Origin of the sequence: Flavobacterium galactosi (assembly GCF_048158585.1) — a bacterium.
GTDB classification, from domain to species: domain Bacteria; phylum Bacteroidota; class Bacteroidia; order Flavobacteriales; family Flavobacteriaceae; genus Flavobacterium; species Flavobacterium galactosi.
The window spans coordinates 576,715-633,080 of record NZ_JBLNKV010000002.1 but is presented as its reverse complement, the minus strand read 5'-3'; the positions used below and the strand labels follow the sequence as shown (position 1 = coordinate 633,080).

Sequence of the window (56,366 nt, the reverse complement as noted above, 5' to 3'; positions counted from 1 at the left end):
CTTAAGGTGGTTATTGCGGCGGGGCTCACCTCTTCCCATCCCGAACAGAGTAGTTAAGCCCGCCTGCGCAGATGGTACTGCAGTTATGTGGGAGAGTATGTCGTCGCCTTTCTTTAATCTGAACCCGTTTCAGATTCTATTAAATCCTCATCATTAATTTGATGAGGATTTTTTCGTTATAGTCAAATGCAAAACCAGTCAGTTAATTAACCTAAAATGATCCAGACGGATTCGATTTAAGAAATGATTAATTTATCGTACTTACCGTTTTCTTAGGACTTATTTTATAACATTAAATTGTATTTTTGTTGAACTATATAAAAATACAATATGAAAAAAATTATTTTGTTTTTGACATTTATTATGTCTTTAAATATGCAGGCTCAAGATCGACCAAAACTGGTTGTTGGTATTGTTGTTGATCAAATGAAGATGGAATATTTATATCGTTTTTCGGATGATTTTTTACCTAATGGTTTTAAAAGATTAATGGGGAATGGATATACTTTCCAAAATATGCATTATAATTACATGCCAACTTATACAGCACCTGGGCATGCTTCTATTTATACCGGTACTACTCCTTCTACTCATGGAATTGTAGGAAATGAATGGTTTAGCAGAAGTCTGGGTAAAGAGATGTATTGTACAGACGATGCATCTGTTAAAACAATTGGAGATGGTACAGTCAAAGAAGGAGAAATGTCTCCAAAGAATTTATTAAGTACAACAATTACTGATGAATTGAAATTAGCAACAAATTTTAAAGGGAAAGTGATTGGCATGAGTTTAAAAGACCGTGGAGCTATTTTGCCTGCCGGACATTTTGCTAATTGGGCCTTTTGGTTTAGTAAAACGGGATCTTTTATTTCTAGTTCTTTCTATGGTTCTGCATTACCGGACTGGGTTACTCAATTCAATCAAGAAAAAAGATACATGCCTTATATAACTAAAGGGTGGGATTTATTCAAACCTGCCGGAACTTATAACGAAAGCCTCCCAGATGATAATCCTTATGAGGGAAAATTATACAATAGTACTGCGGCTATATTTCCATATAATTTAAAAGACATGTATGATAAAAATGATGCAGGAGTTATACGTTCTACCCCATTTGGTAATAACCTTTTGGCGGAATTTGCAATGCAAGCAATTGAAAAAGAAGAATTGGGAAAAGATACTATTACCGATTTTTTGACAGTTAGTTTTTCTTCTACTGATTATGTAGGCCATTTACTTGGGCCAAGATCTATCGAACTACAAGATACTTATTTACGTTTAGATCAGACTATAGCTGATTTTTTAGCTTATTTAGACAAAACTGTGGGGAAAGATAATTATTTGCTTTTTCTTACTGCAGATCATGCGGGAGCTGAAAACGTAAATTATCTAAGGGATAATAAGTACAAAGTAAAAAGCATCAATCCAAAAGATATTATTAAAGGGTTAAAAGACTTTTCTATCGCTACTTTTGGAGCCGATTTAATTGTGAATTATTCTAATTTCAATCTTTTATTTAATAGAGATATTATTAAGTCTAAAGGATTTGATTTGAGTAAAGTTAAACAGTCTTTTAAAGACTATTTAATGACACAGGAACACGTTAAAAGAGTTTATTCTGAAGAAGAAATACTGGGTTCTACGGGAAATGATTACTATCTTAATTTTATAACAAAAGGGTATGATCCAACACAAGATGGAGATCTTGTTATTCTTGATAAAGCGGCTTATATAGAATACCAAGGGACTGGGACCTCACATGGAACCCCGTACAGCTACGATACGCATGTACCAGTTATTTTCTACGGTTGGCATGTTAAAAAGGGAGAATCATTTGCGAAGAAATATATCACACAAATCGCACCTACAATTGCTCAAAAAATTAAAATTCCTTTTCCAAATGGAACGGAAGCTAATGTTTTGGAAGAAGTTTTAGAAAATAAATAAGCTGGAACTATTATGTTTAATGAAAAATCCCATCTCAAGTTTTAAATGAGATGGGATTTTAAGTTTATTTAAACAGTAGCAGCTACTGGTAATGGAATTTGATTTTTTAATAAATCTTCAAAGGTTTCATGTGCTCTTATTAAGTGACCTTCGCCTTTCATCCACAATACTTCTGCAGGTTTGTATCTAGAATTATAATTAGATGCCATAGAAAAACAATAGGCTCCTGCATTTCTAAAACATAAAATATCACCTTCTTTTATTTCGGATATTCTTCTATTATTTGCAAAAGTATCAGTTTCACAAATGTATCCAACAACGGAATAAAAACGTTCTTTCCCTTTTGGGTGTGAAATGTTTTCAATATGATGTTGCGAACCATAAAACATGGGTCTTATTAAGTGATTAAAACCACTGTCTATTCCTGCAAAAACTGTTGACGTAGTTTGTTTTACCACATTAACTTTAGCTAAAAAGAAACCAGCTTCACTTACTAGAAATTTTCCAGGTTCGAATATTAAGGTCAATTCCTTACCGTATTCTACACAAAATGCATTGAATCTTTTCGAAAGTTTCTTTCCTAATTCCTCAATATCGGTTTCAATATCATCTTTTTTGTAGGGTACTTTAAATCCGCTTCCAAAGTCTAGAAATTCAAGATTCTTGAAGTTTTTTGCGGCATCAAATAAGATTTCTGCTGCATATAAAAACACTTCTATATCAAGAATATCGGAACCTGTGTGCATATGAATACCAACAATATTCATTTTTGTATTTTCAACAATACGAACCAAATGGGGCAATTGGTGAACAGAAATACCAAATTTACTATCAATATGACCAACAGATATATTTGCATTACCTCCTGCCATTACGTGAGGATTTATTCTAATGCATACTGGAACGCTTGGGTATTTTGTACCAAATTGCTCTAATATAGATAAGTTATCGATATTTATTTGAACACCCATAGCAGAAACTTCTTCAATTTCTTCTAAAGAAACTCCGTTTGGGGTATAGAATATTTTTTCAGGCTCATATCCAGCATGTAGTCCCAACAATACCTCTTGAATAGATACAGTATCTAAACCAGATCCCATTTCTTTGAGTAATTGAAGTATAGCCACATTTGAAAGTGCCTTCATAGCATAATTTATACGCAACTTATCTACTTTTGAAAAAGCTTTTGTTAATCTATTATATTGGGATTGTATTTTTTCTGCATCATAAACATATATCGGGCTACCGAATTGTTCTGCTAATTGTAATAAGTCTTTTCCTTGCATTTTGATTCTATTTTTAGGCAAATTTATTATTCTTTATCAATACAAACAAATAAAAATACAGGTTTTAACAAAATATAACAAAATGTTACTATTGTAACATTTAATATGATTTATTGGTTTTTTGTAACTTTTATAAAATAAAAATCCCTTGATAAATTAATTATCAAGGGATTTTGTACAATTATCTTTTATTATAAACTAGGTAAATCACCGTTACCTTTAGTTGGTAAATTTGTGAAACCCATTAAATAATTGTCTACTTCTCTAGCAGCTTCACGACCTTCAGATATTGCCCAAACAATAAGGGATTGCCCTCTTCTCATGTCACCGGCAGTAAATATATGAGGAACATTCGTTTGATAATTATTTGCCTTGTAGTTGCTTCTAAAATCTACTTCCAATCCTAATTGATCACTTAATGTTTTTTCAGGACCTGTAAATCCAAGTGCCAATAAAGCTAAATCACAAGGCCAGATTTTTTCTGATCCTTCTTTTTCTATTAATTCAGGTCTTTGTCCCGGAGTCATTTTCCAAGCTACTTCAACGGTTTTCAATCCTGTTAATTGGCCGCTTTCATTAGAAATGAATTCTTTGGTATTGATTAACCAGTTTCTGTCACAACCTTCTTCATGTGAAGATGAAGTTTTTAATTGTAATGGCCAAAAAGGCCAAGGAGTAGTTTCACTTCTTCCAACTGGTGGTTTTGGTAAAATCTCAAAATTAGTAACCGATTTTGCACCGTGTCGGTTTGAAGTTCCAACACAATCCGAACCAGTATCCCCACCACCAATAACGATAACATCTTTACCAGTAGCTTTGATTTGGTCTTGAATTGATTCTCCGTATAAAACTTTTGTTTGTTGTGTTAAAAAATCCATTGCTTGAACAACTCCTTTGCTTTCAATTCCTTTTGTAGGTAAGCTTCTTCTTTCAGTTGCACCACCACACAATACGATGGAATCAAAAGAATTTAATTCTTCAATACTGAAATTTACACCAACGTTTACATTGGTTTTAAATACAATTCCTTCCGCTTCTAGAATCGCCACACGTCTGTCGATAATTCCTTTTTCTAATTTAAAATTTGGAATTCCGTAACGTAATAAACCACCAATAGCATTGTCTCTTTCGAAAACAGTAACAATGTGTCCTGCGCGATTTAATTGTTGCGCAGCCGCTAAACCAGCAGGTCCAGAGCCTATTACAGCTACTGTTTTGCCTGTTCTTGTTGCTGGAATTTGTGGTTTTATCCATCCTTCTGCAAAACCTCTTTCAACAATGTTTTTTTCAATATTTTCAATAGCTACCGGTTCACTGATTATACCTAAAACACATGATTTTTCGCATGGAGCAGGACATAATCTTCCTGTGAATTCAGGAAAATTGTTTGTTGATTGTAAAATCTCCAAAGCACTTTCCCATTCTTCTTGATGTACCATGTCATTAAAATCAGGAATCAAATTTCCTAACGGACAAGCACTGTGGCAAAAAGGAATACCACAATCCATACATCTTGAACCTTGTTCTTTTATTTTATCTTTTTCTAACGCAATTGTAAACTCATTATAGTTTGATACACGTTCTACAACAGCTATATTATTTTCGTCAGTTCTACTATATTCTTTAAATCCACCTATCTTACCCATGACTATGCTATTAGTTCTTCTATTTGCTTTTCTTCTGCTAATCTTTTCAATGCTTTTTTGTAATCTGTTGGCATCACTTTGATAAAGTGTTTTTGTTGGTTCTCCCAATCAGTCAAAATTCTTTTTGCCAATGGACTATTGGTGTACATAGAATGATTTTTAATTAAACGTCTCAGTTTAGTTATATCATCATCTTCTAATGTTTCAAAAGCTACCATCTCCATATTACATAAAGTATCGTCGAATTTTTTATTTGGATCAAAAACATACGCAATACCACCACTCATACCTGCGGCAAAATTCCTTCCGGTTTTTCCTAGAACCACTACAGTTCCTCCAGTCATATACTCGCATCCATGATCTCCAATTCCTTCAACAACTGCTGTTGCTCCAGAATTTCTAACACAAAAACGTTCTCCAGCCATACCATTGATATAGGCTTCACCAGTAATTGCTCCGTAAAGGGCAACGTTACCAATGATGATATTTTCTTCGGGTTTGAATGTTGCAGTAGGAGGGACTTTGATAATTAATTTACCACCTGAAAGCCCTTTTCCTAAATAATCATTACAGTTTCCATGAATTTTGAATGACAAACCATTTGTTGCAAAAGCACCAAAACTTTGTCCGGCAGAACCTTCAAAATCAACTAATATCGTGTCTTCAGGTAAACCTTGTGCACCATATATTTTTGAAATTTCATTACTTAGTATTGCACCAACAGAACGATCTGTATTTTTGATATCAAAAGTAACTCTTGTTTTTTCTTTTCTATAAATAGAAGGAATAGCTGCTTTTATAATTTCAAAGTCAAGTACATTATCTAAAGCATGATCTTGTGTAGTTGTATTATGATTTGGAACTACTTTAGCTTTTTCTGGTTTATATAAAATAGTAGATAAATCTAATCCGCTTGCTTTATAGTGTTTGATAGCTTTATTGACATTCAATTTTTGAGATTGTCCCACCATTTCTTTTAGTGTTCTAAATCCTAATTGCGCCATGATTTCTCTCAACTCCTCTGCAATAAAATACATGAAGTTGATGATATGCTCTGGAGTTCCTTTGAAATTTTTTCTCAATTCAGGATCCTGTGTAGCGATACCAACTGGACAGGTATTCAAGTGACAAGCTCTCATCATAATACAACCAGACGCGACTAACGGCGCTGTTGCAAAACCAAATTCTTCAGCTCCAAGTAACGCAGCAATAGCTACATCACGTCCTGTTTTTAATTGTCCGTCACATTCTAGAACTACACGACTTCTTAAATCATTTAAGATTAAAGTTTGTTGTGCTTCGGCAAGTCCAAGTTCCCAAGGAATACCTGTATGTTGTAATGAAGTTAATGGTGCAGCACCGGTTCCTCCATCGTATCCTGAAATCAAGATCACATCAGCTTTTGCCTTAGCAACACCGGCAGCAATTGTTCCAACACCTACTTCGGAAACTAACTTAACGTTAATACGTGCTTCACGATTGGCATTTTTTAAATCAAAAATCAATTGAGATAAATCTTCAATAGAGTAAATATCGTGATGTGGCGGAGGCGAAATTAGTCCAACATAAGGAGTTGAATTTCTTACAGCGGCAATCCACGGTACTACTTTCTCTCCAGGTAATTGCCCACCTTCTCCAGGTTTTGCACCTTGAGCCATTTTTATTTGAATCTCTTTGGCACTTGTCAAATAATTGATAGATACACCAAATCTTCCTGAAGCGACTTGTTTAATGGCACTATTTCTAGAATCACCATTTAAGTCTTTTTGGAAACGTTTTGAATCCTCTCCACCTTCTCCAGAATTACTTTTTCCTCCAATTCTATTCATGGCAATTGCCAAGTTTTCATGGGCTTCCTGACTGATTGATCCATAAGACATGGCTCCAGTTTTGAATTTTTTTACAATTTCGGTCCAAGGCTCTACTTCGTCAATAGAAATTGGGTCTAAATTATTGAATTCAAATAAACCTCTAATAGTCATTAGGTTTTTACTTTGGTCATTAACCATATTGGAGTATTCCTTATAACTTTCAGGACTGTTTAATCGTACAGCCTGTTGTAATTTAGAAATCGTTGTTGGGTTGAACATGTGTTTTTCACCAGTTCTTCTCCATCTGTAGACACCTCCAATTTCAAGCGGCAATAAATTGGCCACTTTTGAATTTGGGAAAGCTTTTTGATATCTTTTTTTGATTTCTTTTTCTACTTCATTTAACCCAATTCCTTCGATTCTAGAAGGGGTGTAAGGGAAATATTTAGAAGTGAATGTTTTATTTAATCCTAAAATTTCAAAAATTTGTGCCGCTCTATACGAATGTAAAGTAGAGATACCAATTTTGTTCATGATCTTAAGGATTCCTTTTGCAATCGCTTTATTATAATTTTTAATGGCATAATCCGCTTTTATACCAGTAATAAAACCTTGGTTAACTTGGTCATGAATGATTTCATTTACCATATAAGGATTTATTGCACTTGCACCATAACCAAATAATAGTGCAAAATGATGCGGTTCACGTGGTTCAGCAGATTCAATTATGATTCCAAATTTCGAACGAACTTGTAGAATATTTAGTGAATGATGAATATATGAACAAGCCAATAACATTGGTATTGGAGCCATTTTTTCGCTTACACCTCTATCAGAAATGATTACGATATTACATCCTTCTGAAACCGCTTTAAAAGTAGCTTGAACTGCTCTTTCCAAAGCGCGTTCCAATCCATTTACTCCTTTTTCGATATCATATAAAGTAGAAATAGTCACCGATTTGAAATCAGCATGATCGATATTTCTTATTTTATCTAAATCTTCATTCGAGATAACTGGATTTTGAATCTTTAATTTTTTACAATGTTTAGGATCAACATCAAAAATATTATAATCACCACCAATTGCTAAACTGATATCAGTAATGATTTCTTCCCGAATACCATCCAATGGTGGGTTGGTAACCTGAGCAAATAATTGTTTGAAATAGTTGTATAAAAGTTGTGGTTGATCTGATAAAACCGCTAACGGAGTATCATTACCCATAGAACTTAAAGCTTCATTACCTTGAGCTCCCATTGGGTTTATGATTGTTTTTAAATCCTCTATTGTGTAACCAAATAAACGTTGTCTTGTTTCAAAGTCTATGTTTTCGGTTGGTATTGGATTATTGGTATAAGGAATTTGAGCTAATTGCAATAAATTCTCATCCAACCATTTTTTATAGGGACGTTTGGTAGCAATAGCATTTTTGATCTCATCATCTTCAATGATTCGACCTTCATTCATGTCCACCAAGAACATTTTTCCCGGCTCTAAACGACCGTGTTGAATTACATCTTCTGGCTTGATATCAAGAACACCAATTTCTGAAGACATAATTACGAAACCGCTTTTTGTCAATGTATAACGAGAAGGTCTCAAACCATTTCTGTCCAATAAGGCACCAATAACGTTACCGTCAGTAAAAGGAATAGAAGCTGGACCATCCCAAGGTTCCATGATACAAGCATTATATTCGTAAAATGCTTTTTTGTCTTCCGACATGGTTTGGTGTTTTTCCCAAGCTTCAGGAACTACCATCATCATTGCTTCCGGTAAAGAACGTCCGGTCATCAATAACAATTCGACAACCATATCCATAGAAGCTGAATCCGATTTTCCTTCTAGTATAATAGGGAATAATTTTTTCAAATCATCACCAAATACATCACTTTGCATCAATTCTTCACGAGCACGCATTCTGCTAATGTTACCACGAAGTGTATTGATTTCTCCATTATGACACATGTATCTAAATGGTTGTGCTAATTCCCATGAAGGAAACGTATTTGTTGAAAAGCGTTGGTGAACTAAAGCTAATCTGGTAACTAAATCAGTATCAGATAAATCAGTATAATAACGACTAATGTCTTCTGGCATCAACAACCCTTTATAGATAATGGTAGTTGTTGAAAAACTAGAAAAATAGAACATATGACTTTCTGAAGTTCTGGAGTTTCTTATGGTATGTTCTGCAATTTTTCTTGCAGCAAACATTTTAGCGTTAAATTGTTGTTCCGTAAGGTCCAATCCATTTTTACTAACAAATACTTGTTTTACAGTTGGTTCTTTTTCAGCCGCAATTTGTCCTAAATTAGAAATATCTACAGGAACATCTCTCCACCCTAGAACTTCTAAATTTTGATTGCGTATAGAATCCTCAAAAGTTGTTTTACAAAAAGCTACTTGGTTTATACTTTTAGGCATAAAAACCATTCCTACTGCATATTGTCTCGCTTCAGGGATTTCAAAATCACATACTTTCTTGAAAAATATATGAGGGATGTCAAATAAAATTCCTGCTCCATCTCCGGTTCTTCCATCCGCACTAACAGCTCCACGATGCTCTAACTTTATTAAGATATCTAGTGCTTTATGGATAATATCATTAGACTTAATTCCATTCAAATTACAAATAAATCCTGCGCCACAATTATCATGTTCAAATTCGGGCAAATAAAGGCCTTGTTCTTTAACTTTCATGCTTAATATTTTTTTTACAAAATTAAAGATTTAGTAACATATAATGAGTGTAAAAGCCAAATTGAATGTATTTTTACAGTAATAGTAGAAAAAGGTGCGATAAATCACAATAATTGTATTTAAATACAGTTCAATTGATTTTTCTATAAAAAGAAAACCGATTAAAAGGCCTTATGTCAATTATTTTGAGAGAATTATTTTACTGATTATTTTTGTTTTAGAATTATAACAAAATGTTTGTTATTTTTTATATTTTTTGCGTCGACCAATGATTAGTTAGAAATATACAAATTTAGGCGCTACATTTAATAAAAAAAAATAGCAGTTAAGTTTAATTTTGCTATTTTTGTGCCACTTTTATTCTGAAATAAATTCAGAATCCAGACAAATTCTATATTATGAACATACACGAATATCAAGGAAAAGAGATTTTAGCTAGCTACGGAGTTCGCATTCAACGCGGAATCGTTGCTAATAGTCCAGTAGAAGCCGTTGCTGCTGCAAAACAATTAACTACCGAAACCGGTACAAGTTGGTACGTAGTAAAAGCCCAAGTTCATGCAGGTGGACGTGGTAAAGGTGGTGGAGTTAAGCTGGCCAAAAATTTACAACAAGTAGAAGAAATTGCAACACAAATCATTGGAATGCAATTGGTAACACCTCAAACTTCTGCTGAAGGTAAAAAAGTACATAAAGTTTTAATCGCTGAAGATGTTTATTATCCTGGTGAAAGTGAAACTTCTGAATTTTATGTTTCTGTTTTATTAAACAGAGCTACAGGTCGTAACATGATTATGTATTCTACTGAAGGTGGAATGGATATTGAAGAAGTTGCGGAACACACACCGCATTTAATTTTTACCGAAGAAATTGATCCTTCTGTTGGATTACAAGGTTTTCAAGCAAGAAGAATTGCTTTTAACTTAGGTCTTTCAGGTAATGCTTTTAAAGAAATGGTGAAATTCATCGATTCTTTATACAATGCTTATATTGGATCTGATGCTTCTATGTTTGAAATCAACCCGGTTTTGAAAACATCTGACAATAAAATCATGGCTGTTGACGCTAAAGTAAATATCGATGATAATGCTTTATACAGACAAAAGAAATATGCTGATATGCGTGACGTTCGTGAGGAAAACCCAATCGAAGTTGAAGCAAAAGAAGTAGGTTTAAACTATGTTGATCTTGACGGTACAGTAGGATGTATGGTGAACGGAGCTGGTTTAGCTATGGCAACTATGGATTTAATCAAGTACGCTGGTTTCGAGCCTGCTAACTTCCTTGACGTAGGTGGAACTGCTGATGCAAAACGTGTTGAAACTGCTTTCCGTATTATCTTAAAAGATCAAAACGTAAAAGCAATTTTGATTAATATTTTTGGTGGAATTGTTCGTTGTGACCGTGTGGCGCAAGGAGTTGTTGATGCTTACAAAAATATGGGTGATGCAATTAAAGTACCAATAATTGTTCGTTTACAAGGTACAAATGCAGCTATTGCAAAAGAATTAATTGATAATTCAGGAATGCCAATTTTATCTGCTGTTGAATTTCAAGAAGCAGCTGATCAAGTAAAAGCAGCACTTTCTTAATTTAGAAAATAGTTATATATTAAGAAATCCTGAGTGAAAGCTCAGGATTTTTGTGTTTTAAACCGATGCTAATTGTTATTTCAATAAATTTGAATTAGATTTTTTATTAAACAAATCATAAAAAAAATGAAAGTATAAATTGTAGTGCTTGCAATTATTATCTTTACTAGAATAAAAAATATTTTTAAAATACTATGAAACTTCATTTGCAAAATAATTTTATAACTGAATTGCCTGCGGATCCAAATGAAATCAATACGCCAAGACAGGTAGAGCAAGCTTTCTATTCGTATGTATTGCCCAAAATACCCTCAAATCCTTCCCTAATTCATGCTTCAAAGGAGATAGCAAATGCTATTGGCCTTTCTCTTGAAGATATACTTTCAACTGATTTTTTAAATGTTTTTTCTGGAAGCGCCGTTTATCCGGAAACAAAACCATTTGCCTTGTGTTACGCCGGACATCAATTTGGCAACTGGGCAGGACAATTAGGAGACGGTCGTGCTATCAATCTTACCGAAGTCGTTCATGACAATAAAACATACACTTTGCAATTAAAAGGCGCAGGACCTACACCATACTCTAGAACAGCGGATGGTTTTGCGGTTTTACGTTCTTCAATTCGAGAGTATTTATGTGCCGAAGCGATGCATTATTTAGGTGTTCCAACAACGCGTTCACTATCGCTAATGCTTTCTGGTGATCAAGTGCTGCGGGATATATTGTATAATGGAAATCCGGCCTACGAAAAAGGCGCCATCGTTTGTAGAGTGGCTCCTTCTTTTATCCGTTTTGGTAGCTTCGAATTGTTTTCTTCTCGAAAAGACTACGTTAATCTCAAATTATTAACGGATTTCACCATCAAACATCATTTTCCTCATATTCAAGGGGAGGGTGTCGGTAAATATCTGGACTTTTTTCATGAAGTAACCCAAACTACACTGAACATGATTGTGCATTGGCAACGTGTAGGTTTTGTTCATGGCGTTATGAATACCGACAACATGTCCATTCACGGTATTACCATCGATTATGGACCTTACGGTTGGTTAGAAGATTACAACTCGAATTGGACTCCCAATACAACCGATAGGCAGCATAAAAGATACCGTTTTGGCAATCAGCCTGAAATTGCGCTGTGGAATTTGTATCAATTGGCCAATGCTTTGTATCCTTTGATTCAGGATGCTAAACCGCTGGAAACTATTTTGGATGCTTTTAGTACGGATTACGAAAAGGAGTATTTGAATATGATGCAAAATAAACTAGGTTTCCAAATCAAAAAAGAAGAGGATGCTTTTTTAATTGAGAACCTGATTCAACTACTTGAACATGCAGAAACGGATATGACCATTTTCTTTAGAAACCTGTGTACTGTCACTAAAGCAGATAATGCTACAACAGCTTTCAATACCATAAAAGACGCCTTTTATAATGAAAAGGATTTGAATGAAACGATCTTGAAAGAGTGGCACGATTGGTTTGAGAAATACACGATTCGAATTAATGAAGAAACACTTTCGGATTCTGAAAGAAAAGTTCAAATGAATGCAGTAAATCCAAAATATGTATTGCGAAATTACATAGCACAATTGTGTATTGATGACGCAGATAAGGGAGAGTATTCGTTGTTAAATGAACTATTTGAAATGCTTAAAAATCCCTATGATGAACAGCCAAATTTTCAAAAATGGTTTGCCAAAAGACCGGATTGGGCCAGAGATAAAGTGGGGTGCTCTATGTTAAGCTGTAGCTCTTAAAGTATTTTTTTTTGATATAATAGTATTTATATATGAAAAAATCCTGAGTGAAGACTCAGGATTTTTTGGTTTAATTTAGTAGAGGGGCATAAATCTGCGCTACTTATGATTTTTTATTCTTTCCGAAATTAAATTTCACTTTCTCCACTATTTGAACTTTTGGAGCTCCTTTTGAAAATTGTTTTTTGAACGGTTTCTTAGCTGCAGGCTTCGATTTTGAAGGACTTTCGTCGCCTCTTGATTTATCTTCGTCTCTTGGTTTTGCTTTAAATTCAGCTCTTTCCGAAGCTCCTTCTTTTACAGGAATTTGAGCTTTGTGTTTGGCTAATACAACATTTGGGTTTTTTGGATTTTCTTTGGTTCCACGCAAGTGAATTACTAAAGCATTTAGGAAATTGCGCAACACTTGGTCACCACATTCCATATAATTCTCATGTTTTTCATCACGGAAAAAAGCACCCAATTCGGATTTAGTGATTCTAAAATCTACTAATTCTAATATTTCAACTATTTGATCGTCACGCAACATTAATGCTACGCGAAGTTTTTTAAAGATATCGTTATTTGTCATCATATTCTAATTTTTTACAAAGGTACGGTTAAAAAGCAATTGCACCACAATTTTAGATTCAGAATTGGTTTTGGTTCAGAATGTGGATTATTTTATCCAAATCTTCTTTTTTGTGATTGGCAGTAATTACAATTCGATTTAAATCCTTGGTGTCTGTTGGGTATTTAAAATTAGTTACTATGATTTTATTCGCAGTGAAAATTTTATTTAATCCTTCGATTTCAGGATAAATTAGCGGATAATTGGGGTCAAAATGAATTGCTTTATTTTTAATCAAATGAGCTTCTATATATTTTAAATTGTCTTTTAATTTTTGATACTGTTGCAAATAGATTGCTGGCGCATCAGCTATAGTTTGTATAAATGCGGCATTCATTCCGGCACTGGCAACAAAAGTATCGTCATTTGTCATTTGATTAATAAAATCTACATCGCTGGCAATTACTCCTCCCGTTAATCCGAAAGCTTTACCTAAAGAGGAAAGCATGATTTTTCTTTTAATATTTGGAAGATCAATATTCGAAAAAATCCCGCAACCATTCGTTCCCAAAATTCCAAGAGAATGCGATTCGTCTACAACTAAAGTAATTTCTTTATGGGACGAAATCGAATTTAGAATAGAAAGAGCGATTGGTTTTACATGAAAAGAAGGAACCGCATCAGTTAGAATCGTAATTTTTTCAGTTGCGTTATCCAGCAAACGAGGATTTAATTTTTCTCCAATAAAAAAAGGAAGACTATCTACCGCTTTGATGGCAGTATGTGTATCCGGAAAATGAAAAAAGCAATTGGTTTGAGGAGTTAACGCCTCTATTACTAATTTCCCCGCCAACATGCCCGAAGAAACGGTAAGAGCTGCATCTGCTTTGATGTAATTAGCTAAAAAGCGTTCTCCATTTTCATAAGCTGCTAGTTTAATATTGGCACTCCTGGAACTTCCGTAAGCCGTTCCCCATTGCAAAATATTTTTGATGAGCAGCTTTTGGAATTCAGGATGCGTTGGTAAACCCAAATAGGCCGTTCCGCCAAAATACAAATAGTCTTCATTGTTGATTTCTATTATTCGATCTGGAAATTGGTTGACTTTCATTTAAAACTACATTAATGTTACACCGGTTCCATCAATTTCTGAATAGTTTATTTTTCCAAAATCTATGGTTACACCGGTAGCAATATCTTCTGCCAAGAGTAATGCTCCATCCATATCGACATAATCCAGTTGCGGTAATAAATGAGCAATCGCAGATATTCCAACAGTAGATTCGGTCATACAACCCACCATCGTTTTTAAACCTAATTTCTGGGCTTCCTCAATCATTCTTCTTCCAGGAGTTAATCCGCCACATTTTACCAATTTGACATTTACGCCATGAAAATGATGGTGACATTTGGCCACATCTTCTTCTATAATACAACTTTCGTCAGCAATTATTGGTAAAACAGAATGTTTGAAAACTTCTTTGTGTCCTTCCCAATTATCTGCTTTCATGGGTTGTTCCAAGAATTCTACGCCTAGTTTTTTTAGTTCAACGGCATTATTTATGGTTTCTTCTATGCCCCAACCACAATTAGCGTCAATTCTAAAAATGGCATTAGTATGTTTTCGAAGTTCAGTTACAATGGCAATATCTTCTTTGGTTCCCAATTTTATTTTATAAATTGGCCAAGGTAATTCTTTCATTTTAGCAACCATTTTTTCTATGGAAGCAATGCCAATAGTATAATCGGTCAATGGATTTTTATCGATGTTGTAATTCCATAACTCGTATAATTTCTTTCCTTTTTTACGAGCATGCAAATCAGTATACGCCATATCCAAAGCGCACAAAGCAAACATATCGTCTTTTAAATAAGGATGGATTTTTGCCCAAAATTCTTCCGGTGTTTCATTTGTTGTAGTTTCAATTACAGAGCGAATTTTTTCTAAATCCTGCATCATCATTGGAACAGTTGTCTTATAATATGGATTAGATGTTGCTTCGCCAAAACCTGAAAATCCTTCACTTTTTAATGCTACAATCAATGAAGGCTGAAAGTCAATCGATTCTCTTGAAATCGTAAACGTATGTTTTAATTTAAGGTTGTATTCTCTTAAGATTAGTTCCATTTGAATCTGATTTAGTACTTAAAATTAATGTATTTATTTTTTAAATTAATAACCGAGCCATAAAACTGCTTTGACAAAACCATCACGCCATAACTTTTCATTGTGTTGTCCTCCTTTTACGATCTTCTTTTCATTCAAATTTAAACAATAGCATCGTTTAGTGTTTATTAGGTATTCCATCTTATTGAGGTCAACAATCATAGAATCATCATCTCCTTCTTTATCTCCACAAAGAAAATAATATTTCGTTTTTTGCTTTTTATTTTTTTCTTCTAATTCGAAAATTTCTTTGCGGTTAATCCAAAAAGCGGGTGAAAAAACACCTGCTTTGCCAAACACTTCAGGATACTTTAAAGTAGCGTAAAAGGAAGTCAAACCACCCAAAGAACTTCCCATAATTATGGTGTTTTTCTTCTCGGGTTTGGTTCTGTAGGTTTCGTCAATTTTTGGCTTCAACGTTTTTACAATGAATTCTAAATAATCAGCTGCTTTTCCACCACCATATTTTTCGTTTTTAAAAGGAGTTAATTCGTCTAAACGTTTCTCATTACCATGTTCGATTCCTATAACAATAACTTGTGCATTGAGACTATCCAGTTTTTTATCAACATTCCATTCACCAGAAAAGGAAGTTTTAGTGTCAAATAGATTTTGGGCATCGTGCATGTATATCACGGAGTATTTCTTTTTAGAATTTAAGTAATTTTTAGGTAGATATACCCAGATTTTCTTTGCCGTTTTAAGTTGTGGGGCCTCAATAGTAAACGTAGAAACTTGTTTTGATACAGTGCTTTGTTGAGCGAAATTTTTTACTGTCGCAAAAAGTAGTATAATAAGAATTAACTTAAGCTTTTGAATCATTACTGGTATTTTGTGTTTTTATTTTAAAAAAATCAATATTTTAGCTAAAAATAATAATTTCATGGATACTTACGAGGAAAAAAGAAGCTTACTTTTAGAGATGATTGCTTTTTCTACTGTTGACGGACAATTGCATAAAAGAGAATACGATTTTTTGTTTATTGTTGCCAATGAATTAAACATAGAAAAAGGAGGATTCAATGATTTGTTTCATCAGGAATTACCAAAATTGGCAATTAAATCGGATTTTCAACGCATTCAACAATTTTATAGATTGGCTTTGTTAATGCATAGCGATGGCGTTTTGCATAAAAAAGAAACTGTCGCTATCCAACAAATTGCAATTGACATGGGGCTTAATCCAGAGGCAACTAAACGCATTCTTAAGTTAATGAAGGAAGCGCCAAATGCAATTATTGATGGTCAGGTTTTATTGACTGTTTTTCAGGAACAACAGAATTAAGTTAATTGTCCTTGTAATGCTTTTATTTCATCACGTAATTTTGCGGCCTGCATAAAGTCTAATTCTTTTGCCGCTTTTTCCATCGATTTACGTTTTTCGCGAATGCGTTTTTCAATATCTGGTTTCGATAGATATTCTGTAACGGGTTCGGCTGCAGTTGAAAGAGTATAGCCTAATTCATAATCTGCCAAAGGATTTTTTGTAAAAGCACTCTCGATTTTTTTATTCAAAGCTTGAGGAACCAAATTATTTACAGTGTTGTAATTAATTTGTTTGGTTCTGCGATAATTGGTTTCGTCAATTGTTTTTTGCATGCTTGCTGTAATTTTATCAGCGTACATAATTGCTTTTCCATTTAGATTTCTTGCTGCACGACCAATTGTTTGCGTAAGCGAACGATGACTTCGTAAAAAACCTTCTTTGTCTGCATCTAAAATTGCCACCAAAGAAACTTCGGGTAAATCCAAGCCTTCACGAAGTAAATTCACACCAATTAACACATCAAAAATTCCTTTTCGCAAATCTTGCATGATTTCTATGCGTTCTAAAGTATCTACTTCTGAGTGAATATAGCGGCAACGAATATTGACTTTTGTCAAATATTTGGCCAATTCTTCCGCCATTCTTTTGGTTAAAGTCGTCACTAAAACCCGTTCGTCAATTTCGGCTCGAACTTGAATTTCTTCAATTAAATCATCAATTTGATTTAAACTTGGTCGAATTTCAATAATTGGATCCAATAATCCTGTTGGACGAATTACCTGTTCCACAACGACACCTTCCGTTTTTTGTAATTCATAATCAGCTGGTGTTGCCGAAACATAAATAACCTGATTTTGCATTGCCTCAAATTCCTCGAATTTCAGCGGACGATTGTCCATGGCTGCTGGAAGTCGGAAACCATATTCCACTAAATTTTCTTTTCGGCTTCTGTCCCCGCCATACATGGCGCTCACTTGTGAAAGTGTTACGTGACTTTCGTCCACCACCATTAAGAAGTCACTTGGAAAATAATCCAATAAACAAAACGGTCTTGTTCCGGGTAAACGGCCATCGAGGTAACGGGAGTAATTTTCAATTCCGGAGCAATAACCCAGTTCCCGAATCATTTCCAAATCAAAGTTGGTACGTTCTTCCAATCGTTTTGCTTCGAGAGGTTTTCCTATTTCTTTGAAATAATCGACCTGTTTGACCAAATCCTGTTGAATTTCCCAAATCGCACCTTGTAAAACATCAGGCGAAGTGACAAACATATTAGCGGGATAAATGGTCAGTTTATCAAATTTTTCAAGTACTTTAGAATTCTTTGTGTCGAAACTTTCAATTTCCTCGATTTCATCACCAAAAAAATGAACGCGGTACGCCTCATCCGCATAACTGGGATAAACATCTACTGTGTCGCCTTTTATTCTAAAACTTCCCGGGTTAAAATCGGCTTCGGTTCTGGAATATAAACTTTGCACCAGTTGATGCAATAATTTGGTTCGGGAGATAATTTGTCCTTTCGCAATCGGAATTAAATTTTTCTGAAATTCGATAGGATTTCCAATACCATACAAACACGAAACCGATGCAATTACTATAATATCTCTTCTTCCGGAAAGCAACGAAGCGGTTGTTGACATTCGCATTTTTTCCAGTTCTTCATTGATGGATAAATCCTTCTCAATGAAAACACCGGTTACAGGCATAAACGCTTCGGGCTGGTAATAATCGTAGTAAGAAACGAAATATTCCACGGCATTATTCGGGAAAAACTGTTTGAATTCGGAGTATAATTGTGCTGCCAAAGTTTTGTTGTGCGCTAAAACCAAAGTGGGTCTTTGTACTTCTTGAATTACATTGGCGACTGTAAATGTTTTTCCAGATCCGGTAACTCCTAATAAAGTCTGGAATTTTTCACCATCAATAATTCCTTGGGTCAATTTTTCAATCGCTTGGGGTTGGTCGCCCTTAGGCTGATAATCAGATACTACTTGGAAATTCATTTAAAACAAGGGACAAAGGTTAAGAAAAACAAAGGTACAAAGTTTGGATTCTTTTTTTAGCAAAGTTTATGCCAAAAAAAAGCCATCAACTTTTTGTTGATGGCTTTCCAATATAAAATGTTTTTTCTAGAAGCTGAAGCTTAATCTGGCAAAAACAAAACGACCGTTTTGACCAAATTGAGAGGTGTTTCTTGAATATACAAATTGATTTGCATTAGACAAATCGATTGAATTATTTGAAGATGTAGTTGGAGAATAAATAACGGCTCCATTAGCATCAACTCCCGAAGCTCTTTGAGCAATTGTTTGAGGCCCTAAGTTGAAAGTTGGATAAATATCAAAAATGTTGTTAGCTCCTACAACAATTTTCGTTGCAGTAGTAATTTTAAATCCTACAGATAAATCTGTAATGATTTTCGCTGCCCATACCGGGTGTTCGTTTTCAACTGCTAGATTATTTACAACAATAGCATTGATAGTTCCATCATTATTTGCATCAGCAACGTTCGGATCTGTTACTTTACCAAAATAAACGTTTCTCAAGAAGAAATCGAATTTTTTGTAAGAAAGTGAATTCGTTAAATTAGCTTTAACTCTTGGGACTGCTTCTTGAAGATAAATTCGTGAGGATTCAGAATAGTATCTGTTGATCTGACCTGCTGCTTCTAGTATTGGGGAAGCATGAATAGCACCTACTTTTTTAGTATTAGAAATGGTACCAGACAAATCAGTTTTTAAAGACAGTCCTTCACCGAAACTTGTTTTATGACTAATTACAACATCAATTCCTTTTGATTCCGTGTCAATTGCATTAGCAAAGAAAGTTGCTGCAGTTGCTCCTGCGGCATCAAAGTAAGGTTTTGTAACAGCATTAGAAGTAAATTGATCGGTAAGAACTACTCTGTCATCAATTTTTACAACATAGGCATCGGCAGTTAACGTAATATTGGCAGCTGGTATTTTTGCTGTAAATCCAATACTGGCACTTTTAGATTCTTCTTGTTTTAATGTTGGAATTCCCAAGGCCTTTGCCACTGGAGAATCATTACTGAATGTACCAACTTCAAATGGAACACCACCTACGAATTGTGTAGCAGTTGAATTAAAATAGATTTGGTGTAACGACGGCGCTCTAAATCCAGTTGAAACGGCACCACGCAAATTTATGTTATCTGTTAGTTTATAACGAGATGCAATTTTGAAATTAGTTGTATTTCCAAAATCAGAATAATTCTCAAAACGAACCGCTCCGTTAACTAACCATTTGTCAGTAAGATCTAATTCTAAATCGGTATAAACAGCTACACTGTTACGGTCTTTATCAATTGCATTTGCAGGTCTGAAACCTGGAAATACTTGTGATCCATTTGGTCTTGCTGAACCAAAAAAGTCAGTAACTTTAATGTTTGCAGGAGTTGTTGCAGTAACTACTCCTCCGTTGATGTCATATAAGTTATATGATTCTGGCTGACCTGCTGTGATAGCAAAGTTTTCATGACGATACTCAGCACCAAAAGCAACGTTCAGCCCTTTCAGGACATCAAATTTTCTGTTTATGTCAAAATTTGTTGTGTTTTGGGCGAAAGCCAAACCACCAGCATCAAATTCAGTTGGAGAAATTTCCCTTAAAGAGGCATTTACTGTATTTTCAACACCATAATCAAAAGCATTTCTTCCAAAAGTGTTACTTAAGTCAAAATTCCAATTTTCGAATATTAGACCTCTTAGACCAGCAGCAACTGAGACGTCGTTGATTGTAGAATGTATTTCCGGTAAAAATCCGTTTGCATACAATCCGGTGTATGATCTGGCTTGATTAGGTCTTCTGTAGAAACCTGCAGCTTCGCCATCTCTATAACTGGTTCCCCCAAAAGCGTACGCTTCTAATTTATCATTGATTGGATAAGCAGCGTTCAAAAAGAATTGCGCGCTTTTCAAAGAAGATTGTCCCACTCTCATATTGAAATCTTTTCTTTCAAGACTTCTATACGCTAATTCTCCTGCTGTAGCATCAAAGTTTAATGCGGTTTGCATTTGAGAAATATTTAGGGCACCTGTTATAGCAGTTTGTTGGGCCGTTGTAAAATAACCTACTTGTGGAGCATACTGTTTTATTGTGGTAAGTATTTGTGTCGTATTTGGAGTATTATTTATGTTTCCAAAAAGAGCATTAATATTTGTTCCGGCTTCGGCGGCTCTTTGTTCAACGGCATTATAGGCATTGAATAAATTACCCGTCACATCTTTTGCTCTGCTTGTAGCATCTCTAAGTTGAAAACTGGCCGTTGCATTAATAAAGCTTTTCTCTTTACCAAGACCAGTTCCGTAGTTTAAGTCTAATTGGTAATTACCACCATCAACACCACCATCGTGGTCATTAGCACCTTTTGAAAGATTTCCTCCTCCAAAAAGGGCAACATCTAATTTATTGGTATTTTTCTTTACATTAATATTGATTACACCTGCAATGGCATCTGAACCATATTGTGCGGAAGCTCCGTCTCTTAATACTTCGATTTTTTCGATAGCAAAAGCAGGAATTGCATTTAAATCCGTTCCTACAGATCCTCTTCCCGGTGAACCATTAATATTTACTAAAGAAGAAGTATGTCTTCTTTTTCCGTTTACCAATACCAATACTTGATCTGGTCCTAAACCTCTTAATTGTGCAGGGTCAATGTGATCCGTTCCATCAGCTACTGTTGTAGTGTTTGATGTAAACGATGGAGCAACCATGTTTAAAATTTGGTTTAAGTTAACTTGTGGGCCTTGTGAAGCAATGTCTTTCATAGAAATCACATCGATAGGCACTGCAGATTCTGTTACTGTTCTGGTAGGATTACGGGAACCTATCACAACAACATCTTGTAGTGTTTCTCCACTTCCCGTTAATGTAACGTTTAATGTAGTTCCTGTTACAGTTACGGATTTAGTTTCCAATCCAACATAAGAAAATTGCAAAACGTCTCCAATTTCAGCACTAATAGTATAGTTTCCATCGATATCAGTTGTTGTACCTTTAGTAGTTCCTTTTACAAGAATAGTTACGCCAGGTAAAGATTCTCCTTTTTCATCAACTACACGGCCTTTAATGATTTCGGCGATTGTATTTTGATTTAAAGTCGAGAAAACTTCTCCATTAATCCCAGCTTTGGCAATTCCTTCCTTTTGTAAAATAATTTGGTTGCTTACTTCGGTATAATTAATTTTTAGTGGTTTTAAAATGCGCGTCAGCACACTTGATAATGCTTCATTATTAGCATAAACACTCACTTTTTGATTCAATTGTGACATTCTCGAATTGTACGAAAATTTCACATGAGCCAATTTCTCAAGTTTAGTCAGCGCAGTATCTAAGTTCAAATCGGTCACGGTAATAGTTACCTTTGTGTCCAGCTTTTTTTGACCTCTGATATTATTCGCTATTGTTACACTTGAAAAGACAAGGGCTAAAACAAATTGAAATAAGGTTATTTTCATAATTCGAATTAGTAGTCGTTGTTTAAAGACGGTTTTTTTCATAGTTTTGGTCTGTTTTATTAATATTCGTTAGTTAGGGTATTGGTAGAACACAGCAATTACTCTTTACAGAGAGCTAATTGATTTTATTCAAGGCGTCGAGAATGTTACAGCATTTTCGGCGCTTTTTTTATTGTAAACTTTAATTCATAGGCAAGATAATGTTAGTTACATCCATCTGATATAATTATAATTTGGTTTCCATTCATTTCATAACTCGTATTGTTTCCAAGGCTTTTACAAATGATTTTAAGCTTTTCAGGCAAAGGCTGATCCGTTAAAGATGTTGTCAGATAGCAGTCTTTTAATTTAGTTTGAGGGAAATCAATTTTTACCAAATAAGCTTGCTCAATAGTTTTGAAAATTTGTGCAACTGGAATATCTGTAAATTCAAATCCTAATTGTTCGATGTTACTTGTAGAATTAATTAATGATTCATCTTGTGTGATATCAGTAATTTTATTGAAACTTAAATTTTTTCGAACGAATCGTAAGGCTTGATTGGGTAATAAAACAATCAGTTCATCTTTTGGATTTGAGATTAACTCATTTGATCTTACTTTTACTTTTCCAGTTCGAACCACAACTTCCACATTTGGCTGATTAGCGTATGCTTTTATTTTAAAACTGGTTCCTACTACTTTTGTAACAATTTCATTCGCAAATACAAAAAACGGTTTTTTAGGGTCTTTACTGATTTCAAAAAAGCCTTCACCGGAGAGGTACACTTTTCTTTCATTGCCCGCAAATATTTTTGGATAACTTAATTTACTGTTGGGCTGTAATAAAACAGAACTACCATCGGATAGCGTTATTATTTGTGGTTTGTCTGAATTATTAGTTTGCTCAACCAAACCTTCCTTATTTTCATTGATAAGTTCACTATAACTAAGTGCCGAGTTTTCAGCGCTGTTGCTTTGATTGTACAACCAGCCGGATAAAAGACTTAAAATCAAAATAGCAGCAACTCCATTAAACCACCTTTTTCTCAAAAGTTTAAGAACTGGTTTTTCCTTTTTATTTTCTTCTGCTTTTTCAATTTTTTCCCAAGTGGCTTCCAAAGCATATTGAACTTCATCCGAAGATAAATCATCATTAGGAACTTTCATCGCTAACAACCATAATCTGGCTTCTTCTACCAATTTAGCACGACTGGAATTTTCTAAAGTCCATTCTTCCCATTCTTGTTGGTCGTCTTTGAAACACACCCATAAATGGAATGATTCATCGGCTAAAAAGTCTTCTATTTCAGTATAATTGTTACGGTGTTGCATCACAAAAAAAGGTTACAATTATATAGAGGACAGTTTTTTTACTGGATACTCATTAAATTCTAAATTTTTTTGATTTTATTTTTTTTAATACTAAAAAGCAGTTGAAAATAGTAATAAAATAAAGGAAATACTTCCTTTCCAATCTTTGCGCAAGCACAATAAAGCACGATGTAAAAGATTATTTGCTGATTGATAATTAATATCAAGCGTATGTGCTATTTGGTCTACAGTAAGTTCCTGGTTGTAGCGAAGATACAAGGCTTCTTTTTGGCGAGACGGCAAATTATTAATTAATTGATTGAGGCGTGAGACTTTGTCAGCAGTTATTTCATCGGCAATGAGATGATGTTCTATAGAAAAATCAAATAAAAATTTAATGGAATCTATAGAAGTACTTACGCGGAAAATACGATCACGTTCTTGTAATCGTGTAATACGTTTACGGACACTGGATAGCAAGTATGCTTTTACTATAACTGAATCATTTAGTTTATTTCTATAAACCCAAATATCTGTAAAAACATCTTGTACGCAATCTTGTACTTTTTCAGGAAAAGGAATAAATGAATTTCCATAACGAACTAAATGGGAATAATGCTTTTTAAAAAGTGTTGAAAAAGCTTTTTCATCCCCCTTTTTTAGATTGCTCCAAAGTGTGGAGTCATCTTGTATTTCGGTATGTAGTAGTTGCCTTTTCACAATTTAGTTTGGATTAGTTCATTTTTTAATGTTAAATAACATTTGAATTGCAATAAAAAAGGATAATAAAGAGGTTCTTTTTTCTTCTTTTTGACTGTTTCTCCATTTTAAATGAATGATTTTTTGCTAATGGTTTGATGAATCTTAAAAGAATATTTTTTTTTATTTTTTAAGATTTTCTTACCAAACTTACGTAAAACTATGTTAAAATTTAATTTTAAGCATAAAAATATAAATAAATTCGATTTTTCGTGAATATTTATATATTTTTTTTTGAAAACAATTTTTTTAGAACTTTAATTATGGATTTAATAATAGAAGCTTTTATTTATGTTTCATATAAATAAATATTTTTTGTGGGTAACTAAAAACAACCTGCCAATAGGTCATTAGTATTATCGTTTGGAATGATTTAAAAGTATTTATAAGTTTTTTTTAATTCTAAAATTTCCAAGCTTTTTGTTGTGTTTCGCTCAAAAAGGTCCAAGCTACAATTCGGCTTGTTTTTTGACCTTGTGCCATGTCAATTGTTTTTACTTCCGCAGCGCTAACTTTGTTTAAGGTTTTATAAAGACTGGAAAGATTTTCTTTTTTGGAAACCAAAGTTGTGAACCATAAACATTGCATAGGGTATTTTGCACTTTCGTAAATCATTTGGGTTACGAAACCCAATTCACCGCCTTCGCACCATAATTCAGTATTTTGACCACCAAAATTCAATACCGGATTTTTAGTTCTGGTATTTTCTAAATTATTGATTTTTTTTATAGAAGATTTTGTAGCCTCTTCTTTTGAATTATGAAAAGGAGGATTACAAATGGTAAAAGTGAATTTATCCTCGGGTGTAATTATGTTTTTAAAAATGAAGCGACTTTCAGTTTGTAATTGCAGGCTTATGGCATCCATAAGATTTGGATTGTCTTGGATTATTTTTTTGCAATTTTGGATTGCTTTTTCATCAATATCAGTTCCTACAAAGCTCCATCCGTAAGTCGAATTTCCTATTATTGGATAAATACAATTGGCACCAATACCAATGTCTAGACCTTGAACCGTTTCACCTTCCGGGATGATTCCGTTGTTGCTGGACGCTAATAAATCAGCTATATAATGAATGTAATCAGCCCTTCCGGGTATGGGCGGGCAAAGGTAGTTTTTAGGAATGTCCCAATCCTGAATGCCGTAATGAGTTATCAGTAAGGCTTTGTTTAGCGATTTTACCGCTTCGGGATTGCTGAAATCAATAGTTTCTATTTGGTGTTCATTGACAGAAACAAAATGCTGCAATTCAGGACAATTTTTGATTAATTGTTCAAAATCATACCCAAATCTATCCAGATTTCTAGGATGTAAATTGGTTTTTTCGGTAATCGTTTTTGGTTTTATTTTTTCCATTTCGGCGCAAAGATAGTCAATCTCTTTCTGTCAAATTATAAGTTGGGATTATAAATAGGTTTTTCGTTATTAATCAATGCATTCCATCAACAGTAAATCGCCTTCACTGTGTTCAATTGTAACGATGCCGTCCTTGATGACATGATTGCTGCTTCCGGTTCTATAGCCTATAGTTAGGCTGTCATCTTTTAAAGGATAAAATAAATTATCAGAATGAATTCCGGTAACATGTCCAATGGGTATTAGCGAAATGGGAGTATTTGCGGTGTACCATTTTTCGAATTTGTTGGGTAATAAAAATATTTTTGAATGGTCGTCTAAAATTACAATTTTCAATAGATTTCTATATCGAACTATATTGGTAAGATTGGTAATGGTATGATCAGCTCTTCTTCCTGTTGCCCAAACGACATTTACAGCTGGGATTTTTCGGTGAATTAAATAATCAAAAGCTTTTTCTAAATCGGTTTTATTTTGATCTGGTGCATGGATAATCTCAATTGGATACTGCGAAGTTTGGTATTGCTCCGGATCGAATCCTCTGTCAAAATCCCCTAAAAGGACATCCACTTTTATGTCTAATTGCATAACTCTTTCCATGGCCGAATCTAATACAATTACCAGAGGGGACCATTCTAATAATTGTCCTAATAATTCTGGATTGCAGGATGCTCCATTGGCAATTATTAAAGCCGGTTCTTGGTCGTCTCGAACGATGTGATGTGAGGACATGAAGATTTTTGATTTAGGAATTTTGAATTTAGATTTCAGATTCTAAATTTGTTGTAAATGTATGAAAAATCTAAAATCTAAAATCGTTAATCTGCAATCTAAAATCCATAGTCCAGATTACTTTACTATACTTTTATTTTCATCTGAGTTCAGTGAACTTCGTTTGTAATGGATAGCTGGATTGGCTCCTAATTACTTAATTGTATAATTTTTAATATCAATTTCGCTAAGTGAAAAATAACCCAATGGATAATTTATTGAATTTGTGGTGTTGATTATATTTCCTTTTACCGTTGCTGGAGGGGATTGAAACGGACCTCCGCCGTTATTGCCTGCGATGCTTACTAAAACGATCATGTAATTGTAATAGGATTTTGAAATTCCATAATGACTGACTTCTATAACATCATCTGATTTTAAATCATCCTTTTGGGAAATACTAAAGAATTTATTTCCATCAAAGAACTCATCTTGATCCACGTAAAAATTAGATTTAACCTCATTAGAATAGATGTATCTGTACAAATAATAATTAGCTTCGTTGGCTGGATCCGTGTAATACGATTTGATTTCTTTATTTTTCCCGGTAAAACCTCCTTCGTTATTTTGAATAATTTCAGTTATTGGTGCCACTGATTTTAATATTTCGGAGGCTTTGTATGTTGCGCCTTCACTAATAACGGTTAAGGTGTAGGATTGATTGATGACTGGGATGAAATTGTTGCAGGTGTATTCTCCTTTGGTAGCTGATTCGGTAAATTGAAATGTAGTATTAGCGCTGTTTTTAATGAAAATAGTGGCTCCGGAAACTGTTGGAATTTCGGTGCCGAAATAATCGGTGGTTGTGGTTAGTTTAATTTTTTGTTGGTTTCCATCTGTTCCTTTTTTCCAATTTATGGAAGCCTCAATAACTAGTTTTGGCGGTGCTGTATTTAGAGCTATTGGAACCACATCTTGGCAACTATTTAAAAAAAGTGCGACTGCAATCCCCAAAATATATATTATTTTTCTCATAATCATTAAAATTTGAAGTTATAGCTAACTGCAGGAACCACTCCAAAGATGGAAGTTTTAACAGCCTCATTAGTACCGGTATCTATATTTTGTCTAAAATTGATTGAAGCGGCATTTTTTCGGTTATACAAATTGTAAATGCTGAAAACCCATTCTCCCTTCCAGTTTCTGTCGTTGTTTTTGCGAGGGGTCAATGTTGCTGCAATGTCGAGATGATGATAAGCCGGAAGTCGGTTTTCGTTTCTTAAACCATAACTGGGAACGGTTACCCCAAGGTATTCGTATTGTCCATTTGGATACGTTACGGGTTGTCCGGTTTGTAATACGAAATTAGCTCCAAAAGACCACTTTTCGTTTAAATTATAAGAACTGGTAATAGCAATATTGTGCAGCTTGTCATAAACAGAATTATACCAATTTCCGTTGTTGATTCCTGTTTCAATTGGCGTTCTTCCTGGAGTTTGTTGTTCAGATTTAGATAAAGTATAGGAAATCCAACCGCTTAATTTGCCTTCGTTTTTACGGAACATGATTTCCAAACCGTAAGATCTTAATTCACCGTTTAAAATTATCTGCTCGATTGCTTTATTCGCAATTAAATCAGCGCCGTCAATATAATCCAATCTGTTTTTTACTTTTTTATAATACGTTTCTACTTCTAAAGAATAGACTCCTTCTTTAAAATTTTTAAAATATCCCAAAGCCACTTGATCCGCAATTTGGGGCTTTATAAAATTATCACTTGGTGTCCAGACATCAAGCGGAGTAGGAGAGGAGGTATTGGAAATCAATTGTAAATATTGTACCATTCTGTTGTAACTGGCTTTTACAGATTGATCGTCATTGATTTGATAGGCTAAAGAAAAACGGGGTTCCAGATTATTGAAGCTTTCAATTACTTTATTTTTATTATAAAATTTAGTTCCTATGGGAGTGGCTTTTTCATAAATCTGTAAATCAGGATTGAAGGTTACAGGATTGTTATCGGCATAAATATTTACAGTAGATTGTCCTAAACGGTAAAACATGCTGTAACGAAGCCCATAAGAAAGAGAGATTTTATTCGAAATTTCCTGATCCGCATTCATATATAAGGCGGGTTCGAATGCGTATTTTTTATCCAATTGATCAAAATTAATTCCAGAATTTAAATCAGAAGGTCTGATGGTTCCCGGATTAAAATCGTAGTAAATAGTACTTACGCCATAATTCAATTTAAATTTGTCGGAAATGTAATTCTTGAAATCGTATTTAATATTGTAATTCTTGATGCCAGAATCCCATTTGAAACCTACAAAATCCAAATCCAATCCGTAATAATAGTCGCTGTAGATTAGTGATAAATTCGAAAATAATTTATCTGAAAATAAATGATTCCAACGTAAGTTTAAAGTGGAGTTTCCGTAAATATTAGTAAAGCTTTTGTTGAGGCTAAAAACGTCTCTTCCAAAATATCCTGACAAATACAAATTGTTATTGGGGTTCAATTTATAACTCAATTTGGTATTCAAATCATAAAAATAAGCGGAGTTGTTTTTTTGATCTTTGGATAGTTTCAAAAATAAATGAGCATATGAACTTCGACCGCCAATAAGGAAAGAACCTTTGTCTTTTACTAGCGGTCCTTCGGCCAAAATTCTACTGGAGATTAATCCAATTCCCCCATTGACATGAAATCCCTTACTGTTGCCATCTTTTTGATAAATGTCCAAAACCGAAGAAGCTCTTCCTCCAAAACGAGCCGGAATTCCACCCTTGTATAACTTTAAATCCTTTATCGCATCAGGATTAAAAACCGAGAAAAAACCAAAAACGTGAGAGGAGTTAAAGATGGTCGCTTCGTCCAACAGAATTAAATTCTGGTCAGCACCGCCGCCGCGAACATTAAATCCGGATGCTCCTTCGCCAGCATTAGTAACTCCGGGAAGTAATAAAATAGATTTGAGAACATCCACTTCACCAAGTACAACCGGCATTTTCTTAATAGCCGAAATAGAGAGTTTATTGACACTCATCTCCGGTTTCCGAATATCAGTTTTAGTTTTAGTATCAGTAATGACCACTTCTTTTAAAAGAGTTTCGTTACTTATTAATTTAAAAATGTTTTTTATGTTTTGTTCTAAATTTATCGATTCCTCAATGGTTTGATATCCTAAATAGGTGATTTGAACAGTGTAATTTCCCTTTGGTACAGTAATAGAGTAAAAGCCATATTCATTGGTAGTTACACCAGTTTTTAATTCTGGGATAACAATGTTTACGCCAATCAAAGTTTCATTGCTGTTAGCATCAATAATAGTTCCGCTAAGTGTGAATTTATTTTGAGAGAAGGAAGAAAGAGAAGATAATAATACAACAAGAAAGGGAATAATTTTCTTTATAATCATTGTTTAAATTTTCTAAATGAAGAAATACAAATTTCACTAAACGGAATATCAATTGGGGTATATCAAATGTTAAGGTATTGCTAAGGTAAAAAAAAAGACGACCGTTTCCAGTCGTCTTTTATACTATATGTAATTACTTTATTAAGCGATTTTTGCAGGTACAGCGATTCTGTTTAAAATAGCATTGAATGTTTCGCTTGGTCGCATTGCTTTTTCAGTCAATTTAGGATTTGGTTGGTAATGACCACCAATAGCTTGAGGTAGCCCTTGTGCTCCAATTAACTCTGCATTGATTTTGGCTTCGTTTTCTTTGAACTCCACTGCAATAGGAGTGAAGATCGCTTTTAATTCAGCATTTTTATCTTGTGCTGCTAATGCTTCTGCCCAATACATTGCCAAGTAAAAATGAGAACCACGGTTGTCAATTTCTCCAAGTTTACGCGCTGGGGATTTATCATTTGCCAAGAATTTCTCAGTAGCTACATCAAGGGTTTCAGCTAAAATAATGGCTTTAGAATTATTTAAAGTTTGACCTAAATGCTCCAATGAAGCACCTAAAGCCAAAAACTCACCTAGAGAATCCCAACGTAAATACCCTTCTTGTGTAAATTGCTCGACATGTTTTGGGGCTGATCCACCTGCACCAGTTTCAAACAAACCACCACCATTCATCAATGGAACGATAGATAACATTTTAGCTGATGTTCCTACTTCCAAAATAGGAAATAAGTCCGTTAAGTAATCACGCAATACGTTTCCTGTTACAGAAATAGTATCTAGTCCTTTGATGATTCTTTCTAATGTGAAGTCAGTTGCTTCAATAGGGTTAAGGATGCGAATGTCTAAAGCGGTTGTGTCGTAATCTTTTAAATATTTTGTTACTTTTGAGATTAACTCTCTATCATGCGCTCTGTTTTCGTCTAACCAAAAAACGGCTGGAGTATTTGATAAACGAGCTCTGTTTACCGCTAATTTAACCCAGTCTTGAATCGGAGCGTCTTTAGCCTGACACATTCTGAAAATGTCTTTAGCTTCAACGGCTTGTTCCATTAAAATGGTTCCGTTAGTAGCTACAACACGTACAACGCCATCGGCACTCATTTGGAATGTTTTGTCATGTGACCCGTACTCTTCGGCTTTTTGTGCCATCAAACCTACGTTTGGAACACTTCCCATAGTTGTTGGGTCGAAAGCACCATGTTTTTTACAAAAATCAATAGTCGCAGTATAAATTCCAGAATAGCATCTGTCTGGGATAATGGCTATAGTATCTTGTTGTTTTCCGTCCTTGTTATACATTTGTCCCGAAGTACGAATCATTGCAGGCATTGAAGCATCCACAATTACATCCGAAGGAACGTGAAGATTGGTAATTCCTTTTTCAGAATTTACCATGGCCAATGCTGGTCCGTTTGCTATCGCTTGGTTTATTGCAGCTTCAACTTCAGCTTGCATCGGGTGTCCACCAATTTTCGCATACACATCACCTAAGCCATTTCTGGTGTCAATATTTAATTCATTAAATAAAGCAGCATATTTTTCGAATACGTCTTTGAAATAAACTTCTACTATCGCTCCAAAAATAATTGGATCAGAAACTTTCATCATAGTAGCTTTCAAGTGAACTGAAAGTAAAACGTTTTGTTCTTTAGCTGCTGCAATTGTTTTAGCAACAAATCTTTTTAAAGCGTTTAGGTTCATTACCGAACTGTCGATTATTTCACCTACTTTTAGCGGAGTGCTTGCTTTCAAAACAGTAGTTGAGCCATCTTTAGCAACGAATTCGATTTTTACATCAGTGGCATCAGCAACAGTAAGTGATTTTTCACTTCCGTAAAAATCACCACTCTCCATAGAAGCTACTTGTGTTTTTGAATCAGAAGTCCAAGCTCCCATTGAATGTGGGTTTGCTTTAGCGTAATTTTTAACTGCTTTAGGAGCTCTACGGTCAGAGTTGCCTTCACGTAAAACTGGATTTACGGCAGAACCTAAAATTTTAGAATATTTAGCTTTGATTGTTGTCTCTGCTTCGTTTTGTGGTTCTTCAGGGAAGTCTGGCAAATTATAACCATGTGATTGTAATTCAGCAATTGCCGCTTTTAATTGAGGAACAGATGCCGAAACATTTGGTAATTTTATAATGTTAGCTTCTGGAGTTGTTGCTAATTGTCCAAGTTCTAATAAAGCATCTCCTGTTTTTTGATCTTCAGTCAAAAACTCTGGAAAGTTTGCTAAAATTCTTGCAGCTAAAGAAATATCTCTAGTTTCAATTTCAATATCAGAAGTTGATGTAAATGCTTGTACAATAGGTAGAAATGAATAAGTTGCCAATAAAGGCGCTTCATCAGTAAGGGTGTAAAAAATTTTTGATTTCTGTGTCATTTTTTTATTTTTATAATCGAATCACGGTTAAATGTAGCTTAAGTAAGGTGTTTCACTTGAAATAAGGCGGACAAATATATGAAAATCAGATGTAATAGAAGGCGGATTTTATATAGAAAAACACGAATTTTTAGATTACTAACTAGTTATTCTGAATTTGTTAATTTTATAAACCCTTAAATCCTAAATTATGAATTTATATGGGGAAAAATTAGCAAAAAAAAGTCCCAACATTGTTGGGACTTTTTTATAGTAAAGAGACAGTTGACTATCTTCTTTTGTCTTTAATTTTAGCTTTTTTACCAGTAAGTTCTCTGAAGTAGAAAATTCTAGCTCTACGAACTGCACCTTTTTTGTTGATTTCAACTTTTTGTAAAGCAGGTAAGTTTACTGGGAAGATACGCTCTACTCCAATAGCACCTGACATTTTACGAATAGTAAAAGTTTCTGTGTTACCAGAACCTCTTCTTTGAATAACAACTCCTTTAAAAAACTGTGTTCTAGTTTTTTCACCCTCTCTAATTTCGTAGTAAACTGTGATAGTATCACCAGCTCCAAAAACAGGGAAATCTTTTCTAGCTACTAATTCGTCTTGAACGAATTTCATTAAATCTGCCATGATAATTTTAATTATGGTTTTTATTAAATCAACATTCACGGATCTCGCCAGAGGTTAATCTAATGTGGGTGCAAAAGTAAAAAATTATTTTGAATTATAAATTATAAATTTTGAATTATTTGAATCCTTATTCTGAGTTATTTAAAATTCAACATTTATAATAATTTACTCCTCCAGCAAATCCGGTCTTCTGGTCTTAGTATGTTCATACGCCATATCTTCCCGCCATTTATCTATTTTGGCAAAATTTCCGCTGGTCAAAACATCAGGAACTTTCCATCCGTTATAATCTGCTGGGCGTGTGTAAATAGGTCCTGATAATAATCCATCCTGGAAACTATCCGTCAACGCTGAGGTTTCATCACTTAAAACACCCGGAATCAATCGGATTAATGCATCTGATAAAACCAAAGCGCCCAGTTCTCCACCACTTAAAACATAATCACCAATCGAGATTTCCTTTGTGATAAAATGGTCGCGCACGCGTTGATCTACACCTTTATAATGTCCGCAAAGGATAATAATATTCTCATACATCGACATCGTGTTCGCCATTTTCTGATTCAGGGTTTCCCCGTCCGGCGACATATAAATGATTTCGTCATACGTTCTTTCGCTTTTCAAATGCGTAATGCAAGCATCAATGGGTTGCACCGTCATCACCATTCCGGCACCACCACCATACGGATAATCGTCCACACTTTTCTGTCTGTTGGTGGTATAATCCCGTAGATTATGAAAGTGGACTTCCACTAATCCTTTATCGATGGCGCGTTTCATAATTGAAGCCTCAAACGGGCTTCGCAATAATTCTGGGAGAACGGTAACAATATCAATGCGCATAATTTTGAATCTTAGTTTTAAAGCGCAAAGGTACAAAGTTTTTGAGACTCAAAATTTTCCAAATAAGCGAATAACCAAATAAGCGATTAAACTTTTCATCAGGAGCTATTTCCAGCTTTTCACTCTATCTTTCCTTGCTTAAAGAAAGCAAGGAAAGGATGCCGTTTCAATCTGGGCTAGGATTTTGTGGAATTAGGAGGTTTTAATTTAAAATACGTTCTAAATTACATTCCTGTTTAAACCCCAAAACTTTCAAATAACCAAATCCGCAAATTCCCTTTTTAAAATTAATTTCGTAAATTTGCCCTTCAATAAAAATTATACAAAAATGGAAAACGGAATATATGCTAAATTCAACACCACAAGAGGTGCTATTTTAGTAAAACTAGAGCACGAATTAACACCGGGGACAGTTGGGAACTTCGTAGGATTGGCAGAAGGAAACATAGAAAATAAAGTAAAACCACAAGGGGTTAAGTTTTATGACGGATTAAAATTCCACAGAGTAATTCCTGATTTCATGATTCAAGGTGGTTGCCCACAAGGAACAGGTACTGGAGACCCAGGGTATAAATTTGATGATGAATTTCATCCAAGTTTGAAACACAACCGTCCGGGAATTTTGGCTATGGCTAATTCAGGACCTGGAACTAATGGCTCTCAATTTTACATTACACACATTCCAACAGAATGGTTGGATAACAAACATACTGTTTTTGGACATGTTGTAGAAGGTCAGGATGTTGTCGATGCGGTACAGCAAGGGGACGTTTTGGAATCTTTAGAAATTATCAGAGAAGGAGAAGAAGCTAAAAATTGGAATGCAATTGAAGCTTTTATCACTTTTAAAGGGTCACGTAATAAACGTGATACCGCTCTAAAAGCAGATGCGGAAGAAGCTATGGAAAAACTAGCTGCAGGTTTTGAAAAAACAGAAAGCGGTTTGCGTTACCAATTCATCCAAAGAGGGGAAGGTAAAAAAGCAGAAAACGGGAAAACAGTTTCAGTACATTATACAGGACAACTTCCAGATGGTAAAGTTTTTGACAGTTCATATCCTCGTAAAAAACCAATCGAATTTCCATTAGGAAAAGGAAACGTTATTGAAGGTTGGGATGAAGGAATTGCCTTGTTGCGCGTAGGTGACAAAGCACGTTTCGTGATTCCAGCTCATTTAGGATACGGATCTCGTGGAGCTGGAGGAGCAATTCCACCAAATGCTACATTGATTTTTGACGTAGAATTGATGGACGTAAAATAGTCTAATTCAAATAGCAAATTTTAGTTGTCAGATAAAATTAAAAAACCCAAAACTTTCGTTTTGGGTTTTTTTATGCAATAAAAGCAACTTAAGGTATTCTTTAATTTAGATTTCTGAATTTAAAAATTCAAGCAAATCCTTGTTTAATTTGTCTTTTTCAATATAAAATAAACCGTGTGGTGCTCCTTCATAAACAATAAATTTATTGTCTGGGATTAATTTTGTCGCTATTTCAGAAGTGATTTCGATAGGGACGGTTTTGTCCTCATCGCCATGAATAATTAATGTAGGCACATTTACCGAAGCCATTTCTCTACGAAAATCGGTGGTGGAAAATGACTTAGCACACTCTAAAGTCGCGCGTGGTGAAGCTAAAGAACACAGCATTCTATAATAATCCAGTAAAGGAGTACTGATGGGTTTGCTGATGAAACTCACTCCGAAAAATGTTTTCCCAAAACTATCCAGAAATCCAATTCGGTCGTCTTTAATTTGTTCCGCCATACCATCGTATTTTTCTTGTGGAACACCATTTGGATTAGAATCTGTTTTCAATTGAAATGGAGTTACGGAAGATATTAATACCGCTTTTGATACTCCTTTTCCCCCATGACGGCTAAAATAACGTACGACTTCACCGCCTCCCATAGAAAATCCAACAAGTGTAGCTTCCTTTAAATCTAATTGATCAATAATAGCTTTTAAATCATCTGCCAAAGTATCATAATCATAGCCATTCCATGGTTGTGAGGATTTTCCAAAACCGCGACGGTCATAAGCAATAACTCTAAAATTATTTTGAACCAAAGTATCAATTTGATATTCCCACATTTCATTAGATAGTGGCCAGCCATGAATAAGGATTACTGGCTTTCCTTCACCATAATCTTTTACATATAGTTTTACATTTGGTGCTGTTACAATGTATTTATCCGTGGACATTTTCGATCCAGAAAAATTATCTTCACTAAGTGATTCGCTTCTGTTAATTTGATTCGTTTCCATAACATGTACTGTTTTTCAAGATGAATTTAGTATTTCTAATCTTGTAAAATTAGATGTATTTTATAAAAATGGTATTATAGAATTTCTATAAATAGTTGTAACTTTTTTGTTTTTGGAACAAATAAAAAAAAAGTATTCAATTGAAAGTCAGTGTGTTTTGTGTAAAATGGAATTATTTCCATTTTATATTACAGCCTATACTTGGTTTTTGATTGGGATTAATTATTCGATTATAAATGACACTATCAATAGCACCACGCAAATCATTACCACTAAGCGGAATTCCATTTCCTGGGCGGCTGTCATCTAACTGACCGCGATAGACTAATTTGTTTTGGTCATCAAATAGGAAAAAATCAGGTGTGCAAGCTGCATCGTATGCTTTAGCAACTTCTTGTGTTTCGTCATATAGATACGGAAATTCCATTTTGTTTTCGAAAGCGAATTCTGTCATCAATTCCGGGGCATCTTCTGGATATTTTGAGACATCATTGCTAGAAATGGCAATAACTCCTATTCCCTGAACGCGATAATCATTAGCAATCATAACAATTTCTTCAATTACATGGCGCACAAACGGGCAATGATTACAGATGAATAGTACCAAAGTTCCTTTTTCGCCTTTTAAATCTGAAAAAGAAAACCACTCGTTTGAGTTGGTATCTTTCAAATGAAATTCGGGAGCAACGGTTTCAAGGGATACCATTTTTGAAGCAGTTTTTGACATTGAAGTTTTTCTCGTTTAGAATTTAAGGTTTAAAGTTAAGAAAAAAGTATTGTGTTTTAAATTTAATATGCTATTTTAGATTATAAAATAGTTGGTTAATAACTTTAAGCTTAAATAAAAATGATGCTAACTTGGTCTGAATTTGAAAGAGTAGATATGCGCGTGGGAACTATTCTGGAAGTAAATGATTTTCCTGAAGCACGAAAACCAGCTTATCAGTTAACAATAGATTTTGGTCCAGAAATCGGAATTAGAAAAACTTCCGCACAAATCACCCAACGCTATCAAAAAGATGATTTGCTCAACCGACAGATTGTTGCTGTGGTCAATTTTCCTAAGAAACAAATTGGAAAATTCATGAGTGAATGTCTCGTTCTAGGTGCAGTAGGAGGTGAGGGAGATGTTGTTTTATTGGCTCCTGATTTTAAAATTGAAAATGGATTACAAATTGGGTAAAAAATTAATTGTTAATTTTATCAATCAATTGTTGCAATAGCATTTGTCCTTCTTCCCAAAATTCGAGATTTGATTCCGAATTCACATGTCCTTTTTGACCAATATTTATAAAATCACTTCCCCACATTTCAGCAAAATAGTCCGCTCTTTTTGACGATATGTATGGGTCATTTTCGCTGGTTACCACCAAGGAAGGAAAGAGCAATTTAGACAATGGCATCGGTGAAAAGTTCCAAATTTTTTCTGGTGTATGTTCGGGAGAATCTACATCTGCGGGTGCAACCAGTAAAGCGCCTATTATGTTAGGATTGCTATTGGCAGAAGTCCAATGCATCACTAAAGAAACCGCAAGACTGTGTGCAACCAAAATTGTTGGAGAATCTAATTTCAGTATTGCTTCATTGAGTCTTTCAAGCCATTCTTCTCGAATAGGTTCATCCCAATTGTCCTGAACTACCTTAGTGGCATTTTTATATTTTTTGAGCCAATAGCTTTGCCAATGGTCTTCTCTGGAATCACCCAGTCCTGGGATAATTAATAATTTTATTTCCATTCTAAAATATTTAACTAGTATAAATTCGTCTACAAATATAAAAAGTGTTTAGAAGACTTATTTTGGAATAAAAATATATAATTTAAATCGAAATAAAAAAGACAACGATTATTTCTAATAGTTAGATTATAGGTAAATATAAAAAAAGTCCAAAAATCATTAAGATTTTGGACTTTTTCGTTTTGTAAGTAGGCAATTAATAATTAAATATCATCAAATTCTATATCAGTAAAAGTTGATGTTTGTGGTAGGATTTCATCATTATCTGTTTTGTCAGATGCGTATTCTTTTTTGAAATCTTTTTGGTGTCTTTCAGAGATTACTTCTTCGCCCTTGTGGTTCAAAACGTAGGAAGTCATTTCGCCAAGAATTTCTGCAAAAGCAGCAAAGTCTTCTTTGTATAAATAAATCTTGTGTTTCTTAAAATGAAACGATCCGTCTTCTTCGGTAAATTTTTTACTTTCGGTAATCGTAATGTAATAATCATCAGCTTTTGTAGCTCTTACATCAAAGAAATAGGTTCTTCTTCCAGCACGTAAAACTTTAGAAAATATCTCTTCTTTTTCTAACATGTCATTTTCTCTCATAATCCTTTCTGTCAATTTTTTTATTTAATAGCAATCAAAAATCATAAAAATTTATTTATTATACAACAATTATAGTAATTCTTTTTCTGAAAGTTGTTTTAAATAAAGTGATGCATAATACCCTTCTTGATTTATCAATTGATTATGAGAACCTTGTTGAATAATTTTCCCGTCTTCAAGAATGATAATGTTATCAGCATTTTTAGCAGATGAAACCCTATGACTGACAATAATCGTGGTTTTGTCCTTGCAAATTTCATATAAGTTATTCAAAATTGCTTCTTCAGTTTCTGTGTCAACTGCCGATAAACAGTCATCAAAAAGTAAAATAGCCGGATTTTTAATAATGGCTCGAGCTATAGAAACGCGTTGTTTTTGTCCGCCTGAAAGAGTGATTCCGCGTTCGCCAAGAATGGTTTCATACTTTTTATTGAAACCAATAATGTTGTCGTGTACTACCGCATTTTTTGCAGCAGTTTCCACTTCTTCATCAGTTGCATTTTCTTTGCCAAACTTAATATTGTTTTTGATGCTATCCGAAAACAAAAAGGCATCTTGAGGCACAATTCCAATACTGTTTCTTAAATCATATAGGTTCAAAGTGCTTATTTCATGTCCATCAACAATTATTCTCCCATCGGTAACTTCATATAAGCGGGAAATCAAAGAGGAAATTGTCGATTTTCCGGATCCAGTTTTTCCAAGAATCGCCAACGTTTCTCCTTTTTTTACTTTAAAGGAAATATTTTTCAATGCTTCTATATTCGTGTCTTCATAGGTGTAGCTCACATTTTCGAATGAGATAGTGCCTTCAATAATAGACTTATTTGGGTTTTTATTTTTTATTTCCGGTTCGATTTTCAGGAACTCATTAAGACGTTTTTGGGAAGCTTCGGCCTCTTGAACCATTGACGAAACCCATCCTAATGAAGCAACAGGCCACGTTAGCATGTTGACATACAAAATGAATTCTGCTATAGTTCCAATGCTTTTTATTGTCCCGTTTATATACATTAAACCACCAAAATAGATTACAACTAAGTTACTGATTCCTATCAGAGCCAACATTAAAGGACCAAATAAAGACTGTACTTTTGCCAAATCCAAACTCTTACTTTTACTTTCATTAGCCAAATCGACCATGTTGTTCTGATGTTGGTCTTCTAAGGAATACGCTTTAATTACCCGGATTCCAGAAAATATTTCTTGTGAAAAACTGGAAACTTTCGACAGGTATTGCTGGAAAATAGTGCTCCTTTTATTGATTTCCGAACTTAATTTAAAGATGCAATACGATAAAACCGGTAAAGGAAGAATGGTATACAATGTCAATCGTGGCGATACATTATACATATATCCAATTACAATTGCAAAACGGATAACCGTATTTATCGTATACATTACGGCGGGTCCCACGTACATTCTTACTTTGGAAACATCCTCACTGATACGGTTCATCAAATCACCGGTTCGGTTTTGTTTGTAGAAATTTTGCGATAAGTTTTCATATTGTCTAAAAACTTCATTTTTTAAGTCAAACTCAATATGTCTTGACATCACAATAAGGGTTTGTCTCATCAAAAAAGTGAGGAAACCAGCAATAATGGTGGTGGCAATGATCAATAAAATATTATGTATAAGTTCTTCTCTATAAGTTGAAATGATAATTTGAGAAGTTCTTTCTTGTTTTGAAAGCTTATCAAATGCTTCAATTGCTTTAAATGATTTACTAATCAATTTTGGTGTAAACAAAGAAAATATTTGTGCAATAATTGTAAATAAAATACCAAGAGAAAAGCTGTATTTATATTTGATAAAATATTTATTTAAATAACGTAATTCTTTCATTTTTTTAAGATATTCTGTGTTGAAAAAGTTTTATTTTTTGATAAAATAATTAATTTTTGACATTGTTAAAAATTAATTATTTGCTGCGTGTGATTATGAAATTGATAATTTAACGAATTAATATTAGGATATATTTATTTTTTATGTAAATTTGATTTGTCTTTTTAACGAATTCGTAATTTATCACTATAAAAATCAATACTTATGAATGCAGCTTTCACAACTGGAAAGGAACTTCAAAAAATGGATCCCGTTTTTGGTCAATTATCATTTGATGATCACGAGCAAATTGTATTTTGCAACGACAAAGATACAGGTTTAAAAGCAATTATTGGTATTCATAATTCGGTTATGGGCCCTGCTTTGGGTGGTACACGCATGTATAATTATGCCAATGAATGGGAAGCATTAAACGATGTATTGCGACTTTCTCGTGGTATGACTTATAAAGCGGCTATAACTGGATTGAATATTGGTGGAGGTAAAGCTGTTATTATTGGTGATGCCAAAACCCAAAAGACTCCTGAGTTGATGCGTAAGTTTGGGGAATTCGTTCATTCTCTCAGCGGAAGGTATATTACTGCCGAAGATGTAGGGATGGAAACTAGGGATATGGATATCGTAAGAGATGTTACGCCCTATGTTACTGGAATTTCTGAAGAAAGAGGCGGGTCTGGAAATCCATCTCCTGTTACTGCTTATGGCGTATACTTAGGGATGAAAGCAGCTGCAAAACATCAATTTGGTTCGGATGTTTTGGATGGTAAAAAAGTATTGGTGCAAGGAATTGGCCATGTTGGAGAAACTTTGGTTGATTATTTAACAAAAGAAGGAGCGCTAGTAACAATAACTGATATTAATGAAGAAAGATTGTATGAAGTAGGAGCGAAGTACAACGCAAAAATATTTACAGGCGATGATTTATACAGTGCCGATGTTGATATTTATGCGCCTTGTGCCATGGGAGCAACTATAAATGATGCAACAGTACATAAAATTAAAGCGAAAGTAATTGCTGGTGCGGCTAACAACCAACTAGCAAATGAGAATATTCACGGAGCAATTTTACAGGAACGAGGAATTCTTTATGCCCCAGATTTCTTAATTAATGCTGGTGGAATTATCAATGTTTATGCGGAATTGGCTCACTATGATAAAGCCGAAATCATGCGTAAAACAGAGAATATTTATAACACTACGTTAGAAATCATTGATTTTGCTATTGCAAATAAGATGACCACGCACCATGCAGCTTTGACGATTGCCCAAAATAGAATAGATCAAAGAAAGATAGAGAATAGTAAGAAGTAGTTTTAATTTTTAGTATGCAGTCGCAGTTTACAGTAACAGTTTTCGGCTATAACCGGAAATTATAACTGAATTCTGCGACTGTTTTCTTATAGGATAATCTAAATTAGAACCAAAAGCTTTTTTTAGCGTTTTAATTTTATTTTAAAAAATGAAATTCTTATTTTTGCAGACTAATTAATAAAAGTTCTTACAAGGTGGTAAATAGAAGACACATACGCGTTAAAGTTATGCAATCCATTTATGCGATGCATCAAAGCGGTTCAGATAATCTGGAAAAAGAAGAAAAATTCCTTTTTTACAGTATCGACAATATTCAAGATTTATACCTTATAATGCTTTCTTCCCTGATTGAAATTTGTAAAACAGAAACTGTCTTTTTACATAAATCAAGTCTTAAACATCTAGCAACTCCTGAGGAGCGCAAACCCAACGAAAAATTCATCAAAAATCAAATTTTTCAAATTCTTTCCGAAAACAATTCACTAAGTATTGCGCTGGAAAACCGTAAAATCAATAATTGGACTTTAAATGACGATTATATTTTATTGCTTCTTAATGATATAAAGGCCAGTAAATTGTATGAAAATTACATGAGTAATTCTATCAATACATTTGAAGAAGACAGGCAGTTTATCGTTGATTTGTTCATGGAAGTAATTGTACCTAATGAAAAATTGTACGAATATTTAGAAGATGATAAATTGACTTGGGTTGATGATATTCCTTTAGTGAATACACACATCATCAAGCAATTGAAAGTCATTAAATCTGGCGAGGATGATAATTTCAGAGTTCCAAAATTATACAAAGATAATGAGGATAAAGACTTTGTTAAGGATTTGTTTAGAAAAACAGTCTTAAACGAAAAGGAATTAGCCAAAGAATATGTTGATAAAACTCCAAACTGGGACAGTGATAGAATTGCCGAAATTGACACCATTATTCTTAAAATGGCAATTTGTGAATTTTTGAAATTCCCATCTATTCCTGTAAAAGTTACCTTAAATGAATATTTAGAAGTTGCCAAAGAATATTCTACACCAAAAAGTAGTATTTTTATCAACGGAATTTTAGATAATTTAGTAAAAGAACTGGAGGCCAGTAAAAAAATTATAAAAGCCGGTCGTGGTTTAATGTAATATTTATAAATAAAAAAAGAGAATTAAAATTATGGGACAATTAACTCAATTTGCGCCGTTTCTATTAATGTTTGTGGTAATCTATTTCTTTATGATCAGACCACAACAAAAAAAGGCTAAAAATGAAAAAGAATTTGAAAGCACTTTGAAAGTAGGAGACAAAATCATTACTAAAAGTGGTCTTCACGGAAAAGTTTCTGAGTTGGCTGATACAACTGTTGTTGTTGAAACGATGTCAGGAAAATTGAAAATGGAGCGTTCCGCAATTTCTATGGAAATGAGTGCTACTCTGAATAAAAAGTAATTTCACTTTAATGAATTAAAAAAGTCCCAACCGATTATTCGGATTGGGACTTTTTTTTAAATAAAAAATAACAGAATTATTTTTTATTCTTCTTCGCTTTCTTTGCTTTTTTAGATTTTGCTTTGGCTTTTTTAGCTTTTATCTTTGCTTTGACTTTTGCTTTTTTAGCTTTATCCTTTTTGGCTTTTTTTGCCTTTTTGGCTTTTGCTTTCGCTTTTTGTTTTGCTTTTTCTTTAGCGTCGGCTTTTTTAGCCTTTTTCTTGTCTTTGTCTTTCATTTTTACTTTCTTTTTAGTCTCGTTTTTACTTTTTTTCTTATTTGAAACGTCACTATCATCCTCTGGATTAATGGCATAAATTTCTATAGTTTCCGTTATGATTTCTTCAATTACCGGCTCTATAATTTCGACTGGTTCTTCCGAAGGTTTGGTTACTTTAGTTTTTCTAGCGCTAACGGGCTTATCAATTTCAGGTTTTTCGGGAGTTACTGGAACAGTTTCCGCTTCTTTCTTTTGAATCATAAATTTGTAGTTTTAATATTATTTGATACAATTAAACCAATAGTTGTTGTGGTGTTAATAAATTATTAAGCTATTGTAAGTAAATGTAGTGATTTATTACACTTGCTAATGTTAAGTTTTTCAGAATGGTTAGCATAATTTATTCTGATTGCAACAAATAGTGCGCAACGAAGAAAGTTTAAATTAGCATGGTTTCTTTTCAAAAGCTTATGAAGCTGTTCTGAAAATGAATCTCGTATAGAGCGCTATTGCGAAGTGATTGTGATGAGGTTGAATAAAAAAATCCCAACCTGAAACTTCAGAATTGGGATTAGATTTTATCGGTATTTGTCGTTTAAACTAATGTTTTCTAATATCAGTGGTTTTATTTTTTCGATTCGGGAACGTTTAGTTTCCTCTCTTTTTGCGGTTTCAATATATTCCAAAAATTCCTTTTGTTTGTAAGGAGAGAATTTTAGAAAAGCTTCCGCTAAATTCACATCAGCGTCTAATTCCTTTTGTAAAAGTTCAGAAACGATACTTTTTTCTTTTTCAGGTTTAAGATTTTTTCCTTGTTTTTCATTTTCTATGGCTTCATGAATATACTGTAAAACTGCCTTTTCATCGACTTCATCTTTTGATGAAAACCGCCATTGTCGCAAAGATTTGGTAACACCTTCTTGCGCATTCATCAAAACTTGTTTTTCATCTTTCAGGAAAACGCCATTAAAAAACCAAATCGTAAAATAGTTTTTAAATCCCCCAATTCCAATTACATTCTTACCATTCAGCACATAAACACAACCGCCCCATTTTGTGGTTTCGATGAGTTCGGTTTTAGCAATAATTGATTTCAGAAATTCTAATTCTTCTGACCAACTATTGTTTTTATCCCAAATGTGTGTATTGGTTTTTAGTGGTTCCAATTATTTTTTATTTTTAGCTATTTCTTCCGTTTTAGTGAAATCACCAGCAGCAGTCAATTCGGCAATTTTTACAATTACGTTAACTGCTTTTTGCATACTTTCTACAGGAACATATTCATACTTTCCGTGGAAATTGTGTCCACCGGCAAAAATATTGGGACAAGGTAATCCTTTATACGATAATTGAGAACCATCGGTTCCACCACGAATCGCTTTTATAAGCGGTTTTATATCCAATTCTCTCATCGCTTTTTCTGCGATATCTACAATATGTTTTACAGGTAAAACCTTTTCTTTCATATTGTAATATTGGTCTTTTATCTCAGTAATAACGATGTCTTGACCAAATTGTTTTGCAAATTTCTTGTTGATTTTTCGAGTGATTTTCTCAATTAATTCTTTGCGTTTCTCAAATTTTTTCTTGTTGTGATCCCGAACGATAAGTTCCAAAACTGTTTCTTCAATGCTTCCCCTTACATGATGCACATGAAAAAATCCTTCGTAACCTCTAGTTTCTTGAGGTATTTCTTCTTTTGGTAATTCATTTATAAAATCGTTGGCGATCAACATGGAGTTAATCATTTTACCTTTTGCATAACCGGGATGAACGCTTTTTCCTTTGAAAATAATTTTGGCACCAGCCGCATTAAAATTTTCATATTCTAATTCGCCTACTTGGCTGCCATCCATAGTATATGCCCATTCCGCTCCAAATTTAGCCACATCAAAATGGTGCGCACCACGACCAATTTCTTCATCTGGTGTAAAGCCAACTCTGATTTTTCCGTGTTTGATAGTTGGATTTTGGATAAGGAATTCCATTGCGGTGACAATTTCGGTAATTCCGGCTTTATCATCAGCTCCCAATAGGGTTGTTCCGTCAGTAGTAATCAGCGTTTGTCCTTTATAAAGCAACAAATCTTTAAAATAACTAGGTGATAATACAATGTTTTTATCGGCATTTAACACGATGTCTTTGCCATCATAATTAGGAACAATTTGGGGTTTCACATTTGCACCGCTAAAATCTGGAGAAGTGTCAAAGTGAGAAATAAATCCAATGACAGGCACTTCATGGTCTACATTACTTGGCAGGGTAGCCATGATATAGGCTTTGTCGTCTATTGTTACTTCTTGCATTCCAATAGCTTCCAATTCCTGCACTAGTTTATTGGCTAAATTCCATTGTTTCTCTGTGCTTGGCGTAGTTTCTGAGTTGGAATCAGATTCGGTATCTATAGTTACATAACCAATGAAACGGTCAATAATATGTTGCATAAAGTATATTTTAATGAGACACAAATATACAGTTTATTTAGAGAATCATTTTACTGAGATGAGTTTGTCTTTTCTTTATTTCTAATAAAACAAACTGAAACGAATGCGCTAAAAAACCGAAGATTTAATTAAATACTTAACATAATAAATGAAGATATTACATGCTTTTTTAATGATTATAAAAGCTATAATTGGATGTAAACCGCTTTAATAGATTTTATTTTGCCGAATTTTTTTTCATTTCTTGCAACATGGTAATAATTACATCTAATTTCTCTACCTCTAGTTTATTTAATTTTATTGTCAAAGCTTCTATTTCCAGTTTTGCTTCTATATTAGTTTGGTAATCCGCTTGCGCTTGAACTCTATCTCTATCATTTTGTCTGTTTTGGGACATCATAATAATAGGTGCCGCATAAGCTGCCTGAGTTGAAAAAAGCAGGTTTAGTAAAATAAAGGGATACACATCCCAGTGATACATAAACCCAACCAAATTCAATGCCATCCAAACGACTACTAAAATTGTTTGAACAATAATGAATCTCCAAGAACCCATTCCTTTTGCTACTGAATCTGCTAAACGGCTGCCAATGCTTAATGTTTCAATGTGTTTTTGATGCCAGTTTTTTTTGTGATTAATCATATTGGATTGAATTTAGTTTAATATAAAAAGAGTTCGTAATTATAATTTAAAATTAAATTTAGCTAATTGTTTTCTATAAATGTAAAGCTTATGTTTATCGAAAGACTACAAAATATTTATTCAAAATGTATTTCGAGTAAATATATGTAATTTAACGAATGCAAAAAATCTTATAAGGTCAGTTTTTTTAGTTTAATAAAAAACACGGATAATAATTTCTTTGAAAGAAGCTATGGTTTTAAAAATAAGACGTTTAGTGTTGGTTTTATAATTGAATAAAAGGTTAAATAGCGGTTGTGCAATTAATCATTGTTTCCAGTAAATGAAAAATGATTTATAAAATTATTTTTCAAATATTTAATTATCGAATAGATAGTTCTATTTTTGCACCACCAAAATAACAACCATGTATAAATTACTTATTCGTCCGATACTTTTTTGTTTTGATCCAGAAAAAGTTCATTACTTTACTTTCTCATTGATTCGTTTCTTGTCTAAAATACCAGGATTTTCATTAGTTTTTAAATCGCTTTATGAAGTAAATGACCCAAGATTAGAAACCGAGGTTTTTGGATTAAAATTTAAAAATCCGGTAGGTTTAGCTGCTGGTTTTGATAAAGATGCCAAGTTGTATAAAGAATTGTCCAATTTTGGTTTTGGTTTTATCGAAATAGGGACTCTTACTCCAAAAGGACAAGAAGGAAATCCTAAAAAGCGTTTGTTCCGTCTAAAAGAAGACAGCGCAATTATCAACAGAATGGGTTTTAATAATGGCGGTGTTCAGGAAGCCGTAGAACGATTAAAAAGCAATAAAGATGTTTTAATCGGCGGAAATATTGGAAAAAATAAACTAACGCCAAACGAAGAAGCAACATCAGATTACGAAATTTGTTTTGATGCGTTGTATGATTATGTGGACTATTTTGTGGTGAATGTGAGTTCACCAAATACGCCAAATCTTCGCGCTTTACAAGACAAAGAGCCATTGACACAATTGTTGCAAACACTGCAAAATAAGAATTTGGCTAAGCCAAAGCAAAAGCCAATTCTACTGAAAATCGCTCCAGATTTAACCGATGAGCAATTACTGGACATTATCGCTATTATCAAAGAAACCAATATCGCAGGAGTTATTGCGACTAATACCACCATTTCAAGAGAAGGATTACAATCCGAAAACAAAACAGAAATGGGTGGATTGTCAGGAATACCATTGACAAAACGTTCTACTGAAGTGATCCGATTTTTATCAGAAAAAAGCAATAAAGCCTTCCCTATTATTGGAGTTGGAGGAATCCATTCTGCTGACGATGCTTTAGAAAAACTGGAGGCAGGAGCGTGTTTAGTGCAATTGTACACCGGGTTTATTTATGAAGGGCCAGCTTTAGTAAAAGCAATAAACAAGAAAATTTTAGAGAGGTTGCAATAATCCGAATGCTACTAAAAGACCTGTCACTATTGCGATTCCAAAACTCAATAGCGTTCCAATAAGAACATATTCAGTAAGTTTCCTGTCTTTTGCTTCTTTGAGGTCCCCAAATCGGAAAATAGATTTTGCAGCCAATAGAAAACCTATGGCTTCAAAATGATTTGTGATGATAAAACAAAAAACGAATAATCTTTCCAATATTCCAATGTAATTCCCGGCATTAGATAATGATTCATCATTTTTTTTATTTTCGGGAGTCCAAATTGAAATGATATTCTTTATGATAATTGATGTGGGTTTTGTCAATAGAATTAGTCCAGTCGCAAATATCCAAAATTGATTGTCAAATGCTTTGAAATCGATACACTCCTTGTTATAAAGTAATGTGATCCCTATTAAAACAAGAATATGCATGGTTTGATCAATAATAAACCAAGTACGTTTTGTTTTCTTTTTCTGAAATCTTAGTTTTACGTAATCTATTCCTCCATGCGTTGTTGCCAATACAATCGCAAACCAAATAAAAGCGATTTCGCCAACAAAAAGGCACGCTAAAAGCCCATGTAAAAGTGTATGAAGGTAAAGGAAAATACTTTTGTGCTTTTTATCCTCTTTGTTTAGCACCCATGAAGCAGGCTGCAATACAAAATCACCAAGCAAATGTGCTAGAAGTAGTTTTATAAAAAGAATCATACGGTACTGTTTTTAATTTTTTTTCTGAAATGATTATCTAATTCTAATACCAAATCAAATTGTGCTCGTTTTCTTCTTCTGCTCACAGCAGCTTGATTTATGCCCAGTTTAACTCCGATTTCTTCTTGTGAAAGAGATTCGTTTTCGATAGCTATCAGAACAAATTCAGCCGATTGAACCAGCCAATTATCCATAAAGGTTAGCCCTAAACGAAGCATTAGATTTATTTCGGTGTCAAAATCAGGATTGCCGGTATTAATGGCTAAGGTCGTTTTTTGCTTTTTTAAAGTTTCAAAAAGCTGGCCAGAACGGATAAAAGCACTCCCATTACTTTCGGAAATTTTTTTTGCTTTATACGTTTTATCACCAAAACCAATACTCATTCTCGCATCAAGTTTCAGTGTTTTTAGATAGGCTTTAATTTGTAAAGCGCTAAGTAATGCTTCCTCGGGATTTGTAACTTCAAGCTGAAATTCGTCACCGCGATAAATTTCCCATTCACTCGGGTTTTTACCGTTTGTGTTTAATAATTTTTTCAAGCCTTCAATCCAAATTTTAGATGGCAGTTTTCTTGAATTGACAATGTCACCAGTGATTATACTTATCATATTTCAAATATAATTAAAAAAAATTAAGTCCCTTTTTTAAAATAAAAATAATATTACCAAATAACGTAATAATATTTTATATTACCAAATTATGTAATAGTTTTAATTATTACCTATATGTGTAATAATGTTAATTTAGCGAAATTTAAAATTCATAATTTAAAATTCATAATTGTTTTTCTATCTTTGGATTTCTATGGAGCCAATAAAAATTATAGAATGTCCACGCGATGCCATGCAAGGCATTAAACAATTAATTCCTACAGAACGAAAGGTATCTTACCTACAGTCTTTATTGCGCGTAGGATTTGACACCATAGATTTTGGGAGTTTTGTTTCACCAAAAGCGATTCCGCAAATGCAGGATACTGCTGAAGTTCTGGCACAACTTGATTTGTCTCAAACCAGAAGCAAACTTCTTGCGATTATTGCCAATACACAAGGTGCATCTCTAGCTTCTGTTCACCCTGAAATACACTATTTAGGTTTTCCGTTTTCAATTTCTGAGAATTTTCAAATGCGAAATACGCACAAAACAATAGCGGAATCTTTGATCACGTTACAAGAAATTCTAGAAATTGCCGATAAAAGTAGTAAAGAAGTGGTAGCGTATCTTTCTATGGGTTTTGGTAATCCGTATGGAGATCCTTGGAGCACAGATATTGTAGGGGAGTGGACCCAAAAATTATCTGATATGGGGGTAAAAATTCTTTCGCTTTCGGATACGGTGGGGAGTTCTACACCAAATGCAATTTCCTATTTGTTTTCGAATTTAATTCCAAAATATCCCAAAATAGAGTTTGGTGCCCATCTTCATACCACGCCTGATAAATGGTTTGAGAAAATTGATGCTGCTTATAAATCGGGCTGTCGACGTTTTGATGGAGCAATCCAAGGTTTTGGCGGATGCCCCATGGCAACGGATGATTTAACAGGGAATATGCCTACAGAAAAATTATTGTCTTATTTTACTTCACAAAAGGAAAATACAAATAGTAGTCCGATGAGTTTTGAAAGTGCTTATAATGAGGCTTCTAGATTATTTGGAGAATTTCATTAGAAAAAAATAGAGATTTTAAATTTTACCATGTCTGTAAATAATAATAATAATAAGAACTTTGATACGTTCGGATTTTAGTAATAATGAGATTGATTTTAATGAATAATAAGATGAAACCACTGGTTTTTAATAGGATTTTTGGAATATTAATTCTGGTCCTATTCTCCGCTTCATGTACAAGTGATCTTGACTTTAATCAGGTCAATGATTTGAAATTAGAACCTATTTTTATTTCAAATTTGGCCTATTTTGATGTTCCGGCAAATCAATTTGTGACTAACGGTGTCGAACAACCTATAAATGCTGACACACCGACCATTGATATTTTTAATGATGCTTTTTTTAAAGACAATTTAGTAAAAGCCGAATTATTTTTTGAAATCAATAATACCATAAAGAGAGCCTATACTATAGATTTAGTCTATCTGGACAAAAATAATCAGGCTCTTTATTTTACTAATTTTGCTATACCTGCTTATACTGGTGTTGAAAATTTGGTCACTAAAACCGATGTGTTTGCAAATGCTAAACTTGATTTATTGAAAAGAACCACTAAAATTGCTTTTATTCTTAGGATGCTGCCTGGTCCAATATTAAGTGAGAGCAGCACAGGGAGTTTAAAATTGCGTTCAAGTGTAACCGCTTATTTAGTTGTAGAATGAAAAAAATAATATTGCTTTTTGTTCTATTTGTGTCGGTTGAATGCATTTCTCAAAACAAACAAATTTTATATAATTTCACTTCGGTTCCTCAGTCTTTGATTACTAATCCTGGTTCTGATGTGAAGTATAAATGGTATTTTGGAATTCCCTTATTGTCAGGAATTTCTGCAAATATTGGTTCCAGCGGATTCTCTACTTATGATTTATTTGCAAATGACGGAGTTGATTTTAATGTAAAATTGCGAAATGTAGTATTCTCAACTACCAGAAGGGATAAAGTTACAATAAATGAGCAAATAGAATTATTCAATGGTGGTTTTCAAATAGGGGATTGGCAAGACAAAGCCTATATTTCTTTTGGGTTGTATCACGAATTTGATTTTTTGAGCTATATGCCTAAAGATTTAGCCATACTTGCCTTAGACGGAAATAGAGATTATTTAGGAAAAGTGTTTGATTTGGGAGATTTGAATGTAAAGGCTGAAATGGTTTCGGTTCTTCATATTGGATATCATAAAAATATAAATGAGAACTTAATTGTTGGCGTTCGAGGGAAAATTTATTCCAGTGCTTTTAATGTCACTTCGACTAAAAACGCGGGATACATTTATACGATTCCTTCTAATGAAGGGGTTTACGAGCAAGTTATTTCTTCTGATTTACAACTCAATACCGCTGGAATTTCAAAATATATTGATGAGAATTATTCCGGAGATGCGGTAAAAGATATTTCTAAAAAGGCTTTTTTTGGAGGTGATTTAGGACTTGGTTTTGATGCTGGACTTACGTATTATCCGAAAAAAAATATTCAGTTTACGGCAAGTATTGTTGACGTTGGATTTATAAAACATACTAAAGATGTGGAGAGTTTTACGCTTAAAGGGTATTATAAATACGATGGGATAACCCCAAAATTCACAAATGGAGGTTCGGCAGGGAATGTATATCAGGAATTTAAAGATGCTATTCCATTAGATACATTATACACTAAATATACTAGTTGGCGTCCTGCGAAGTTTAATTCGTCTATTCAATATTCATTTGATGATTCAAGAAGTGAAGACTGTAATTGTAGCAGCACTGATTCCGGATATAGAAATGCTGTGGGCGCTCAATTATTTGTGATGTCAACTCCAAGAACTCCTTTTATGGCTTTTACGACCTATTACAGAAGGAATATTCTCGATAATTTACAAATGAAAGCGACCTATACCTTAGATTCCTATTCTTATAAAAATATTGGATTGGGATTATCTGCACAACTTGGAAAACTCAATTTATATGTTTTGGCTGATAATCTTTTAGAATATCATGATTTGTCAAAAGCCAATAGTCTTTCTTTTCAATTTGGACTTAATGTTATTTTTAAGGATCATGAAGGATTTTTTAGAGAGGAAAATTAGATTTAATGTCGTATTATCTTTTGTGTAGACGAAGTTTTACGTGTAATTTTTTCTTTTAAACCATTTGTAAACTTCTATCCAAAGTACCGAAACAAATCCCACTAAAATACTTAAACCTATTTGAAAACCAGAAACTCTTTCGAACTGAAAAAAATGGGCAAGTAGCGGAACAAACAGTAATAGCGCCGTGATTAGAATAGTTACTCCGATTATTATTAGGACTAAATTATTTTTATATCTGATAGTCGTAACTATTGAATAATAAAAGGAGCGGTTCGTAAGTGTCAGTAAAATATTTGAAGTAATCAATGTGAGGAAAACGGTAGTTCTCGTCACACTTTCGGAACAATTATCGGCCACACAATAGCGATAGACAAATAAAAGTCCCATTGTGATTGCAATACCTTGAATAATACTAATGGCAATCTCTTTAATGTTAAAAAAAGTAGTGGTGAAAGGTCTAGGTTTGAGCAACATTAAGTTGCGTTCCATAGGTTCATTTTCATAAATGATAGAACAGGTTGGTCCCATAATTATCTCCAGAAAAATGACATGGACAGGAGAAAAAATATTTGGGTAAATCCATCCTAAAGCCAAAGGAATAAGGACAATCATGATAATTGGGATATGTATTGAAATAATGTATTGTATGGCTTTTTTTAGATTATTATATATTTTTCTTCCCATTGCGATGGCATCAATCATTTTAGAAAAATCATCGTCTATGAGGATAAGATTGGCTGCTTGTTTGGCAATTTCAGTTCCTTTTTTACCCATGGCAACTCCTATATGTGCTGATTTTAATGCCGGCCCGTCGTTTACGCCATCACCAGTCATGGCTACAATTTGATTGTTGTCTTTCAGTACTTTTATGATTTTGAGTTTTGCCTCAGGAAACATTCTTGTGAAAATTGCAGTTTCCATTACTTTTTCTTTCAAAGTGGCATCGTCCATTACCATTAATTCATCTCCATTCAATGTTTTTTCTGCGTTTTGAAAACCAATTTGTTTAGCGATTGTGGCAGTGGTTTCCGCATTATCACCTGTAACTATTTTTACCTGAATGCCAGCCTTATAAAATGTTTCAAAAACTGCTTTTATGTTTTCTTTTGGAGGGTCATAAAATGCAACCAATCCTTTAAAATGAAATGAAAATTCTTGTTGTTTTTTTGGATAATCTGACCCTGAAAATTCAGTTACGCCTACACCTAGAACGCGAAATCCTTCTTTAGCCATCGTTGTCATTGCAGCAAGGATTTGTTGTGTTTTTTTTTCGGATAAATTAGAGCATGCAATCAATGCTTCCGGGGCACCTTTGGCAGCAATAATTCTGGTGCCGTTTTGGTTTTCAAAAACATGCGTCATCATAGGAGGTTTCCCATCCAATGGATATTCATGGATTAATTTGAAATCAGGACGGTCATCGGTAATTTCTAATTTTGAATACGCTTCATGTAAAGCAATTTCCATTGCGTCAAACGGTATAGGTTCACTGGCCCACATAGCGTGCGTTAATAATTCTCGCTCGCTATTATTTAGTAGTTCTTTTGGATTTGAAATTTCATTCGACGAAAAAGTATACCATTGCGCAAGGCTCATTTTATTTTCGGTAATGGTTCCTGTTTTATCAGTACAAATTACTGTGGCACTACCCAAAGTTTCTACTGTTTTTGTCTGTTTTGCAATAATTCCCATATTCATCAATCGCCAGGCACCAAGCGCCATAAAGGTGGTGAAAGCAACTGGAATTTCCTCGGGAATAATGCTCATCGCTAAGGTTAATGCTTTCAACAGACTGTCTAAAACATCTTTCGAATTATAATAATTAATAAGCCAAACAATGGCAAAAATGACTAAACCAATGAGAGACATTTTTTTTACAAAATTCCCAATTTGTAATTGCAAGGGTGTTTTTTCTTCAATAATTGTTTCCAGGCTTTTCCCTATTTTTCCCAACTTGGTTTTGTTGCCAATTGCTGTTACTTCACAAATTGCTAAACCGCTTGTGACGATTGTTCCCAGGAATACTTGATTGTTTTTAGAAGCTTCATTTTTAAAAACTGCGAGCGATTCGCCTGTAAGTATAGACTCATTTATGGAAAAATCATTGGATTGAATGATGATTCCGTCAGCGGGTATAAAAGTGCCTTCTTCTGTTTGAATGAAATCACCCAAGACAATTTCCTCGCTTGGGATTTCAATAATTTCGCTATTGCGGATAACTTTGCTTTTGGGCTGCGATAATTTCTTTAAGGCTTCAATTGCGTTTCTGCTTTTCGATTCTTGATACAACGAAATGGTTGAAACCAATAATATTGCTACAGCCATGAAAATTCCATTGCCGAAATCTCCGGTAATGAAATAGATGCTGGTTGCAGTCACAAGCAACAAAAACATAGGCTCTTTAACCATTTCGATTAAAGAAGTGAAGAAATTATTTTTATCTTGATTGGTTATGGAATTAGAACCATATTTTTCTCTTGATTGCAAGACTTCATTATCTGAAAGTCCTTTTAATTGCTGTTTAGTTTCTGTCATTGAAAAAGAATAAATCAAATTTATAGATAATAAACAAGTGGGGAAAAGTATCTAATTTAGATGCTTCATATTGCAATTTAATCATTTATTATAATAGGTGGTGGTTTTTTGCTTAAGATTGTGTATATTTGCCCGCAATTTAACTACAACTACAAATTGCAATGATCGCACACAATTCTAAGATTATCGGTGAAGGATTAACTTACGATGATGTACTATTAGTTCCCAACTACTCAAATGTCCTTCCACGCGAAGTGAGTATAAAATCAAAATTTTCAAGAAATATAACACTTAACGTTCCTATTGTATCTGCAGCTATGGATACCGTTACCGAAAGTGCAATGGCAATTGCTATGGCACAAGAGGGAGGGATTGGTGTTTTACATAAAAACATGACTATCGAGCAACAAGCGGCGAAAGTTCGTAAAGTAAAAAGAGCTGAGTCTGGAATGATTATAGATCCAGTGACTTTGCCATTGACTTCGACGGTAGCCGATGCTAAAAATGCGATGAAAGAATACGGAATTGGTGGTATTCCAATTGTCGATGAAAATAAAATATTAAAAGGTATTGTTACCAATAGAGACTTACGTTTCGAAAAAAACAATGCCAGACCTATCATTGAGATAATGACAAGTGAAAACTTGGTAACAGTTGCCGAAGGTACTTCGCTAGAACAAGCTGAAGTTGTTTTGCAAGGGTATAAAATCGAAAAGCTTCCTGTAGTAAATGCAGATTATAAATTAGTTGGTTTAATTACGTTTAGAGATATTACCAAATTAACTCAAAAACCAAATGCAAACAAAGACAAATACGGACGTTTACGTGTTGCGGCTGCATTAGGTGTTACTGCTGATGCTGTTGAAAGAGCGACTGCTTTGGTTAATGCAGGAGTAGATGCAGTTATAATCGATACCGCTCACGGTCATACAAAAGGAGTGGTAGATGTACTAAAATTAGTTAAAGCTAAATTCCCTGACTTAGACGTTATTGTTGGTAATATTGCCACTCCTGAAGCAGCCAAATATCTTGTTGAAAATGGCGCTGATGGTGTGAAAGTAGGAATAGGACCTGGTTCTATTTGTACTACTCGTATTGTTGCGGGTGTTGGTTTTCCACAATTTTCTGCAGTACTTGAAGTTGCTGCTGCGATTAAAGGTACTGGAGTTCCCGTAATTGCTGATGGTGGAATTCGTTACACAGGTGATATTCCTAAAGCGATTGCTGCAGGTGCTGATTGTGTGATGTTGGGTTCGTTACTAGCCGGAACAATGGAGTCCCCTGGAGAAACTATTATTTTCGAAGGTAGAAAATTTAAATCATACCGCGGAATGGGTTCTGTTGAAGCGATGCAGGAAGGATCTAAAGATCGTTATTTCCAAGATGTGGAAGATGACGTTAAGAAATTGGTACCGGAAGGAATTGTTGGTCGTGTACCTTATAAAGGAGAATTGAATGAAAGTATGCAACAATTCATTGGTGGTCTTCGTGCCGGAATGGGATATTGTGGCTCAAAAGATATTCCAACTTTACAAGAGACGGGTCGTTTTGTTCGTATCACTTCAAGTGGAATCAACGAAAGTCATCCACATAATGTTACAATTACTAAAGAAGCCCCGAATTATTCGAGATAAAATAGTCTGAAAAAGACAAATATAAAAAAGTGCAAGATGATTTTCTTGCACTTTTTTTATGTCTAATTATGAACCAAATCCGCTAATAATTTCTTATCACCCACAATCCAAAGAATATCATTTTTTTCAAGAATAATATTGGATTCCGGATTGAGAATTCGGGTTCCTTTCTTTTCTATTCCTACAATCAGTCCACTAGT

At 34.0% G+C, this 56,366-nt stretch carries 45 protein-coding genes and 1 rRNA gene (1 of these 46 running past the window's edge); 15 read left to right on the top strand and 31 right to left on the bottom strand.

Annotated features, from left to right (window positions below; all coding sequences use genetic code 11):
* Positions 1-2 precede the first annotated feature (2 nt).
* Both rrf and pafA read left to right on the top strand, forming a co-directional pair.
* Positions 3-112: ribosomal RNA gene (gene rrf / locus ACM55M_RS06760) — 5S ribosomal RNA — on the top strand.
* Between the two features lie 218 nt (positions 113-330).
* A complete protein-coding gene (gene pafA, locus ACM55M_RS06755) occupies positions 331-1,947 on the top strand; it encodes an alkaline phosphatase PafA (protein ID WP_416856804.1) in 1,617 nt (538 codons plus the stop codon).
* A gap of 68 nt (positions 1,948-2,015) precedes the next feature.
* Here pafA and lysA read toward each other — a convergent pair whose 3' ends face one another.
* From lysA to gltB, 3 genes are all read right to left on the bottom strand, one after another.
* Complete coding sequence (lysA, locus tag ACM55M_RS06750; protein WP_416856803.1) at positions 2,016-3,233, bottom strand: diaminopimelate decarboxylase; 1,218 nt, start codon at positions 3,231-3,233, stop codon at positions 2,016-2,018.
* Between the two features lie 191 nt (positions 3,234-3,424).
* Entirely contained in the window at positions 3,425-4,879 is a 1,455-nt protein-coding gene (locus ACM55M_RS06745; RefSeq protein ID WP_416856802.1) for a glutamate synthase subunit beta, read from the bottom strand.
* 2 nt (positions 4,880-4,881) lie between these two features.
* Complete coding sequence (gltB, locus tag ACM55M_RS06740) at positions 4,882-9,396, bottom strand: glutamate synthase large subunit (protein ID WP_416856801.1); 4,515 nt, start codon at positions 9,394-9,396, stop codon at positions 4,882-4,884.
* 398 nt (positions 9,397-9,794) lie between these two features.
* On the opposite strand from gltB, the gene sucC reads away from it, so the two are divergent.
* Complete coding sequence (gene sucC, locus ACM55M_RS06735; RefSeq protein WP_416849492.1) at positions 9,795-10,988, top strand: ADP-forming succinate--CoA ligase subunit beta; 1,194 nt, start codon at positions 9,795-9,797, stop codon at positions 10,986-10,988.
* A gap of 194 nt (positions 10,989-11,182) precedes the next feature.
* A complete protein-coding gene (locus tag ACM55M_RS06730; RefSeq protein ID WP_416856800.1) occupies positions 11,183-12,748 on the top strand; it encodes a protein adenylyltransferase SelO in 1,566 nt (521 codons plus the stop codon).
* A gap of 103 nt (positions 12,749-12,851) precedes the next feature.
* Here the strand turns inward: ACM55M_RS06730 and ACM55M_RS06725 are convergent, their stop codons facing one another.
* The 4 genes from ACM55M_RS06725 to ACM55M_RS06710 are packed head-to-tail and all read right to left on the bottom strand — an operon-like array spanning position 12,852 to position 16,287.
* Complete coding sequence (locus tag ACM55M_RS06725) at positions 12,852-13,319, bottom strand: DUF1456 family protein (RefSeq protein WP_416856812.1); 468 nt, start codon at positions 13,317-13,319, stop codon at positions 12,852-12,854.
* A gap of 58 nt (positions 13,320-13,377) precedes the next feature.
* Positions 13,378-14,409 carry an aminotransferase class I/II-fold pyridoxal phosphate-dependent enzyme gene (locus ACM55M_RS06720; protein ID WP_416856799.1) on the bottom strand — a complete coding sequence of 344 codons (1,032 nt, stop codon included), beginning with the start codon at positions 14,407-14,409 and terminating at the stop codon, positions 13,378-13,380.
* A gap of 6 nt (positions 14,410-14,415) precedes the next feature.
* Positions 14,416-15,426 (bottom strand): dipeptide epimerase, encoded by a 1,011-nt coding sequence (locus ACM55M_RS06715; protein ID WP_416856798.1) that lies wholly within the window; start codon positions 15,424-15,426, stop codon positions 14,416-14,418.
* A 45-nt stretch (positions 15,427-15,471) separates the two neighbouring features.
* Complete coding sequence (locus tag ACM55M_RS06710) at positions 15,472-16,287, bottom strand: alpha/beta hydrolase (protein WP_416856797.1); 816 nt, start codon at positions 16,285-16,287, stop codon at positions 15,472-15,474.
* Positions 16,288-16,348: 61 nt separating this feature from the next.
* On the opposite strand from ACM55M_RS06710, the gene ACM55M_RS06705 reads away from it, so the two are divergent.
* Complete coding sequence (locus ACM55M_RS06705) at positions 16,349-16,750, top strand: excinuclease ABC subunit B (RefSeq protein WP_416856796.1); 402 nt, start codon at positions 16,349-16,351, stop codon at positions 16,748-16,750.
* Here ACM55M_RS06705 and uvrB read toward each other — a convergent pair.
* The 11 genes from uvrB to trmD all read right to left on the bottom strand — a co-directional run bounded on the left by uvrB (position 16,747) and on the right by trmD (position 33,602).
* Positions 16,747-18,738 (bottom strand): excinuclease ABC subunit UvrB, encoded by a 1,992-nt coding sequence (gene uvrB / locus ACM55M_RS06700; protein ID WP_416856795.1) that lies wholly within the window; start codon positions 18,736-18,738, stop codon positions 16,747-16,749. The two genes, ACM55M_RS06705 and uvrB, sit on opposite strands and share 4 nt — an antisense overlap.
* A 126-nt stretch (positions 18,739-18,864) precedes the next feature.
* Positions 18,865-22,260, bottom strand: a complete 3,396-nt coding sequence (locus ACM55M_RS06695; protein ID WP_416856794.1) for a TonB-dependent receptor domain-containing protein — start codon at positions 22,258-22,260, stop codon at positions 18,865-18,867.
* A gap of 161 nt (positions 22,261-22,421) precedes the next feature.
* Positions 22,422-23,531 carry a FecR family protein gene (locus ACM55M_RS06690; protein ID WP_416856793.1) on the bottom strand — a complete coding sequence of 370 codons (1,110 nt, stop codon included), beginning with the start codon at positions 23,529-23,531 and terminating at the stop codon, positions 22,422-22,424.
* A gap of 90 nt (positions 23,532-23,621) precedes the next feature.
* Complete coding sequence (locus tag ACM55M_RS06685) at positions 23,622-24,230, bottom strand: RNA polymerase sigma factor (protein ID WP_416856792.1); 609 nt, start codon at positions 24,228-24,230, stop codon at positions 23,622-23,624.
* Between the two features lie 441 nt (positions 24,231-24,671).
* Positions 24,672-25,625, bottom strand: a complete 954-nt coding sequence (rlmF, locus tag ACM55M_RS06680) for a 23S rRNA (adenine(1618)-N(6))-methyltransferase RlmF (RefSeq protein ID WP_416856791.1) — start codon at positions 25,623-25,625, stop codon at positions 24,672-24,674.
* A gap of 69 nt (positions 25,626-25,694) precedes the next feature.
* A complete protein-coding gene (locus ACM55M_RS06675) occupies positions 25,695-26,357 on the bottom strand; it encodes a thiamine diphosphokinase (RefSeq protein ID WP_416856790.1) in 663 nt (220 codons plus the stop codon).
* A 192-nt stretch (positions 26,358-26,549) separates the two neighbouring features.
* The gene (locus tag ACM55M_RS06670) at positions 26,550-27,371 is read right to left on the bottom strand and encodes a DUF4249 domain-containing protein (RefSeq protein ID WP_416856789.1); all 822 of its coding nucleotides are present in this window, start codon (positions 27,369-27,371) and stop codon (positions 26,550-26,552) included.
* A gap of 5 nt (positions 27,372-27,376) precedes the next feature.
* Entirely contained in the window at positions 27,377-29,758 is a 2,382-nt protein-coding gene (locus ACM55M_RS06665; protein ID WP_416856788.1) for a TonB-dependent receptor, read from the bottom strand.
* A gap of 141 nt (positions 29,759-29,899) precedes the next feature.
* A complete protein-coding gene (locus ACM55M_RS06660; protein WP_416856787.1) occupies positions 29,900-32,140 on the bottom strand; it encodes an NADP-dependent isocitrate dehydrogenase in 2,241 nt (746 codons plus the stop codon).
* Between the two features lie 268 nt (positions 32,141-32,408).
* Complete coding sequence (gene rplS / locus ACM55M_RS06655) at positions 32,409-32,759, bottom strand: 50S ribosomal protein L19 (RefSeq protein ID WP_416843693.1); 351 nt, start codon at positions 32,757-32,759, stop codon at positions 32,409-32,411.
* Positions 32,760-32,924: 165 nt separating this feature from the next.
* Positions 32,925-33,602, bottom strand: a complete 678-nt coding sequence (gene trmD, locus ACM55M_RS06650; protein WP_416856786.1) for a tRNA (guanosine(37)-N1)-methyltransferase TrmD — start codon at positions 33,600-33,602, stop codon at positions 32,925-32,927.
* A gap of 328 nt (positions 33,603-33,930) precedes the next feature.
* Here trmD and ACM55M_RS06645 point away from each other — a divergent pair, with 328 nt between their 5' ends.
* A complete protein-coding gene (locus tag ACM55M_RS06645; protein WP_416856785.1) occupies positions 33,931-34,863 on the top strand; it encodes a peptidylprolyl isomerase in 933 nt (310 codons plus the stop codon).
* Positions 34,864-34,968: 105 nt separating this feature from the next.
* Here ACM55M_RS06645 and ACM55M_RS06640 read toward each other — a convergent pair whose 3' ends face one another.
* A complete protein-coding gene (locus ACM55M_RS06640; RefSeq protein WP_416856784.1) occupies positions 34,969-35,868 on the bottom strand; it encodes an alpha/beta fold hydrolase in 900 nt (299 codons plus the stop codon).
* A gap of 172 nt (positions 35,869-36,040) precedes the next feature.
* Positions 36,041-36,595 carry a thioredoxin family protein gene (locus ACM55M_RS06635; protein WP_416856783.1) on the bottom strand — a complete coding sequence of 185 codons (555 nt, stop codon included), beginning with the start codon at positions 36,593-36,595 and terminating at the stop codon, positions 36,041-36,043.
* A gap of 120 nt (positions 36,596-36,715) precedes the next feature.
* Here ACM55M_RS06635 and ACM55M_RS06630 point away from each other — a divergent pair, with 120 nt between their 5' ends.
* Positions 36,716-37,051, top strand: a complete 336-nt coding sequence (locus ACM55M_RS06630) for a tRNA-binding protein (protein WP_416856782.1) — start codon at positions 36,716-36,718, stop codon at positions 37,049-37,051.
* 4 nt (positions 37,052-37,055) lie between these two features.
* On the opposite strand, the gene ACM55M_RS06625 is transcribed toward ACM55M_RS06630, so the two are convergent.
* The 3 genes from ACM55M_RS06625 to ACM55M_RS06615 all read right to left on the bottom strand — a co-directional run bounded on the left by ACM55M_RS06625 (position 37,056) and on the right by ACM55M_RS06615 (position 40,039).
* Entirely contained in the window at positions 37,056-37,604 is a 549-nt protein-coding gene (locus ACM55M_RS06625) for an RBBP9/YdeN family alpha/beta hydrolase (RefSeq protein ID WP_416856781.1), read from the bottom strand.
* A 203-nt stretch (positions 37,605-37,807) separates the two neighbouring features.
* Positions 37,808-38,191: a PUR family DNA/RNA-binding protein gene (locus tag ACM55M_RS06620; RefSeq protein ID WP_416849512.1), complete on the bottom strand. Its 384-nt coding sequence runs from the start codon at positions 38,189-38,191 to the stop codon at positions 37,808-37,810.
* Positions 38,192-38,260: 69 nt separating this feature from the next.
* Positions 38,261-40,039, bottom strand: a complete 1,779-nt coding sequence (locus tag ACM55M_RS06615) for an ABC transporter ATP-binding protein (RefSeq protein WP_416856780.1) — start codon at positions 40,037-40,039, stop codon at positions 38,261-38,263.
* Positions 40,040-40,243: 204 nt separating this feature from the next.
* Here ACM55M_RS06615 and ACM55M_RS06610 point away from each other — a divergent pair, with 204 nt between their 5' ends.
* The 3 genes from ACM55M_RS06610 to yajC all read left to right on the top strand — a co-directional run bounded on the left by ACM55M_RS06610 (position 40,244) and on the right by yajC (position 42,793).
* The gene (locus tag ACM55M_RS06610) at positions 40,244-41,350 is read left to right on the top strand and encodes a Glu/Leu/Phe/Val family dehydrogenase (RefSeq protein WP_416856779.1); all 1,107 of its coding nucleotides are present in this window, start codon (positions 40,244-40,246) and stop codon (positions 41,348-41,350) included.
* Positions 41,351-41,577: 227 nt separating this feature from the next.
* Positions 41,578-42,489 carry a transcription antitermination factor NusB gene (gene nusB / locus ACM55M_RS06605; protein ID WP_416856811.1) on the top strand — a complete coding sequence of 304 codons (912 nt, stop codon included), beginning with the start codon at positions 41,578-41,580 and terminating at the stop codon, positions 42,487-42,489.
* Positions 42,490-42,520: 31 nt separating this feature from the next.
* Positions 42,521-42,793 (top strand): preprotein translocase subunit YajC, encoded by a 273-nt coding sequence (gene yajC / locus ACM55M_RS06600; protein WP_416856778.1) that lies wholly within the window; start codon positions 42,521-42,523, stop codon positions 42,791-42,793.
* Positions 42,794-42,869: 76 nt separating this feature from the next.
* Here yajC and ACM55M_RS06595 read toward each other — a convergent pair whose 3' ends face one another.
* From ACM55M_RS06595 to ACM55M_RS06580, 4 genes are all read right to left on the bottom strand, one after another.
* Complete coding sequence (locus ACM55M_RS06595; protein ID WP_416856777.1) at positions 42,870-43,313, bottom strand: hypothetical protein; 444 nt, start codon at positions 43,311-43,313, stop codon at positions 42,870-42,872.
* 317 nt (positions 43,314-43,630) lie between these two features.
* Complete coding sequence (locus tag ACM55M_RS06590) at positions 43,631-44,218, bottom strand: YdeI/OmpD-associated family protein (RefSeq protein WP_416856776.1); 588 nt, start codon at positions 44,216-44,218, stop codon at positions 43,631-43,633.
* Positions 44,219-45,496, bottom strand: coding sequence for a peptidase T (gene pepT / locus ACM55M_RS06585; protein ID WP_416856775.1), 1,278 nt, complete (start codon positions 45,494-45,496; stop codon positions 44,219-44,221). It abuts the gene before it with no gap.
* Positions 45,497-45,713: 217 nt separating this feature from the next.
* Positions 45,714-46,139 carry a DUF1003 domain-containing protein gene (locus tag ACM55M_RS06580; RefSeq protein ID WP_416856774.1) on the bottom strand — a complete coding sequence of 142 codons (426 nt, stop codon included), beginning with the start codon at positions 46,137-46,139 and terminating at the stop codon, positions 45,714-45,716.
* 406 nt (positions 46,140-46,545) lie between these two features.
* Here ACM55M_RS06580 and ACM55M_RS06575 point away from each other — a divergent pair, with 406 nt between their 5' ends.
* Positions 46,546-47,568, top strand: a complete 1,023-nt coding sequence (locus ACM55M_RS06575) for a quinone-dependent dihydroorotate dehydrogenase (protein ID WP_416856773.1) — start codon at positions 46,546-46,548, stop codon at positions 47,566-47,568.
* Here ACM55M_RS06575 and ACM55M_RS06570 read toward each other — a convergent pair.
* Both ACM55M_RS06570 and ACM55M_RS06565 read right to left on the bottom strand, forming a co-directional pair.
* Positions 47,551-48,261: a DUF3307 domain-containing protein gene (locus ACM55M_RS06570; RefSeq protein WP_416856772.1), complete on the bottom strand. Its 711-nt coding sequence runs from the start codon at positions 48,259-48,261 to the stop codon at positions 47,551-47,553. The genes ACM55M_RS06575 and ACM55M_RS06570 overlap by 18 nt on opposite strands.
* Positions 48,258-48,869 (bottom strand): hypothetical protein, encoded by a 612-nt coding sequence (locus ACM55M_RS06565; RefSeq protein WP_416856771.1) that lies wholly within the window; start codon positions 48,867-48,869, stop codon positions 48,258-48,260. The genes ACM55M_RS06570 and ACM55M_RS06565 overlap by 4 nt, the downstream gene beginning before the upstream one ends.
* 196 nt (positions 48,870-49,065) lie before the next feature.
* On the opposite strand from ACM55M_RS06565, the gene ACM55M_RS06560 reads away from it, so the two are divergent.
* The 3 genes from ACM55M_RS06560 to ACM55M_RS06550 all read left to right on the top strand — a co-directional run bounded on the left by ACM55M_RS06560 (position 49,066) and on the right by ACM55M_RS06550 (position 51,994).
* Entirely contained in the window at positions 49,066-49,929 is an 864-nt protein-coding gene (locus ACM55M_RS06560; protein ID WP_416856770.1) for a hydroxymethylglutaryl-CoA lyase, read from the top strand.
* Positions 49,930-50,039: 110 nt separating this feature from the next.
* A complete protein-coding gene (locus ACM55M_RS06555; RefSeq protein ID WP_416856769.1) occupies positions 50,040-50,591 on the top strand; it encodes a hypothetical protein in 552 nt (183 codons plus the stop codon).
* Positions 50,588-51,994 carry a DUF5723 family protein gene (locus ACM55M_RS06550; RefSeq protein WP_416856768.1) on the top strand — a complete coding sequence of 469 codons (1,407 nt, stop codon included), beginning with the start codon at positions 50,588-50,590 and terminating at the stop codon, positions 51,992-51,994. The genes ACM55M_RS06555 and ACM55M_RS06550 overlap by 4 nt, the downstream gene beginning before the upstream one ends.
* A gap of 36 nt (positions 51,995-52,030) precedes the next feature.
* On the opposite strand, the gene ACM55M_RS06545 is transcribed toward ACM55M_RS06550, so the two are convergent.
* The gene (locus ACM55M_RS06545; protein ID WP_416856767.1) at positions 52,031-54,532 is read right to left on the bottom strand and encodes a cation-translocating P-type ATPase; all 2,502 of its coding nucleotides are present in this window, start codon (positions 54,530-54,532) and stop codon (positions 52,031-52,033) included.
* 161 nt (positions 54,533-54,693) lie between these two features.
* On the opposite strand from ACM55M_RS06545, the gene guaB reads away from it, so the two are divergent.
* Positions 54,694-56,166: an IMP dehydrogenase gene (gene guaB, locus ACM55M_RS06540; RefSeq protein WP_416856766.1), complete on the top strand. Its 1,473-nt coding sequence runs from the start codon at positions 54,694-54,696 to the stop codon at positions 56,164-56,166.
* Between the two features lie 62 nt (positions 56,167-56,228).
* Here guaB and ACM55M_RS06535 read toward each other — a convergent pair whose 3' ends face one another.
* Positions 56,229-56,366: the 3' portion of a cation:proton antiporter domain-containing protein gene (locus ACM55M_RS06535; protein ID WP_416856765.1), read on the bottom strand. The gene runs 2,103 nt beyond the window's last position; the window shows 138 of its 2,241 coding nt (coding positions 2,104-2,241); the start codon falls outside the window, past its right edge — the gene reads right to left on this strand; the stop codon is at positions 56,229-56,231.

Bases quoted from the DNA above. Each gene is read 5' to 3' on its own strand.
- pafA (WP_416856804.1), top strand. From the start codon at position 331: ATGAAAAAAATTATTTTGTTTTTGACATTTATTATGTCTTTAAATATG.
- lysA (WP_416856803.1), bottom strand. From the start codon at position 3,233: ATGCAAGGAAAAGACTTATTACAATTAGCAGAACAATTCGGTAGCCCG.
- ACM55M_RS06745 (WP_416856802.1), bottom strand. From the start codon at position 4,879: ATGGGTAAGATAGGTGGATTTAAAGAATATAGTAGAACTGACGAAAAT.
- gltB (WP_416856801.1), bottom strand. From the start codon at position 9,396: ATGAAAGTTAAAGAACAAGGCCTTTATTTGCCCGAATTTGAACATGAT.
- sucC (WP_416849492.1), top strand. From the start codon at position 9,795: ATGAACATACACGAATATCAAGGAAAAGAGATTTTAGCTAGCTACGGA.
- ACM55M_RS06730 (WP_416856800.1), top strand. From the start codon at position 11,183: ATGAAACTTCATTTGCAAAATAATTTTATAACTGAATTGCCTGCGGAT.
- ACM55M_RS06725 (WP_416856812.1), bottom strand. From the start codon at position 13,319: ATGACAAATAACGATATCTTTAAAAAACTTCGCGTAGCATTAATGTTG.
- ACM55M_RS06720 (WP_416856799.1), bottom strand. From the start codon at position 14,409: ATGAAAGTCAACCAATTTCCAGATCGAATAATAGAAATCAACAATGAA.
- ACM55M_RS06715 (WP_416856798.1), bottom strand. From the start codon at position 15,426: ATGGAACTAATCTTAAGAGAATACAACCTTAAATTAAAACATACGTTT.
- ACM55M_RS06710 (WP_416856797.1), bottom strand. From the start codon at position 16,287: ATGATTCAAAAGCTTAAGTTAATTCTTATTATACTACTTTTTGCGACA.
- ACM55M_RS06705 (WP_416856796.1), top strand. From the start codon at position 16,349: ATGGATACTTACGAGGAAAAAAGAAGCTTACTTTTAGAGATGATTGCT.
- uvrB (WP_416856795.1), bottom strand. From the start codon at position 18,738: ATGAATTTCCAAGTAGTATCTGATTATCAGCCTAAGGGCGACCAACCC.
- ACM55M_RS06695 (WP_416856794.1), bottom strand. From the start codon at position 22,260: ATGAAAAAAACCGTCTTTAAACAACGACTACTAATTCGAATTATGAAA.
- ACM55M_RS06690 (WP_416856793.1), bottom strand. From the start codon at position 23,531: ATGCAACACCGTAACAATTATACTGAAATAGAAGACTTTTTAGCCGAT.
- rlmF (WP_416856791.1), bottom strand. From the start codon at position 25,625: ATGGAAAAAATAAAACCAAAAACGATTACCGAAAAAACCAATTTACAT.
- ACM55M_RS06675 (WP_416856790.1), bottom strand. From the start codon at position 26,357: ATGTCCTCACATCACATCGTTCGAGACGACCAAGAACCGGCTTTAATA.
- ACM55M_RS06670 (WP_416856789.1), bottom strand. From the start codon at position 27,371: ATGAGAAAAATAATATATATTTTGGGGATTGCAGTCGCACTTTTTTTA.
- ACM55M_RS06665 (WP_416856788.1), bottom strand. From the start codon at position 29,758: ATGATTATAAAGAAAATTATTCCCTTTCTTGTTGTATTATTATCTTCT.
- ACM55M_RS06660 (WP_416856787.1), bottom strand. From the start codon at position 32,140: ATGACACAGAAATCAAAAATTTTTTACACCCTTACTGATGAAGCGCCT.
- rplS (WP_416843693.1), bottom strand. From the start codon at position 32,759: ATGGCAGATTTAATGAAATTCGTTCAAGACGAATTAGTAGCTAGAAAA.
- trmD (WP_416856786.1), bottom strand. From the start codon at position 33,602: ATGCGCATTGATATTGTTACCGTTCTCCCAGAATTATTGCGAAGCCCG.
- ACM55M_RS06645 (WP_416856785.1), top strand. From the start codon at position 33,931: ATGGAAAACGGAATATATGCTAAATTCAACACCACAAGAGGTGCTATT.
- ACM55M_RS06640 (WP_416856784.1), bottom strand. From the start codon at position 35,868: ATGGAAACGAATCAAATTAACAGAAGCGAATCACTTAGTGAAGATAAT.
- ACM55M_RS06635 (WP_416856783.1), bottom strand. From the start codon at position 36,595: ATGTCAAAAACTGCTTCAAAAATGGTATCCCTTGAAACCGTTGCTCCC.
- ACM55M_RS06630 (WP_416856782.1), top strand. From the start codon at position 36,716: ATGATGCTAACTTGGTCTGAATTTGAAAGAGTAGATATGCGCGTGGGA.
- ACM55M_RS06625 (WP_416856781.1), bottom strand. From the start codon at position 37,604: ATGGAAATAAAATTATTAATTATCCCAGGACTGGGTGATTCCAGAGAA.
- ACM55M_RS06620 (WP_416849512.1), bottom strand. From the start codon at position 38,191: ATGAGAGAAAATGACATGTTAGAAAAAGAAGAGATATTTTCTAAAGTT.
- ACM55M_RS06615 (WP_416856780.1), bottom strand. From the start codon at position 40,039: ATGAAAGAATTACGTTATTTAAATAAATATTTTATCAAATATAAATAC.
- ACM55M_RS06610 (WP_416856779.1), top strand. From the start codon at position 40,244: ATGAATGCAGCTTTCACAACTGGAAAGGAACTTCAAAAAATGGATCCC.
- nusB (WP_416856811.1), top strand. From the start codon at position 41,578: ATGCAATCCATTTATGCGATGCATCAAAGCGGTTCAGATAATCTGGAA.
- yajC (WP_416856778.1), top strand. From the start codon at position 42,521: ATGGGACAATTAACTCAATTTGCGCCGTTTCTATTAATGTTTGTGGTA.
- ACM55M_RS06595 (WP_416856777.1), bottom strand. From the start codon at position 43,313: ATGATTCAAAAGAAAGAAGCGGAAACTGTTCCAGTAACTCCCGAAAAA.
- pepT (WP_416856775.1), bottom strand. From the start codon at position 45,496: ATGCAACATATTATTGACCGTTTCATTGGTTATGTAACTATAGATACC.
- ACM55M_RS06580 (WP_416856774.1), bottom strand. From the start codon at position 46,139: ATGATTAATCACAAAAAAAACTGGCATCAAAAACACATTGAAACATTA.
- ACM55M_RS06575 (WP_416856773.1), top strand. From the start codon at position 46,546: ATGTATAAATTACTTATTCGTCCGATACTTTTTTGTTTTGATCCAGAA.
- ACM55M_RS06570 (WP_416856772.1), bottom strand. From the start codon at position 48,261: ATGATTCTTTTTATAAAACTACTTCTAGCACATTTGCTTGGTGATTTT.
- ACM55M_RS06565 (WP_416856771.1), bottom strand. From the start codon at position 48,869: ATGATAAGTATAATCACTGGTGACATTGTCAATTCAAGAAAACTGCCA.
- ACM55M_RS06560 (WP_416856770.1), top strand. From the start codon at position 49,066: ATGGAGCCAATAAAAATTATAGAATGTCCACGCGATGCCATGCAAGGC.
- ACM55M_RS06555 (WP_416856769.1), top strand. From the start codon at position 50,040: ATGAAACCACTGGTTTTTAATAGGATTTTTGGAATATTAATTCTGGTC.
- ACM55M_RS06550 (WP_416856768.1), top strand. From the start codon at position 50,588: ATGAAAAAAATAATATTGCTTTTTGTTCTATTTGTGTCGGTTGAATGC.
- ACM55M_RS06545 (WP_416856767.1), bottom strand. From the start codon at position 54,532: ATGACAGAAACTAAACAGCAATTAAAAGGACTTTCAGATAATGAAGTC.
- guaB (WP_416856766.1), top strand. From the start codon at position 54,694: ATGATCGCACACAATTCTAAGATTATCGGTGAAGGATTAACTTACGAT.